This window comes from Pseudescherichia sp. L3, from assembly GCF_024656065.1.
Lineage (GTDB): Bacteria > Pseudomonadota > Gammaproteobacteria > Enterobacterales > Enterobacteriaceae > Pseudescherichia.
This window is the reverse complement of sequence record NZ_JANKYC010000001.1, coordinates 1,781,346-1,837,132: the sequence shown is the minus strand read 5'-3', so window position 1 is coordinate 1,837,132 and position 55,787 is coordinate 1,781,346. Positions and strand designations below refer to the sequence as shown.

Annotated in this window: 55 protein-coding genes, 3 tRNA genes and 5 pseudogenes (2 of these 63 cut by a window edge); 46 read left to right on the top strand and 17 right to left on the bottom strand. The window is 54.2% G+C overall.

The window, feature by feature from the left end; genetic code table 11:
- On the top strand, positions 1-666 hold the 3' portion of the coding sequence (tcyN, locus tag NR795_RS09040; RefSeq protein ID WP_257757984.1) for an L-cystine ABC transporter ATP-binding protein TcyN. The gene continues 87 nt to the left of window position 1, outside the view; the window shows 666 of its 753 coding nt (coding positions 88-753); its start codon lies off the left edge, out of view; the stop codon is at positions 664-666.
- A gap of 227 nt (positions 667-893) precedes the next feature.
- Positions 894-1,616 carry a transcriptional regulator SdiA gene (sdiA, locus tag NR795_RS09035; protein ID WP_257757983.1) on the top strand — a complete coding sequence of 241 codons (723 nt, stop codon included), beginning with the start codon at positions 894-896 and terminating at the stop codon, positions 1,614-1,616.
- 62 nt (positions 1,617-1,678) lie between these two features.
- Here the strand turns inward: sdiA and NR795_RS09030 are convergent, their stop codons facing one another.
- Positions 1,679-1,903 (bottom strand): DUF2594 family protein, encoded by a 225-nt coding sequence (locus tag NR795_RS09030; protein ID WP_144817339.1) that lies wholly within the window; start codon positions 1,901-1,903, stop codon positions 1,679-1,681.
- Positions 1,904-2,358: 455 nt separating this feature from the next.
- Between NR795_RS09030 and uvrY the strand changes: the two genes are divergently transcribed.
- The 6 genes from uvrY to NR795_RS09000 all read left to right on the top strand — a co-directional run bounded on the left by uvrY (position 2,359) and on the right by NR795_RS09000 (position 5,913).
- A complete protein-coding gene (gene uvrY, locus NR795_RS09025) occupies positions 2,359-3,015 on the top strand; it encodes a UvrY/SirA/GacA family response regulator transcription factor (RefSeq protein WP_144817340.1) in 657 nt (218 codons plus the stop codon).
- Complete coding sequence (uvrC, locus tag NR795_RS09020; protein WP_144817341.1) at positions 3,012-4,844, top strand: excinuclease ABC subunit UvrC; 1,833 nt, start codon at positions 3,012-3,014, stop codon at positions 4,842-4,844. The genes uvrY and uvrC overlap by 4 nt, the downstream gene beginning before the upstream one ends.
- A gap of 57 nt (positions 4,845-4,901) precedes the next feature.
- Entirely contained in the window at positions 4,902-5,450 is a 549-nt protein-coding gene (gene pgsA / locus NR795_RS09015) for a CDP-diacylglycerol--glycerol-3-phosphate 3-phosphatidyltransferase (protein ID WP_042391408.1), read from the top strand.
- A 149-nt stretch (positions 5,451-5,599) separates the two neighbouring features.
- A tRNA-Gly gene (locus NR795_RS09010) sits at positions 5,600-5,675 on the top strand.
- 65 nt (positions 5,676-5,740) lie between these two features.
- A tRNA-Cys gene (locus tag NR795_RS09005) sits at positions 5,741-5,814 on the top strand.
- 12 nt (positions 5,815-5,826) lie between these two features.
- Positions 5,827-5,913, top strand: a tRNA-Leu gene (locus NR795_RS09000).
- Positions 5,914-6,041: 128 nt separating this feature from the next.
- Here NR795_RS09000 and NR795_RS08995 read toward each other — a convergent pair.
- From NR795_RS08995 to rdgC, 4 genes and pseudogenes are all read right to left on the bottom strand, one after another.
- Positions 6,042-6,497, bottom strand: a pseudogene (locus NR795_RS08995) (tyrosine-type recombinase/integrase); the annotation flags it as partial.
- Positions 6,400-6,690: a hypothetical protein gene (locus tag NR795_RS08990; RefSeq protein WP_257758304.1), complete on the bottom strand. Its 291-nt coding sequence runs from the start codon at positions 6,688-6,690 to the stop codon at positions 6,400-6,402. The pseudogene NR795_RS08995 and the gene NR795_RS08990, both read right to left, overlap by 98 nt.
- Positions 6,690-7,216: pseudogene (locus tag NR795_RS08985) on the bottom strand (HD family hydrolase). Before NR795_RS08985 ends, NR795_RS08990 begins: the two are co-directional and overlap by 1 nt.
- Before the next feature lie 94 nt (positions 7,217-7,310).
- On the bottom strand, positions 7,311-8,126 hold the full coding sequence (rdgC, locus tag NR795_RS08980) for a recombination-associated protein RdgC (protein WP_257757982.1): 816 nt from the start codon (positions 8,124-8,126) through the stop codon (positions 7,311-7,313).
- Between the two features lie 36 nt (positions 8,127-8,162).
- Between rdgC and NR795_RS08975 the strand changes: the two genes are divergently transcribed.
- Genes NR795_RS08975 through NR795_RS08965 form a run of 3 tightly spaced genes read left to right on the top strand, consistent with a single transcriptional unit; the run spans position 8,163 to position 11,519 of the window.
- On the top strand, positions 8,163-8,387 hold the full coding sequence (locus NR795_RS08975; RefSeq protein ID WP_257757981.1) for a hypothetical protein: 225 nt from the start codon (positions 8,163-8,165) through the stop codon (positions 8,385-8,387).
- Positions 8,388-8,408: 21 nt separating this feature from the next.
- Positions 8,409-8,663, top strand: coding sequence for a hypothetical protein (locus NR795_RS08970; RefSeq protein WP_257757980.1), 255 nt, complete (start codon positions 8,409-8,411; stop codon positions 8,661-8,663).
- A 57-nt stretch (positions 8,664-8,720) separates the two neighbouring features.
- Entirely contained in the window at positions 8,721-11,519 is a 2,799-nt protein-coding gene (locus NR795_RS08965) for a hypothetical protein (RefSeq protein ID WP_257757979.1), read from the top strand.
- A 382-nt stretch (positions 11,520-11,901) separates the two neighbouring features.
- On the opposite strand, the pseudogene NR795_RS08960 reads toward NR795_RS08965, so the two are convergent.
- Positions 11,902-12,361: pseudogene (locus tag NR795_RS08960) on the bottom strand (phage portal protein); the annotation flags it as partial.
- On the opposite strand from NR795_RS08960, the pseudogene NR795_RS08955 reads away from it, so the two are divergent.
- A pseudogene (locus tag NR795_RS08955) lies at positions 12,360-12,719 on the top strand (phage tail protein); the annotation flags it as partial. The pseudogenes NR795_RS08960 and NR795_RS08955 sit on opposite strands and share 2 nt — an antisense overlap.
- Here NR795_RS08955 and NR795_RS08950 read toward each other — a convergent pair.
- From NR795_RS08950 to NR795_RS08940, 3 genes are read right to left on the bottom strand one after another with little or no spacing between them, the layout of a single operon-like run.
- Positions 12,710-12,943: a phage major tail tube protein gene (locus NR795_RS08950; RefSeq protein WP_257757978.1), complete on the bottom strand. Its 234-nt coding sequence runs from the start codon at positions 12,941-12,943 to the stop codon at positions 12,710-12,712. The pseudogene NR795_RS08955 and the gene NR795_RS08950 sit on opposite strands and share 10 nt — an antisense overlap.
- Before the next feature lie 23 nt (positions 12,944-12,966).
- The gene (locus NR795_RS08945; protein ID WP_257758286.1) at positions 12,967-13,086 is read right to left on the bottom strand and encodes a phage major tail tube protein; all 120 of its coding nucleotides are present in this window, start codon (positions 13,084-13,086) and stop codon (positions 12,967-12,969) included.
- Positions 13,087-13,131: 45 nt separating this feature from the next.
- Positions 13,132-14,325 (bottom strand): phage tail sheath subtilisin-like domain-containing protein, encoded by a 1,194-nt coding sequence (locus NR795_RS08940; protein ID WP_257757977.1) that lies wholly within the window; start codon positions 14,323-14,325, stop codon positions 13,132-13,134.
- A gap of 155 nt (positions 14,326-14,480) precedes the next feature.
- On the opposite strand from NR795_RS08940, the pseudogene NR795_RS08935 reads away from it, so the two are divergent.
- The 4 genes and pseudogenes from NR795_RS08935 to NR795_RS08920 all read left to right on the top strand — a co-directional run bounded on the left by NR795_RS08935 (position 14,481) and on the right by NR795_RS08920 (position 16,956).
- Positions 14,481-15,685: pseudogene (locus NR795_RS08935) on the top strand (contractile injection system protein, VgrG/Pvc8 family).
- 48 nt (positions 15,686-15,733) lie between these two features.
- On the top strand, positions 15,734-15,976 hold the full coding sequence (locus NR795_RS08930) for an ogr/Delta-like zinc finger family protein (RefSeq protein ID WP_308219172.1): 243 nt from the start codon (positions 15,734-15,736) through the stop codon (positions 15,974-15,976).
- 266 nt (positions 15,977-16,242) lie between these two features.
- Entirely contained in the window at positions 16,243-16,527 is a 285-nt protein-coding gene (locus NR795_RS08925) for a hypothetical protein (protein WP_105665756.1), read from the top strand.
- A 9-nt stretch (positions 16,528-16,536) separates the two neighbouring features.
- The gene (locus NR795_RS08920; RefSeq protein WP_257757976.1) at positions 16,537-16,956 is read left to right on the top strand and encodes a type II toxin-antitoxin system PemK/MazF family toxin; all 420 of its coding nucleotides are present in this window, start codon (positions 16,537-16,539) and stop codon (positions 16,954-16,956) included.
- A gap of 427 nt (positions 16,957-17,383) precedes the next feature.
- On the opposite strand, the gene NR795_RS08915 is transcribed toward NR795_RS08920, so the two are convergent.
- Positions 17,384-18,121, bottom strand: a complete 738-nt coding sequence (locus tag NR795_RS08915) for a hypothetical protein (RefSeq protein WP_257757974.1) — start codon at positions 18,119-18,121, stop codon at positions 17,384-17,386.
- Positions 18,122-18,202: 81 nt separating this feature from the next.
- On the opposite strand from NR795_RS08915, the gene NR795_RS08910 reads away from it, so the two are divergent.
- A complete protein-coding gene (locus tag NR795_RS08910; protein ID WP_257757973.1) occupies positions 18,203-18,868 on the top strand; it encodes a YecA family protein in 666 nt (221 codons plus the stop codon).
- A gap of 107 nt (positions 18,869-18,975) precedes the next feature.
- On the opposite strand, the gene tyrP is transcribed toward NR795_RS08910, so the two are convergent.
- Together tyrP and yecR are read right to left on the bottom strand one after the other, a co-directional pair.
- Positions 18,976-20,187 (bottom strand): tyrosine transporter TyrP, encoded by a 1,212-nt coding sequence (gene tyrP / locus NR795_RS08905; protein ID WP_144817397.1) that lies wholly within the window; start codon positions 20,185-20,187, stop codon positions 18,976-18,978.
- 136 nt (positions 20,188-20,323) lie between these two features.
- Positions 20,324-20,662 (bottom strand): YecR family lipoprotein, encoded by a 339-nt coding sequence (yecR, locus tag NR795_RS08900; RefSeq protein WP_144817398.1) that lies wholly within the window; start codon positions 20,660-20,662, stop codon positions 20,324-20,326.
- Positions 20,663-20,921: 259 nt separating this feature from the next.
- Between yecR and NR795_RS08895 the strand changes: the two genes are divergently transcribed.
- On the top strand, positions 20,922-21,560 hold the full coding sequence (locus NR795_RS08895) for an RpiB/LacA/LacB family sugar-phosphate isomerase (RefSeq protein WP_042391405.1): 639 nt from the start codon (positions 20,922-20,924) through the stop codon (positions 21,558-21,560).
- 42 nt (positions 21,561-21,602) lie between these two features.
- Here the strand turns inward: NR795_RS08895 and NR795_RS08890 are convergent, their stop codons facing one another.
- A complete protein-coding gene (locus tag NR795_RS08890; RefSeq protein ID WP_257757970.1) occupies positions 21,603-23,024 on the bottom strand; it encodes an MFS transporter in 1,422 nt (473 codons plus the stop codon).
- A 213-nt stretch (positions 23,025-23,237) separates the two neighbouring features.
- Between NR795_RS08890 and azuC the strand changes: the two genes are divergently transcribed.
- Both azuC and NR795_RS08880 read left to right on the top strand, forming a co-directional pair.
- The gene (gene azuC, locus NR795_RS08885; RefSeq protein ID WP_088218881.1) at positions 23,238-23,321 is read left to right on the top strand and encodes a stress response protein AzuC; all 84 of its coding nucleotides are present in this window, start codon (positions 23,238-23,240) and stop codon (positions 23,319-23,321) included.
- A gap of 65 nt (positions 23,322-23,386) precedes the next feature.
- The gene (locus NR795_RS08880) at positions 23,387-23,638 is read left to right on the top strand and encodes a DUF2766 domain-containing protein (RefSeq protein WP_257757968.1); all 252 of its coding nucleotides are present in this window, start codon (positions 23,387-23,389) and stop codon (positions 23,636-23,638) included.
- 163 nt (positions 23,639-23,801) lie between these two features.
- On the opposite strand, the gene NR795_RS08875 is transcribed toward NR795_RS08880, so the two are convergent.
- Positions 23,802-24,305: a non-heme ferritin-like protein gene (locus NR795_RS08875; RefSeq protein ID WP_257757966.1), complete on the bottom strand. Its 504-nt coding sequence runs from the start codon at positions 24,303-24,305 to the stop codon at positions 23,802-23,804.
- A gap of 220 nt (positions 24,306-24,525) precedes the next feature.
- On the opposite strand from NR795_RS08875, the gene NR795_RS08870 reads away from it, so the two are divergent.
- The 6 genes from NR795_RS08870 to otsA all read left to right on the top strand — a co-directional run bounded on the left by NR795_RS08870 (position 24,526) and on the right by otsA (position 31,371).
- Complete coding sequence (locus tag NR795_RS08870) at positions 24,526-25,083, top strand: DJ-1/PfpI family protein (RefSeq protein ID WP_257757964.1); 558 nt, start codon at positions 24,526-24,528, stop codon at positions 25,081-25,083.
- A 314-nt stretch (positions 25,084-25,397) separates the two neighbouring features.
- Positions 25,398-26,387, top strand: coding sequence for an arabinose ABC transporter substrate-binding protein (locus NR795_RS08865; protein ID WP_042391400.1), 990 nt, complete (start codon positions 25,398-25,400; stop codon positions 26,385-26,387).
- An 86-nt stretch (positions 26,388-26,473) separates the two neighbouring features.
- Positions 26,474-27,988, top strand: a complete 1,515-nt coding sequence (gene araG / locus NR795_RS08860) for an L-arabinose ABC transporter ATP-binding protein AraG (RefSeq protein WP_144818542.1) — start codon at positions 26,474-26,476, stop codon at positions 27,986-27,988.
- A gap of 14 nt (positions 27,989-28,002) precedes the next feature.
- Complete coding sequence (gene araH, locus NR795_RS08855; protein WP_144818544.1) at positions 28,003-28,983, top strand: L-arabinose ABC transporter permease AraH; 981 nt, start codon at positions 28,003-28,005, stop codon at positions 28,981-28,983.
- 182 nt (positions 28,984-29,165) lie between these two features.
- Complete coding sequence (gene otsB / locus NR795_RS08850; protein WP_238085054.1) at positions 29,166-29,972, top strand: trehalose-phosphatase; 807 nt, start codon at positions 29,166-29,168, stop codon at positions 29,970-29,972.
- Positions 29,947-31,371 carry an alpha,alpha-trehalose-phosphate synthase gene (otsA, locus tag NR795_RS08845; RefSeq protein ID WP_144818547.1) on the top strand — a complete coding sequence of 475 codons (1,425 nt, stop codon included), beginning with the start codon at positions 29,947-29,949 and terminating at the stop codon, positions 31,369-31,371. Before otsB ends, otsA begins: the two co-directional genes overlap by 26 nt.
- Positions 31,372-31,402: 31 nt before the next feature.
- Here the strand turns inward: otsA and uspC are convergent, their stop codons facing one another.
- Entirely contained in the window at positions 31,403-31,831 is a 429-nt protein-coding gene (gene uspC, locus NR795_RS08840) for a universal stress protein UspC (protein WP_257757963.1), read from the bottom strand.
- 792 nt (positions 31,832-32,623) lie between these two features.
- Between uspC and flhD the strand changes: the two genes are divergently transcribed.
- The 17 genes from flhD (at position 32,624) to cheZ (ending at position 50,047) form a co-directional block, all read left to right on the top strand.
- Positions 32,624-32,977, top strand: a complete 354-nt coding sequence (flhD, locus tag NR795_RS08835) for a flagellar transcriptional regulator FlhD (RefSeq protein ID WP_222126338.1) — start codon at positions 32,624-32,626, stop codon at positions 32,975-32,977.
- 2 nt (positions 32,978-32,979) lie between these two features.
- Complete coding sequence (gene flhC, locus NR795_RS08830) at positions 32,980-33,558, top strand: flagellar transcriptional regulator FlhC (RefSeq protein WP_144818553.1); 579 nt, start codon at positions 32,980-32,982, stop codon at positions 33,556-33,558.
- 124 nt (positions 33,559-33,682) lie between these two features.
- The gene (gene motA / locus NR795_RS08825) at positions 33,683-34,570 is read left to right on the top strand and encodes a flagellar motor stator protein MotA (RefSeq protein WP_042391392.1); all 888 of its coding nucleotides are present in this window, start codon (positions 33,683-33,685) and stop codon (positions 34,568-34,570) included.
- The gene (gene motB / locus NR795_RS08820; RefSeq protein WP_144818555.1) at positions 34,567-35,496 is read left to right on the top strand and encodes a flagellar motor protein MotB; all 930 of its coding nucleotides are present in this window, start codon (positions 34,567-34,569) and stop codon (positions 35,494-35,496) included. Before motA ends, motB begins: the two co-directional genes overlap by 4 nt.
- Before the next feature lie 4 nt (positions 35,497-35,500).
- Positions 35,501-37,552, top strand: a complete 2,052-nt coding sequence (gene cheA / locus NR795_RS08815) for a chemotaxis protein CheA (protein ID WP_257757961.1) — start codon at positions 35,501-35,503, stop codon at positions 37,550-37,552.
- Positions 37,553-37,573: 21 nt separating this feature from the next.
- Entirely contained in the window at positions 37,574-38,077 is a 504-nt protein-coding gene (gene cheW / locus NR795_RS08810) for a chemotaxis protein CheW (protein WP_042391389.1), read from the top strand.
- A 321-nt stretch (positions 38,078-38,398) separates the two neighbouring features.
- A complete protein-coding gene (locus NR795_RS08805; protein WP_144818559.1) occupies positions 38,399-38,968 on the top strand; it encodes a spore coat protein U domain-containing protein in 570 nt (189 codons plus the stop codon).
- Positions 38,969-39,023: 55 nt separating this feature from the next.
- A complete protein-coding gene (locus NR795_RS08800; protein ID WP_144818561.1) occupies positions 39,024-39,533 on the top strand; it encodes a spore coat U domain-containing protein in 510 nt (169 codons plus the stop codon).
- A gap of 21 nt (positions 39,534-39,554) precedes the next feature.
- On the top strand, positions 39,555-40,322 hold the full coding sequence (locus tag NR795_RS08795) for a molecular chaperone (protein ID WP_257757960.1): 768 nt from the start codon (positions 39,555-39,557) through the stop codon (positions 40,320-40,322).
- Positions 40,298-42,682, top strand: coding sequence for a fimbria/pilus outer membrane usher protein (locus tag NR795_RS08790; protein ID WP_257757959.1), 2,385 nt, complete (start codon positions 40,298-40,300; stop codon positions 42,680-42,682). The genes NR795_RS08795 and NR795_RS08790 overlap by 25 nt, the downstream gene beginning before the upstream one ends.
- The gene (locus tag NR795_RS08785; protein ID WP_257757956.1) at positions 42,682-43,650 is read left to right on the top strand and encodes a spore coat U domain-containing protein; all 969 of its coding nucleotides are present in this window, start codon (positions 42,682-42,684) and stop codon (positions 43,648-43,650) included. Before NR795_RS08790 ends, NR795_RS08785 begins: the two co-directional genes overlap by 1 nt.
- 98 nt (positions 43,651-43,748) lie before the next feature.
- On the top strand, positions 43,749-45,410 hold the full coding sequence (gene tar / locus NR795_RS08780) for a methyl-accepting chemotaxis protein II (RefSeq protein WP_257757955.1): 1,662 nt from the start codon (positions 43,749-43,751) through the stop codon (positions 45,408-45,410).
- A 42-nt stretch (positions 45,411-45,452) separates the two neighbouring features.
- Positions 45,453-47,051, top strand: a complete 1,599-nt coding sequence (gene tap, locus NR795_RS08775) for a methyl-accepting chemotaxis protein IV (protein WP_257757954.1) — start codon at positions 45,453-45,455, stop codon at positions 47,049-47,051.
- A gap of 19 nt (positions 47,052-47,070) precedes the next feature.
- Positions 47,071-47,937: a protein-glutamate O-methyltransferase CheR gene (gene cheR, locus NR795_RS08770; protein WP_257757953.1), complete on the top strand. Its 867-nt coding sequence runs from the start codon at positions 47,071-47,073 to the stop codon at positions 47,935-47,937.
- On the top strand, positions 47,934-48,983 hold the full coding sequence (locus tag NR795_RS08765; RefSeq protein ID WP_144818575.1) for a chemotaxis response regulator protein-glutamate methylesterase: 1,050 nt from the start codon (positions 47,934-47,936) through the stop codon (positions 48,981-48,983). The genes cheR and NR795_RS08765 overlap by 4 nt, the downstream gene beginning before the upstream one ends.
- Before the next feature lie 16 nt (positions 48,984-48,999).
- On the top strand, positions 49,000-49,389 hold the full coding sequence (gene cheY, locus NR795_RS08760) for a chemotaxis response regulator CheY (RefSeq protein WP_042391378.1): 390 nt from the start codon (positions 49,000-49,002) through the stop codon (positions 49,387-49,389).
- A 13-nt stretch (positions 49,390-49,402) separates the two neighbouring features.
- Positions 49,403-50,047, top strand: a complete 645-nt coding sequence (gene cheZ / locus NR795_RS08755; protein WP_144818755.1) for a protein phosphatase CheZ — start codon at positions 49,403-49,405, stop codon at positions 50,045-50,047.
- A 36-nt stretch (positions 50,048-50,083) separates the two neighbouring features.
- Here the strand turns inward: cheZ and NR795_RS08750 are convergent, their stop codons facing one another.
- Entirely contained in the window at positions 50,084-50,848 is a 765-nt protein-coding gene (locus NR795_RS08750; protein WP_257757952.1) for a hypothetical protein, read from the bottom strand.
- The gene (dgt, locus tag NR795_RS08745) at positions 50,799-52,319 is read right to left on the bottom strand and encodes a dGTP triphosphohydrolase (protein ID WP_257757951.1); all 1,521 of its coding nucleotides are present in this window, start codon (positions 52,317-52,319) and stop codon (positions 50,799-50,801) included. Before dgt ends, NR795_RS08750 begins: the two co-directional genes overlap by 50 nt.
- Positions 52,320-52,552: 233 nt before the next feature.
- On the opposite strand from dgt, the gene flhB reads away from it, so the two are divergent.
- The 3 genes in view from flhB to NR795_RS08730 are tightly spaced (each overlapping or abutting the next) and all read left to right on the top strand, a layout consistent with a single transcriptional unit that may run on beyond the window.
- Positions 52,553-53,707 (top strand): flagellar biosynthesis protein FlhB, encoded by a 1,155-nt coding sequence (flhB, locus tag NR795_RS08740; RefSeq protein ID WP_144818579.1) that lies wholly within the window; start codon positions 52,553-52,555, stop codon positions 53,705-53,707.
- Positions 53,700-55,778 carry a flagellar biosynthesis protein FlhA gene (gene flhA / locus NR795_RS08735; protein ID WP_042391375.1) on the top strand — a complete coding sequence of 693 codons (2,079 nt, stop codon included), beginning with the start codon at positions 53,700-53,702 and terminating at the stop codon, positions 55,776-55,778. Before flhB ends, flhA begins: the two co-directional genes overlap by 8 nt.
- A protein-coding gene (locus NR795_RS08730) for a flagellar protein FlhE (protein ID WP_186370584.1) crosses the window boundary here: on the top strand, positions 55,778-55,787 show its 5' end (the start). The gene runs 386 nt beyond the window's last position; the window shows 10 of its 396 coding nt (coding positions 1-10); the start codon lies at positions 55,778-55,780; its stop codon lies beyond the right edge, outside the window. Before flhA ends, NR795_RS08730 begins: the two co-directional genes overlap by 1 nt.

Sequence of the window (55,787 nt, the reverse complement as noted above, 5' to 3'; positions counted from 1 at the left end):
GAGGTGGTCGCGATCGTCGGCCCCAGCGGCTCTGGAAAAACGACGCTGCTGCGCTGCATCAACCTGCTTGAGCACCCGGAGAGCGGCAGCATCCGCGTCGGTACCATTACCATCGATACGGCGCGGGCATTGAGCCAGCAGAAAGGAGAGATCCGCCAGCTGCGTCAGCACGTTGGCTTTGTGTTTCAGAGCTTTAACCTCTTTCCCCACCGCACGGTACTGGAAAATATCATTGAGGGACCGGTGATCGTTAAGGGCGAAGCGAAAGCCGAGGCTGTAGCACGCGCCCGGGAGCTGCTGGCGAAAGTGGGATTGAGCGGCAAGGAGACCAGCTACCCGAAACGTCTCTCGGGGGGACAGCAGCAGCGCGTCGCCATTGCCCGCGCGCTGGCGATGCGCCCGGACGTGATCCTCTTTGATGAGCCCACCTCAGCGCTGGATCCTGAGCTGGTGGGAGAGGTCCTAAGCACTATTCGTCAGCTGGCGCAGGAGAAACGGACCATGGTGATTGTCACCCATGAGATGAGCTTCGCCCGGGACGTGGCCGATCGCGCTATCTTCATGGACCAGGGCCGGATAGTAGAGCAGGGGCCAGCCAAAACGCTGTTTGCCGACCCACAGCAGCCGCGAACTCGCCAGTTCCTGGAAAAATTCCTCATGCAGTAGTGCGCTGATACGCGCCCATCGGCTGGTTAGGCGGTGGGCGTGAAACATCGGCCCGCTTTAGCAATCGATTACCATCCCGCCATTTGTCCCGTTAATCTCGCTTCGGTTGGTATATAAACTCAGTTAATTTCCCGCCAGTCGGATAATTTGGATCTAGAAATAAGATTTATGTGATAGTTTTATACATTCATAATAAATATATAACGAACGGGGTTTTCGCGCTCAGTATGCAGGATATTGATTTTTTTACATGGCGAAGGGAAATGCTGCGGCGGTTTAGTGAGATGACAGCAGCGGATGAGGTCTATAAAGAGTTAGAGCGTCAGACGCAGCAGCTGGAATTTGACTACTACTCGTTATGCGTGCGTCATCCGGTGCCGTTCACACGGCCAAAAACCTTCCTTGAGACCTCCTACCCTGATGTCTGGAGAGCACACTACTGTGCGGAGAACTATTTTTCCGTCGATCCTGTGCTGAAGCCGGATAACTTTATTCAGGGCCATCTCCCCTGGAACGACCGCCTGTTTCAGGACGCACAGACCATGTGGGATGCTGCGCGTGACCACGGGCTGCGCAAAGGTTACACCCAGTGTCTGATGCTGCCCAACCGGGCTATCGGCTTCCTTTCGGTCTCCAAAACCTCCGTCCGGGGTAAAAGTCTCAGCGCGGATGAGATTGAGCTCTCTCTTCAGCTGCTGGTGCAGCTAAGCCTGGTGACGCTCTCACGCCTGGAAGAGGAGATGGTGATGTCGCCAGAGATGAAATTCAGCAAGCGCGAGTGTGAAATTCTCAAGTGGACGGCAGAGGGGAAGACCTCGGCGGAGATCGCAATGATCCTGTCGATTTCAGAGAACACGGTGAATTTTCACCAGAAAAACATGCAGAAGAAGTTTAACGCACCGAATAAAACGCAGATTGCCTGCTATGCGGCGGCTACTGGATTCATTTGAACCCCACCTGCGTTTCGCGTGCCGAACGTACTACCGGCTGACAGCCTGCCAGCCGGTCACTCTCACTGACGATAAGCTTGTTTAATCTGCTTAACCGTATTGGCAAAGACGTCAGCCTGCGCGTCGTTTTCCATCTGCGCGATCTGTTTTTCCATTTTCAGGATGATACGACCGGCGTCCGCCTGACCCAGCGCCTGCAGCATCAGGGTGACCAGTGCTTTCATGCAGGCGACTTCCTGCGCCAGCTGTTGATTATTCTCCGCAGTAGAGAAGTCAGGAGTGCTCATCTATTTTCCTCGATATGTGATAGCGCCTGTACGCGCCCGTGAATGTAAAGGCGGCGGAGTATAACACAAGCTTTTAAGAAAATAGCAGTGGTTGTTTTTTGATCGCCATACACGTCAGCGCGTAAATAGCCTGTTATTACAATTTGCTCTAATTTATAACGTGGGGAATATGTTTAAAAAGAGGTATAAAAGGCGTTAATTAATGTTACAAAGAAAAAAGAGCGTTTTACAGGGCATGAATAATAGTATCGCACTTAACTTGCTGAAAAGTGGTATTTAAAACACCTGTTTCAAACCTAAGCGAGACGGCCTCTTTCCACGTTTTGTACAGCTTTATTTCCAAAATTGCGAACGAAATCGTACCCATCGCATTTAATCTTTTAGTTTTCGCCAAATTAACGCTAATATAGAGCGACTGTACTGTCAGTCGCGTTATCCCTTTTTGGAGATTTGCTTTGATCAACGTTCTTCTTGTTGATGACCACGAGCTGGTGCGCGCAGGGATACGACGCATTCTGGAAGATATTAAAGGCATAAAAGTTTCCGGCGAGGTCAGCTGCGGCGAAGATGCCGTAAAATGGTGCCGTGCCCATCCTGTGGATGTGGTGCTGATGGATATGAACATGCCCGGTATCGGCGGCCTGGAGGCAACGCGTAAAATTGCGCGATCCGTGCCCGATACCAAAGTCATTATGCTTACCGTTCACACTGAGAGCCCGCTGCCTGCTAAAGTGATGCAGGCCGGCGCGTCAGGTTATCTTAGCAAAGGGGCCGCCCCGAAAGAGATGGTTAGCGCCATTCGCGCCGTTTACTCGGGACAGCGCTATATTGCATCCGATATTGCCCAACAGATGGCGCTCAGCCAGATTGCGCCCGAGAAAACCGAATCTCCCTTTGCCAGTTTGTCTGAACGCGAATTGCAGATTATGCTGATGATAACCAAAGGCCAAAAGGTGAATGAGATTTCCGAACAGTTGAATCTCAGCCCGAAAACGGTAAACAGCTACCGCTATCGTATGTTCAGTAAATTGAACATTCATGGCGACGTGGAGCTGACCCATCTGGCCATTCGTCATGGTCTGTGTAATGCGGAGACGTTAACAAGTCAGTGAGTGATGTTTTTGATTCAAAAGCCTTTCTGAGTACGGTTACCAGTAAACCCGGTGTCTACCGCATGTATGACGCCGGTGGTACTGTTATCTACGTCGGTAAAGCCAAAGATCTCAAGAAGCGCCTGTCCAGCTACTTCCGTAGCAACCTTGCCTCACGAAAAACCGAAGCGCTGGTCGCCCAGATCCAGCAGATCGACGTGACGGTAACCCATACGGAAACGGAGGCGCTGCTGCTTGAGCACAACTATATCAAGCTGTATCAGCCACGGTACAACGTGCTGCTGCGCGACGATAAATCCTACCCGTTCATTTTCCTCAGCGGTGATACCCACCCGCGTCTGGCGACGCACCGGGGGGCTAAGCACGCGAAAGGGGAGTACTTCGGACCGTTCCCGAACGGTTACGCAGTGCGCGAGACCTTAGCGCTGCTGCAAAAGATCTTCCCCATCCGCCAGTGTGAAAACAGCGTCTACCGCAACCGCTCCCGGCCATGCCTGCAGTATCAGATCGGCCGCTGCCTTGGGCCGTGCGTCGAGGGGCTGGTCAGCGAGGAGGAGTATGCCCAGCAGGTTAACTACGTGCGCCTCTTCCTGGCGGGCAAGGACGATCAGGTCCTGAACCTGCTGATTGAGCGCATGGAGAAGGCCAGCCGCGATCTCGACTTTGAAGAGGCGGCGCGCATTCGCGATCAGATCCAGGCCGTACGCCGCGTGACGGAGAAGCAGTTCGTCTCTAACAACGGCGACGATCTCGACGTTATTGGCGTATCGTTCGATGCCGGTATGGCCTGCGTGCACGTGCTCTTTATTCGCCAGGGCAAGGTCCTGGGCAGCCGCAGCTACTTCCCGAAAGTGCCGGGCGGCACCGAGCTTGGCGAAGTGGTAGAGACCTTTGTGGGGCAGTTCTACCTGCAGGGTAGCCAGATGCGCACCCTGCCGGGCGAAATCCTGCTCGACTTCGATCTGAGTGATAAAACGCTGCTGGCCGATTCGCTCTCTGAGCTGGCGGGCCGCCGCGTCAACGTGCAGACTAAACCGCGCGGCGACCGGGCGCGCTACCTCAAGCTGGCCCGCACCAACGCCGCTACGGCGCTCAGCACCAAGCTCTCCCAGCAGTCAACGGTTAGCCAACGGCTGGTGGCGCTCGCTACGCTGTTGAAGCTGCCGGCGGTGCGGCGCATGGAGTGTTTTGATATTAGCCATACCATGGGCGAGCAGACCGTGGCCTCCTGCGTGGTGTTTGATGCCAATGGGCCGCTGCGCGCGGAGTACCGCCGGTACAACATTACCGGTATTACCCCAGGGGATGACTATGCAGCCATGAACCAGGTGCTGCGTCGTCGCTACGGCAAGGATATTGAAGAGAGTAAAGTGCCGGACGTGATCTTAATCGACGGCGGCAAGGGACAGCTGGGGCAGGCGAAGACGGTCTTTGCCGAGCTGGACGTTTCCTGGGATAAGCACCATCCGCTGCTGCTGGGCGTGGCAAAAGGCACCGACCGTAAGGCGGGGCTGGAGACGCTCTTCTTCGAACCAGAGGGAGAGGGCTTTAACCTGCCGCCAGACTCACCGGCGCTGCACGTGATCCAACATATTCGCGATGAGTCGCACAATCACGCCATCACCGGGCACCGTAAAAAACGCGCGAAGGTGAAAAATACCAGTACCCTGGAGACCATTGAAGGGGTCGGGCCGAAGCGTCGCCAGATGCTGCTGAAATACATGGGTGGATTGCAGGGGTTGCTCAACGCCAGCGTTGAGGACATTGCAAAAGTGCCGGGTATTTCGCAGGGGCTGGCAGAAAAGATCTTCTACTCGTTGAAACATTGAGGGCTCTGTAGCAACATAGGGCTAATTTTTACTGACAACAGATAGTTACCTGCCACTATGCGATACAATATCCCAACGTTGCTCACGCTTTTTCGTGTCATCCTGATCCCGTTCTTCGTGGTGGCGTTTTATCTACCAGTGGTCTGGGCTCCCTTCGCATGTGCGCTGATCTTTCTCGTCGCTGCGGTGACTGACTGGTTTGATGGCTATCTGGCCCGGCGCTGGAACCAGAGCACCCGTTTCGGGGCGTTCCTCGATCCGGTGGCGGATAAGGTCATGGTGGCCATTGCTATGGTGCTGGTGGCCGAGCACTACCACACCTGGTGGGTGACCCTGCCCGCCGCCACCATGATTGGCCGCGAGATCATCATCTCTGCCCTGCGCGAGTGGATGGCAGAGCTGGGCAAGCGCAGCAGCGTGGCGGTGTCGTGGATTGGTAAAGTCAAAACCACCGCGCAGATGGCCTCGCTGGTGTGGATGCTGTGGCGGCCAAACGCCTGGGTAGAGTGGGCGGGCATTGGCCTGCTGTGGGTGGCTGCGGTGCTGACCCTGTGGTCCATGTTCCAGTATTTAAACGCTGCCCGGGGCGATCTGCTGGAACAGTGATCGTTTCGGCTTAATTTTCAGCAAACGATCCGGGTTTTAAAAAATATCGTTGACTCAGTGCGTCAGGTAAGTAGAATGCATCGCATCAGACGGCGGCGCAGCTTGCCAGATGAGAGTAAAATCAAGTGATTAGCACCATCACCTGATAAGCGGGAATAGCTCAGTTGGTAGAGCACGACCTTGCCAAGGTCGGGGTCGCGAGTTCGAGTCTCGTTTCCCGCTCCAAATTAAGGTATCGGCACTGTATGATGTTGAAGAGTGCGGGTACAGGTCGCAAGACTAAGATTTAAGGCGCGTTAGCAAAGCGGTTATGTAGCGGATTGCAAATCCGTCTAGTCCGGTTCGACTCCGGAACGCGCCTCCAATTTCCTCCCGAGCCCGGATGGTGAAATCGGTAGACACAAGGGATTTAAAATCCCTCGGCTGTAAGGCTGTGCGGGTTCAAGTCCCGCTCCGGGTACCATTGGAAATTTGCAGAATAATCAAAGCAATAAGCAGTGTCGTCAAACCACCTACGGGTGGTTTTTTTGTGCCTTCAACCTCCCTTTCACCATTGTTTCGCCATTCGACTTCGCCATTGAAAGAGGGCAATTACTGCCCCCCTACCACCGGTACGATAGGAATTTTGCGGTCATATCTGGCTGTCTGCGACGCGTTTTTATGGCCTGAAATTTGCTGCTTCTCCTGCAACGTGCCTTCCAGATCTGAGATCCCTTTCGCCTTCAAATCGTGGAAGGTGAAATTAAAATCGAGCTCAGGGTATTTGTTGGCGGCCGCTTTTTTGGCCTTCATCCACTGTGCATTAAAGGCGTCACGGGTATAGCGAGATCCGCTTGGCTGGTGGATGACATAGATGCTGCTCATTCCTGGCTGTAATGGCAGCTTCTCAGCCAGGGCGAACGCCGCTTCTAACCGAGGTGACCACGCCTTGATCTGAGTAACGGATGTCTTACCCTGCTGGATAAGTACCCCAGCATCCAGCGACTGGCTTTTCTTTACGTCCAGCACGTCTCCCTGCCGGGCGCAGCAAAGGTAGGCTATCTCCACCCATCCTTTCGATAGTGCTGTTGACGCTGCGCAGGTTGTTCATTGCGCCGATATAGGCTAGGTTGAGTGCCTCAAGCCGGGAGGCCAGCTCCGTAACGAGTACTGGCATTTCATCGGACAGCTGATTGCTAGTGGCTTTATGGGACTTTGTGACCAGCTCGATGATGGTCATGTTAGCCAGTTGCTCTTTCATTAGCGGGTCCCCAGCAGTTCGTTAAAGCGGTTCATGAACAGGCCGTACGCCTGACCCGGGCGGAGCGGGATGATCTGAATAAGGTCCGACGCTGGCACGCCATCCAGAATCGGCCAACGGTTACCATCGTCGATCTCCAGATCACGGCGTTCGGTCGCCAGCATAATGAGGTCGCCATACTTCACTACATCCGAATGGTGAAACGGCAGGCCGAAAGCCGAGCGGATTAAATCATCAATCATCGTCTCAATGCGGCGGTAATCTAGCAGTAGCGCTTTCAGCGGCGCGGGCATGTCCAGACAATACGCTTCGCTGCATCGTGCAGCAGCGCTTCAAAGGCGAATTCAGGCTGAACGATCTGGCTACACAGAACGGAGTGCTGCGCCACGCTGTAGAACTCCGGCAGGTGGCCAGCAAAGCGGCAGATATTTGAAAGAGCGGTTGCGATATCCTCGATCACCACGTCGTCAGTGGAGGCGTTGAGGTAATCGAAGTGCTTACCGGATGCTGTCTGAATAAAGCTCATGAATGATAGTTCTCCATATTACGCGCTGCACCGCGCCTGAATTTTGGTTGCAGCAACCCAACCCATTGAGATGGGGTAGTTGCTGCTGAGTTTTTTACGCTGCTGGTTTTTGGTCTTGCGGATCTTTATACGAGAGGAGTTCGCGCAGGCCGTTTACCGCTTTGCTGAACTGGAAAAGAGCGCCGCTGGTCTGGTGACGCCATTGATAAGCCCGGTCATCTTCAGGAGTGAAGGTGTGATCCTGCGTATTGATACGGCGGAAGTGGAAATTCTCCGTCATCAGGAAGTGCACGCCTGCGCCGACTAGCTCCGTCTGGTCTACCGTGAAGCTGCTATTAAAGCTCTCGACTACCTCGGCCGCGACAGAATTGTGCTCAGCAGAATAACGGATGGTTTTCTTCTGCTCTGCGCGTCGCGACAGCTGGATGTAATCCCCAACGGTAAAGCCATCAAAGGCGTAGCCGTTACCATTACCGTCCAGGTGATTCTGTAGGCGAGTTGTTAAGCCGTGTTTGATGTCGCTAATGTGGATAGTCTTCGTCTCAATGGAACCGACTACCTTAACCAGCAGGCCGCAAGCCAGCGCCGCAATATTTTTATTGGTGGTGTTGATCACCAAGAGATTCTCGTCGGAGTTATAGAGCGCCAAGATGAGCGAGGACTTAACGAACGCCTTTTTACAGAGCTCGACCTTTACCTGCGCGGCAATATGCCGGCGCTCGACTTGCTTAATTTTTTCGCCGCGAAGATGCTCGAACGTGGTAACGCGCTCCTTAACCTCGCGAGCCACAACCTGAGCCGGGATAATTTTCTCATCGTTTCGAATAACGATCGCATAGCCACCAGTAAGCGGCGTGACCAGTTCGCCAGTACGGGCAACGACTCTTTGATCTTCACTCGCACCACTCAATATAAAATCGTGTCGAAGCGGCAGGGCGCTGGCGGTGTGGCTGTTGACGTTGGTTTTTCAGGCGGCAGCGCCGCCCCTCGGAGTTATGTCAATAACTGTACGGGGGAACCTGCGACAGGTGCTGACGGTGTTGAACATGCCGATCACGAAGTGGGCGTGACGGTGAATTTTGATGATCTTTCAAGGCAGGAAAAGCGAGAACTGGCGCAGCGGCTAAGTGACAATGTGCGGCGTAAGCGTAAAAAACGGCCACCAGAATAGGAAGAGGGTGCCGGGCTATCAGTGAAAGAGCTCTTGGTTAAAGAGCTACTTACACTGCGTGGAGTTGATGCCAGTGTAGGAATGATAAAATCAATAATTGCGGGTGCGCACATTGGTTATGGTGATCTCATCTTCGCAGTCAAAGATGGGCATCTGACGCTCAAAAATCGGTCAGATACAAGTTTCAATGAACCATCCAAACAAAAGATGGCGAACATTTTAGATAGAGATAGAATACTAGAAAGGTTGAAAAAGGCCTTGTATGAAAATGGATAGGGCGAAACAAGATGCCTCGTTATGTGAGTTGCTGCTTACCACAAATTGGGATAGGTTATGAGTATTAGGAAAATAGAAATAAATGGCAAGCCAAAAGGAATTGTTATCTATAATAACGTAAGGAAAACTATAGCTTTTTATTCGGTGATTTCAATTTTAATCCTTGTTGGAATGTATTTATCACGTTATTGTATCGAACCCTATAAATACTTATTAATTAGTCCGTCTTTTTATAATAATCCCTATCTCAATTGGATTACAGGCGTATGGGGAAGTTTTTTAGGCATACATGGCACTATAGCGGCTTTGTCTATAGCCTTCATGGGAATGTTTGTTGATCAGGTTTCTAAGACATCTGAGCATGGTTTTGAACCTCTGTCGAAAGTTTTATTGCTAAGGGAATATGATTTCTTAGGCTTTAGCGTTCAGTCTGTATGCAGTCTTCTATGTGGTATTTTCTTGCTTCTTATTGGAAGTGGTTTAATTGGTTATTTTATTTCGTCTTTCTTTTCATTATTTTTTATTATTAAATATGGTGTAATGTATTATAGGCTTTACCATTTAACAGAAGAGCCAGGGGTTATTAATGGGGTTTTGTTAGATTCGATACGGACAACACGGCTAAAATATAGCGAGGTCAATAATCAGCGTCAGGAAATTACTAATGAATTTTCTCAAGTAGTCTCTGAAGGTGATTTTTACAGTAATGATCAAAGTGCTTTTTACTGGAATGATGACTCGATAACGATAAGTATTTTCCCTGACGACACTGATATAGTTATTTCAGGGTATAGTCCTGATGTATTTAACCAACTTACAATAAAAATAAACGAATTTAATCTGGAAAATAACCCCACCTTATTTTTCTCTTTGTCATTTTTATCACCTATATCAAACTCATCGATAAAAATAATTCCTGCTGTTGAATCTGATTTAACAGAGGAACACATTTCAGAAATTGAATCCTTATTGAGAAGCGGGCTTACTTATAGTTCTGTTCCTTATGTTTATAATGAGTTTAAACAATTTGAAGAAGCACTGGTGGAAAACGTTAGGAACAGTTTGCTGAATGGTGATGAGTGGTCATTAGATTTTGGAGTGCGTATTTTTCATGAGTTAACCTCAAATGAAAACTACTTGTACACATTGAAAAATATTGATTTGTCAATAACATCGTCAAATAACAAAGATTTAGTTAAAACATCCTTGCTTGCAAAGTTCTTTGAAAAAATGATATCTGAATCCATTAATCAGAATAACTTTGAAAAAGCAGCAAATATAATGAGGTCGTTAATAGATTTAGCAAGGTGTATTTATAGTAAAAATAATTTTGTCGATTTTTATAAAAGAATATTTAGACAGTTCGATCACAGGGTAAGGTATCGTGCGGAAGAGTCAAATTATGTTTTTTTAGACTTGTATACATCAACAGTTTTGCGAAACTTAGTTTATAAGAATTACGCTGCATTCAAAGTTGATTCTGATTTTGTGACAAGTAATTTGCAATATCTAGATCTTAGTAATGAAACTGAATATGACTCCTTAAATGAAATGCAACGTAAAATGTTACGCTGCTTATTTGAAGTTATAACGTTATTAATTATGAGGATAGAACATGTAGGAAAAAAAGGGGATGAATACAAAGAGGAGCTTAAAGATTTAATTTTGTTATTAAAGTCTTGGGTAAATGCTAAGTTTCTGCAAGAATTGTATTATAAAAAAGAACTTTATGATGTGTTATTTTCGATCCCCCAAGAATTTTCAGTATTCGGTGCAGAAACTAAAATAAGAGAAATTCCGGATGGAGAGGCCACGTGGACATCGGTTTCGAACGATACTTTTAAGATGATAGCATTCATGCTTACGCAAAGTTCCTTTAATAATAACCGGTTTAATCTTTTATTTGTTAGGGATGCATTTCAGTTTCGAGAGATAACTTCAATATTAACGCATGAACTAAGTTCGATTGTAGCCTACTTGAACGGAGATTCATTCGCCAATTTATTTAAGCTTATTACTGATAAAGAAATATCTGAGGGGAATAATAAAGCACAAATTGTGACTAAATTGGAATCAATTATTTCCTCTATAAATTCACTAGTGTTGCGCAACGTTATCGAATCGGAATTAGAATCTTCGTTAGTTGATAAATATAGTAAGGAAATTAAACTTTCTGTGGAGAACTACTTCGAACTAATTCTGTCATTGGATGCAATCCCTTTAGAAATTGAAGTCAGAGGAATTGAAGTATATTTCTTGGTCAATAAAAGGGAGGTTATCCCTCCAATAGATGGGGTTTCTTATGGAATGAACATTCACAACCATAGTCAGTGGTTGATATATGAATGGATTCGTAGTGTACTACATAGCATCAATGTAGACGTTGCAAATATTATCAACATTGAGGATCCTCAAGAATTACCAACTGAAAAATTAATCACGATAGAATATAAGGTTGAAGATAGAGTGAATACTTTTAGACACTCTAAAGGTTTAAAAATTAATGATAAAGAAGGTCATTTGAATTTGAATGGCTCTGGTTTGTATTACTTGGATTTATTGGGTAATTTTGAATTGAAGAAATCAGAAGAAGTCCTAACGGTTAATATTGAAAAGATTTTTGAAGGAAATATTGATTTTGTTAAAGAACGATATAAATTTGAGGATGATAATCCTTTTCTTTATTCAATGTTAAATGCCACCGTTAACATCGTTGCGATGCCAAATAACATTTGCAATCTCTATTTTTTATCAGAGGAGACATGTCAATTAATCAATCAAAGACAAGAAAGAGAGATGGAGCAATTGATTAAAGGTAGCAGAACGGAGAACCCTGATAACAGCAATGTATCTTAAAAAACTGAGATGAGAGACTCCTTACAATCATTGCGCAATATCTTGCGGATATGCACAAATTGTTTAGGGGGGATTTTATCAAGCCAGAACAGGCGGGGCGGGCCTTCCAGTGGTCTGCACAATTGCATAAAAAAAGCGGGGGTTTTGCGTGCGGGCGAGGCGGGAGAATGAGCGCGCGCTGAGGGGGGGAATAGGGTCGGTATTATCTGCGCCGATTTTCGCGCCACTGCGTCTCGCTGCTGCATCGTTTTCAGTTCGTTGTGGTGGTTTGAGGCAAAAGAAAAGCCCCTGCTAGCGTGCTGCTGAGGGGCTTATGTGCGGTGTGGTCATTTATGGCCGTGCTGGCCGTTCCACGGCGGTGGTGGGTGTGTCCGGGCTGGCGTCAGATCGCTGCCTGCAACAGTGCGTAAGGGTTGAAGCCCACCACGTCGATCCCCAGCCAGTCGTTTAACTCTTTCAGGCTTTCTTGTATCGGGACCAGTTCGTTGATGGAAAACACCTTCGCCGCTTTCTCTGCGTCGTCGAAGCCACCGGAGTTATTCGGCATTACCCCCCATCAGAACAGGCGGCACGCGGCGCGCGGCTAACAGGTCGTCGCGGGTGGCGTCTTTGATGCCGGTAAATTGATCCTTTACAGCCACCTGGCTGAACAGCATAGTTTGCAGGCCGTTTTTTTTCCCGCCCGCCGCGTAAACAAACAGGTTTTTAAAAGCACCGTTGCCGCGTGCGTCTTTCAGCGACTTTTTAAGCTTTTCCACATCGTTATTATTCGCTACCGGGTCAGTGAGGTAGACGATCACCCCCGCATGACTGCCGTTAATGTAGTAGTTGCGGCGAAATAACGGCGTGCTTCCAACACCGAATCCGGCACAAACGGCGCTGGTTCATGAGCAGCGCCGCGCATCGCTCATTACTCTGAGCATTGACCCGAACAACGCCAACCAGATTATTGCCGAACAGGTGATCCCAGAAGACGTGGGCGGGTGGTGGATCCGTGAAATTGGTCTGTTTGATAAAGATGGCGATATGATTGCCGTTGCCAATTGTGCGGAAACCTATAAGCCGCAGCTACAGTAGGGAAGCGGGCGCGTGCAGGTCGTGCGCATGATCCTGATTGTTAGCAGCACCGCAGCGGTGACGCTGAAAATTGACCGTTCGGAAGTGCTGGCAACACGTCAGTATGTTGATGATCAGCTTGTAATAGGTGTTTTCAGGGTGTACTTATGCGAAGTGTCATCCACGACTTTTGCCGAACCGGGATCCAGTTCAGTGAAGCGGCCGCGCGTTTGGATTTCGCACGGTACAGCGTCGCCGGTTGCATCGTCCTGATAGGAGCCAGCAAAACGTGTTTGCATCCCGTCAGCAGTGGTAACGCCCCATTTTTTCAGCAATCCGGCATCCAGACCGCCCAGCGTGTTATCCATATCCAGGGCGCCAGCGTCGAAGCCTAGATCCACCGCAACCGAACCCGGCATACCGCTCGCCTAGTAATCTTCGGTTTTTTTGTGAGTTTGGCGGGGGTGATTTCCGGCACCATGCCGAAGTAGTTATCCCCGTCAAAGAACATATTGAAATATTTGAGTTTCTTAGGCAGTGCCATAAGCGCCCCCGGTTAGTTATTCACTGTGCTGGAAAACGTAGCGAAATATTCGTCGGTAAACTCCTGTACCAGGCTGAGATTTTCCAGCGGTGGAACAGGGGTGTAGTTGTACTTAATGGTCAATTGACCATTGCGCAGGGTTTCCGAGGTATTCGGTTCCGGGTCATACCAGCAGCGGGCGCCCAGCAGCTTGCCAGCCGTCACGTATGAGGTCAGCTTCTTATTGATGCCGTCCACAATGTCCTTAACCAGCGACGGGGTAAGCGGTTTATCAACATAGGCGAAATGGGCTTCGACGACGGTATCCGCAACGATCTGCGCGGTTCGGTTATAGCTTTCGAAGATATACGTTTCCGCGTCGTAGGTGCGCGATCCCCAGATGCGGTAGCCGTCTTGCTTGATCAACGTGGTAACGCCTGCTGCGTTCAGTTCGTCGGCGTCGGTATCGGTGCCCTGCAACGTGAAATAGATATCCCGATCCATCCCCAGCACGTTATTAACGGGCACGTTGGAAATGGTTTTATGCCAACCCTGCGTTGCGTCGATTTTGGCGCGCATCCCAACCGCATGGGCACCCACGGGCACGGTGGCCTTTGCCCCGGCGTTGGTGTCGTAGCAGATGAAATTAGGCCAGATAACCATCATTTCACGCTGGGAGAACTGTTCGCGGTATTCCTTCACTTCGGCGATTGTGTTGCAGCCGTTCGCTGCCACGTAAGCAAACGCGCGCAGCTTTTCCGCAATGACGCCGAGTTGTGCGGCCACAGCTTCCGTATCAAGTCCAGGAACAGCCAAGACGCGCGGACGCACGCCTACACGCATTTCGGCAGACAGCAGCGCGTACATGCCGATAAAGCGCCCGTTTGCATCGGTGCCGCCAATAACCAGTTGATCCTGTGTCTGTGCGGTGCCGCCTTCAGGCGGTTCGATATTTGCAGCATCAGCAACGCGAATCACAATGGTTTGCGGGCTGGTCTGGTCTGAAATCGCTTTCAGGGTGGTATACAGGGTGCCGGTTTTGCCTGCTTTGCCCAGCATGTTAGCCACGGGGGTGATCAGTACAGGGGTATCCAGCGGGAACGCTGTTTCGTCCGCATCATCAGCGGTGCAGACAACGCCGATCACCGCCGAATCAATGTCGGTGATCATCGTGCTAAGGTCGGTGGTTTCCGTGGCGGTTACATCGTGATGGTAGTTAGTGGCCATGTATTTGCCTCGCCACTTTAATGACTGCGAATATCATTGCGGCATTGGCAGTCCGATGCGATGTATAAGGGTTGTCAGCAACCTGCAACAATGACGGGGCGTTGTTCATGCGCGCGCGTGGCGACGATGTACCCCATTATGATGAAGGGGTTGATATAGACACGACAGAAAACCAATATTCGCCACGCCCGGCGTTCAGTATTGAAATTGAAGGTAAGCAACTTACGGCGCTGGATAACCGGCTGATTTCCCTTTCGCTGACCGATAACCGGAGCTTTGAGGCGGATACGCTGGATCTGACGCTGGATGATGCACACGGACAGGTAGCTTTACCATCGCGCGGCTCAAAGATATCGGTGGCGCTGGGCTGGGATAATGATCCGCTGGTCTTTAAAGGGGTGTATACGGTTGACGAAATCGGCCACGCTGGCCCACCTGACCACCTGACCACCTGACCACCTGACCACCTGACCACCTGACCACCTGACCACCTGACCACCTGACCACCTGACCACCTGACCACCTGACCACCTGACGATCAGCGCCAGAAGCGCGGATTTTCATGATACGTTCAACGTGAAAAGGGAATATAGCTGGCACGATATTACCGTGGGGGATGTGGTCGCCAGCATTGCCAGCCGCTACGATTTGCGCGGGTGTCAGCGTAGAACTGGCGAAGATTGAGATTGACCACGCCGATCAGACGAGTGAATCAGATATCAGCTTCTTAACGCGCATGGCCGAAATGCTGGGCGCGGTGGCGACCATTAAAAACGGTATGCTGCTGTTTATCACGCCAGGCAAGGGTGTGACGCAAAGCGGCAAGCCGCTGCCGGTGCTCGAGATAGTGCGCTCAAGCGGAGATAAGCACCGGTTTAACGTGGCCGACAGGGATGCGTACGCGGGCGTAACGGCATACTGGCTTGATCTCAACTTTGGTAAGAAGCCATCCACCACCGTGAAGAAAACCACCCGCAGGCACCGAACCACCCAGGCCAAAAAGAAAGAACCTGCATCAAGCAAGAAAGAAGAGGATTATCTGGCCGGGGCAGATGGTAACGTTTTTGTGATTCGCAAAACCTTCAAAACGGAAAAGGCGGCGAAGCGTGCAGCCGCGGCTAAGTGGCGAGAGTTGCAGCGCGGGGCGGCTACGTTCAGCATCACCCTGGCGCGTGGCCGCGCAGATTTGTACCTGGAACAGCCCGCCAGCGTGTACGGTTTTAAGTCTACTATCGACAGTGGAAGCTGGACGATAACGCGTTGCGTTCATGACGTTGGCAGCAGCGGGTTTACCACGTCGCTGGAACTGGAAGTAAAAATCGACGACTGGACAGCGGAGAGTGACGATTCAACGTCTTAAGCGTTATACTTGCGTTGATATTAACCAGTCCTGAAAGAAGGCTCGCGTATGGCAATGCGCTGTCCTCGCTGCCATGCAGTAGCAAAAAACAGAACCAGCGTTGAGCTGAGTTTGCTTGTACGGCGCAGCTATCACCAGTGTCAAAATATGTTGTGCGGGTACTGTTTCACCAGCATGACGGAAATAGACGGATCACTAAACCAGACCCAGCCCGCCCCCGGCGCGATGGTGCCACAAGAAGCTTTTCCACGAAGTCACCACGGCGACGATCAGTTATCGCTGGCGCTGTAAAATACCCCGCCTACATGGCGGGTTTTCCTAAACGTCATTCAAATTAAACCTTAAAGTGCATTGGCTAATGCTAGATATCAATCTGATATCATCATGCTTGACATTGGTGATATCAATCTGATATCTTTCACCTTGCCTAATAGCGGGCAATAACTACTGGAGAAAGGAATGGCACATTTGATCAATCTAAATTTAATAATTTTTTTAGGTAGATGAATCTAAAAGGAAAAAGAGAGGTTAGACACTAAATATACGGAGTATCAATTATGACAGTACACGTCGTTAAAAAAACCGGAGATTTCGTACTTCGATTGAGAGAGAAGGATTCCCCGAATGCCATCAGCGGCTACACGCTAGAAGCGTTGATGACGGTAACAGGTATGACAAAAACTGAATTGGCTCATCTGGCATTACGTAAGTTGGCTGATGCATTCTTGCCACATTACGAAAAAGACGAAGGGCCGTTATCTGCTGCTCAGATCCAAACTATCCGCGAGCTTTCCACTGCAAGCGATATTCCGGAGGAGCGGTTTACAAAAAGTCTTTTATAAGGAGACAGCATGGCAAACGGCAAGAAGCATTACACTCCACTCCCTGAACCTGGTGACTTTGTTTGGTGTTATTTTCCCCAGGTGCCAGGTCAGCCAGGGCCAAAGCCGCGCCCTGCGCTGGTTATTGAGGTGGCAGAAGAAGATAATGCTGTGAAGATAGCATACGGAACGAGTCAGAAAGTAAATAAAATTTACAGCACGGAATTTGTGCTGAAAACAGGGGATGCAGGTTTTGCAATCTCCGGCCTTGCTCACGATACTAAATTTGATATGAGCACGCTTGTAAAATTGCCCTATGACAGTGACTGGTTCGATCTTGCGCCGATCAAGAGCGGTCAGCCGACGTCGTCACCAGTGATGGGGACGCTGCACCCAACATATATCCCAGCTCTGCAGGCTGCCCATAAAAAGGCTATTAAGGCTGCATAAGATTTAACGGCGCCCAGAGTTGCTAAGGCCCGCCTCAGACAACCGGTTGAGGTTGACTGAGGCAGGTTTTCTTTTTGCACTAAGAAAATTTGCGGATGCTAAATATCCTAGCTGAAGTACTGTAAATTTATACAGTAAAAAAGCGTAGTATAACGATGCAAAATCTGTGAAAATAATGGCGATGGATTCGTGCCATAAGCTGTAATGCGCAGAGATGCGCAAGTAAAATTGTTTTATTCTTCATAACGTTATGATTTTTATGACACTGTGATAGTTTTTAAAATCCCTCGGCTGTAAGGCTGTGCGGGTTCAAGTCCCGCTCCGGGTACCATTGGAAATTTGCAGAATAATCAAAGCAATAAGCAGTGTCGTCAAACCACCTATGGGTGGTTTTTTTGTGCCTGAAGTGACCTGTTGCCCTCTGCATTTACCCCTGCCGAAGTGCATGCTTAATACGTTCTATCACTTTGCTTCGATATTCTTCATGCCCATGGCCAGCTCTGGGGTGGGCTATGCGGAAGCACGTTGTGTTGTTTGATTTAAACTCCCACAGTCTGCCAGATATGACAGGGGCTGATGTCTGATACCCCTCTAAATGCTCGGTAAATAATTTCTTGATAGTAGAGTCTGCTCTACTTATACCTGCCGCAAAGATCATAAAGTCGGGCTGTAAATATCTGATTTGGGCAGCCAGAAGGCGTAGAGAGATAGATGTTACTTCTGTAAGCTCTGTAGCAGGTCGATCCAGCGGGGTTTTCTTAGCATAATCCCATGCAAACAGGTTCGCATAGACAATCGCTTTCGGGTTGATCTGCAACTCCCGGGCTAGCCGGAAGTAATACTGCTTAAATCGGCTTCTGGATTTTAACTTAATCGTACCGTTCGGCTTTTTATCTAAATGCTGCCTGTAACGTGCCACAGCCTCTTCAATAACGGTCTCTACAGTGATGCCGGGTACCAGACCCAGTGCTCTGGCAATACTATTTTTATTGTTCTTGGTATTCCAGCCAGCCGTTTCGCGTCCTACTAACATGATTTTTACATTTGATTGCCAGTACTCATCGAAGGGAACAGGTAAAAAGATGCCAGAATATTTATCTTCGGCTAAATCAAAAGAGGTAGCCTTCAAGTCAGTTAAGATCCTTTTATAATCTTCAATGAGCATCTTCTCGCTTCCTGGTTTGTTTGTCCTGCGATCTGCTATGGTCTATCATATGCGCCCGCCCCAAACTGAGGTAGTAATTTTATGAAAACCGGACCGCTGGATGAGAAAGAGCTGGAGTGGCTGGACGACGTGCTGACGAAGTACAGCAATGAGGCATCCATTGTCGACGTGGCGGAGCTGGACGGCCTGCTGACCGCAGTGCTGAGCGCGCCAACGGAGATTGAGCCGAGCGAGTGGCTGGTGGCTATCTGGGGCGGTGCGAATCATGTTCCACGCTGGTCATCCGAAAAGGAGATGGAGCGCTTTATGACGCTCGCATTCCAGCATATGAACGATATCGCCGAGCGCCTTGCCGATTACCCGGAGCAGTTTGAGCCGCTGTTTGGGACGCGCACCATTGAAGGCCAGGATCTCAGCATCGTGGAGGAGTGGTGCTTCGGCTACATGCGCGGTGTCGCGCTGAGTGACTGGTCCACGCTGCCCGAGTCGTTACAGCCTGCGCTGGAGGCCATTGCGCTGCACGGTAAAGAGGAGAACTTTACCCGCGTAGAGGAGATGACCCCGGAGGCATTCGAGGCGAGCGTTGAGGCATTGAAACCCGCTGCGCTGGCGCTGTTTGACTACTGGGCTGACAATCAGCAGGAACGTCCGGTAAAACAGCCGATAGTGAACGGTGATAAGGTCGGGCGCAACGATCCTTGTCCGTGTGGCAGCGGCAAAAAATACAAGCAGTGTTGTTTGCACTGATACCCTTATTGTAGGCCCGGTAAGCATAGCGCCACCGGGCGTAACCAGGCTGACACTGTAACGCCGGGCGGCACTGCGTTTGCCCGGCCTACGTTGAGCTCACTTCTCTAACCCACCTCTGGCAGCAGTCCCGCTGCTATACCGCATTGAATCGCAATCACCGCCACGCCGCAGAAAAGCACCAGCAGCAGAGCGGGCTTACCGCCCCGTACGCGGTAGTTCGACTGCGGATAATGCTTACGGCTCTGCCACGCCAGCAGGGAAGGGATCAGCAGCGCCAGCACGGCCAGCGCCACGCCCGCATAACCTAATGCCATCACAAAGCCGCGTGGATAGAAGAGAGCAAAGGCCAGCGGCGGCAGGAAGGTAATCGCCCCGGTCTGTAGCCTGCCCATCGCGGTGTTGCGACGGTTAAAGAGATCGGCCAGGTAATCAAATAGCCCCAGGGTCACGCCCAAAAACGACGTCGCCAGCGCCAGATCGGCAAACAGGTGTACCGCCAGCTCTACGTGCGGCGAGGCGACTACGTCGCGCAGGGCCTGCAGCAGGCCGTTAAGTCCGGCACTGTTAGCCATCAGACCAAAAAAGGTCGTGGAGTCGATGCTGCCCAGCGTTGCCAGCTGCCAGAAGATATAGGCCACCAGCGGAATGGCGCTGCCGGTTATAAAGACCCAGCGCAGCTTCTGTACGTTGCCGTTCATATAGCTAACGATGCTCGGGACGCTGCCGTGAAAACCAAAGGAGGTAAAGATTACAGGAATGGCAGAGAGCGCTAGCCCCTTCTCCAGCGGCAGCGTCAGGAGATTCACCTTATGCACATGAGGCATCAGCAGCGCCAGCATCACAATCAGGAACAGTAGCTTAGCGCTGAACAGAAAACGGTTGAAGAGATCCACCAGCGAAGTGCCAATGCAGACAACGCCGCCAGCGACAAGGGTAAACAGCAGAACGCCGGTCGCGGGTGAAACGGAGAGGCTAAGCCACTCGCTCAGGCTTGAGGCCAGCAGCTCGCCTGCGCCGCTCATGTAGGCCGCCGTCAGGGCATACATAAGGAACAGCATGCTAAAACCGGTGGCCCACTGTCCGTAGCGCCCGAGATAGCGGCGGGCCAGCGTACCTAAGCCGGTATCCGCCGGAACGTGCTGATACACCTCCAGCAGCAGCAGGGCGGTGTAACACATCAGCCCCCACAGGCAAAATAGTAACGCCAGCGTTACGCCAAAACCAACGCCTGCGGCGGCCAGCGGCATCGCCAGCATACCGGCACCGATGGTGGTCCCGGCAACGATAAACATACTGCCAAAAGTCCTGTTCTTCACGCTTCTCTTACACCTGAACTACGCACCAAAATTGTGCGGCGCAGAGTAAGGCAAAACCGTGTTTACGTCAAACCACCGTTACAACTGCTGTAAAGATAACAATACGAATCACAGCCTGGGGTTAAGACGGTCTCTATCAGTAGTAGACGCCGGCGGGGGAGTAGTTCACCGCATGGCCCTGACACTGGTACTGAAGCGTGACGGTTTCATTCAGGCACAGCGAGCCGCTGATGACGCTGCAGGTCTTCACTGGCTGACCAAAGGCTATCGCCGTGGCGTAGCCCATCTGCTGGCACTGACGATTAGCCGTTCCCTGCGTGGTATAGTCGTCATAGCGGGCCTTCTGCAGCATCGTCTCATTAAAATGCAGGCGCACCAGGCCCGTTGCCGGGTTAACGTCGGTGACTTCAGGTTCTTTCGTGATGGTGCATCCAGCAAGCAGCATCAGTGAAGCGGTGAGGAGAACTCTTTTCATGCAAACGCTCTGATTCAGTTTCGATGATCTCATCCTACAGCCAGCATATTTAGCCAATGGCAGGAATAGCTAAAGAATCTCACCGCTCTAATTGCAACGGTAGCGGGAGAGGGGCTGGCTTAAGCAAAACTGTGACCGCATCTCTAATTTTTAAAACCATTTTTCATTAAATTTGAAAGTATGTTTGCCAGGTAGTAAGGTTTAAGCTGATTAGCCCTTTATGACGGGATCCCCCGCAACGCATTCAGGAGAAGAGATAATGAAAATTGCACTGATGATGGAAAACAGCCAGGCTGCCAAAAACGCCATCATTCTTAAAGAGCTGAAAACCGTCGCTGATGATAAAGGCTTCCCGGTTTTCAACGTTGGGATGAGCGATGAGAATGACCATCATCTGACCTATATCCACCTGGGCATTATGGCCAGCATCCTGCTGAACTCAAAGGCGGTTGATTTTGTGATTGCCGGCTGCGGCACCGGCCAGGGCGCGTTGATGTCGCTGAACATCCACCCAGGCGTGAACTGCGGCTACTGTATCGATCCGGCCGACGCCTTCCTGTTTGCCCAGATCAACAATGGTAATGCGCTGGCGCTGCCGTTTGCCAAAGGCTTCGGCTGGGGTGCAGAGCTGAACGTACGCTTTATCTTCGAGAAAGCCTTTACCGGCCGTAAAGGTGAAGGCTATCCGCCAGAGCGTAAAGAGCCGCAGGTGCGTAACGCCGGGATCCTCAACCAGGTGAAAGCGGCAGTGGTAAAAGATAACTATCTCGATACCCTGCGCGCCATCGATCCTGAGCTGGTGAAAACCGCCGTCTCCGGCCAGCGTTTCCAGGAGTGCTTCTTTGAACACTGCCAGGATAAAGAGATCGAAGCGTTCGTTCGCGAAATGCTTGCATAACACCTCTTGCGCCGGGCAGCGCTACGCTGGCCCGGCACACCGTTAACCTTTCTTAGATGACACCGCGCTGCCCGCATCCTTAGCCAGCCTAAACGTATCGACCATACCCACCAGACAGATCAGGGCGATAAACACAAACGCCAGCCGGAAGCTTATGCCCGGCACATCGCCAAGCGCTAGCCAGTCGCTGGCTTTCTCCCCCAGACGAATGCCGATCGCGCCGAGCGTGATACCCAGCCCAACCGCCAGCTGCGTCGCCGTGCTGAACAGGGTATTGGCATAGCTCATCTGCGCAGAGGGGACATCGGCGAACGCCAGCGTACTGACGCCGGTAAACTGTACCGAGCGAAAGACCCCGCCCAGGTAGAGCACGACAAAAATCACCCACACCGGCGTTGTCGGCGTAATAAAGGCACAGGCCAGCAGGGCCAGCACGTTCAGCGCGCCGTTAATCAGCAGCAGCTTTTTAAAGCCGAGCCAGCGGATCAGCGGCGTGGTGGCTGGCTTAATCGTCAGGTTACCTACAAAGACCGCCAGCACCAGCAGCCCGGCATGAAACGGATCCAGTCCAAAACCCACCTGGAACATCAGCGGCAGCAGAAAGGGTACTGCGCTAATCGAGGCGCGAAACAGCGAGCCACCGTACATGGTGACGCGAAAGGTATGCACCTGCATGGCATCGAGGCGGATCATCGGCCAACGGACGCGCTGAAAGTGGCGCAGCGCGTAGACCAGAGTGGCCGTGCCTAGCGCCAGCAGGCCGAGCGTCCACGCTCCCTGCTGCTGTTCACCTCCCAGCATCTCCATGGCACACACCAGGCTCACCATCGCCACCGAGGTCGAGAGAAAGCCAGCCAGATCGAACGGGCGGCGCTCGTCGTCGCGAATATCGGGAATGATGCGCAGCGCCAGAACAATGGCCAGCAGGCCAATCGGCACGTTGATAAAGAAGATCCAGCGCCAGTCGGCATAGTGGGTAATAAACCCGCCCAGCGGTGGGCCGATAATAGGCCCGACCAGTGCGGGCCAGGTGAGGGTAGCGATGGCGGTGATCAGCAGATGCTTAGGCGTGGTACGCAGCACGGCAAGCCTGCCGACAGGGACCATCAGCGCGCCGCCCATTCCCTGCAGCACGCGCATCGCCACAAACATCTCAACGCTGGTGGAGAGGCCGCAGAATACCGATGCAAGGGTAAAGATCGCCAGCGCGGCGGTGAAGACCTTACGCGCACCGAAGCGGTCGGCTATCCAGCCGCTGGCTGGGATCAATACCGCAAGGGTGATCAGGTAGGCGCTGATGCCGATGTTCAGCGCTACCGCCTCGACGCCAAAACTCCGCGCCATATCCGGCAGGGCCGTTGCTATCACCGTCCCGTCGAGAAACTCCATAAAAAAGGCCCCGGCGACCAGCAGCGCGGCGGGCGAGACGCCCCGCGTCTTCTCCGGGAGGGTATTTTCACTCATTTTTGGTCTGCCATTTCAAAAAAAATTTTAATAATTAAAAAAAATGAAACTAGCGTAACTTACGGATTATTCAATAATTTTTTAACAAAACGAGAAAGATTGCAGCGAAATTGATGTGATATTCATCACAAAGTGGTTGATTTTTGTGATGCAAGTCATATTATACGCCCATAGATAAGTAACACCTGCATAACAAAATAGCCGGAGCAAAACATGAAACTGCGCAAAATCCTGAAAAGCATTTTTGAAACCTACTGCAAGACTTTTAAAGACGTACCGCCGGGCGCTATGTTCTAATAAAGTTGCTGTGATAAAAAACCTGCTGCGGCAGGTTTTTTTGTTTCTGTAACTCAGGAGTAACTATGTCTCAAAATCTTAGCGCCGATCAGGAGCTGGTGTCCGACGTTGTGGCGTGCCAGCTGGTGATCAAACAGATCCTCGACGTCATTGACGTTATCGCTCCGGTTGAGGTGCGTGAGAAGATGGCTAACCAGCTCAAAACCATCGACTTTACTACGCATCCGGCGGCGGCCGATCCGGTGACCCGGCGTGCTATTCAGAAAGCTATTGCCTTAATTGAGCTTAAATTTACACCGCAGGAAGAGGCGCACTAAAGTGTGGCTATAAGCAAATAAAATAAACCTTTGTTTTGTTATTTTCAAACGGATGTTTTTTTATTGCTGGCGAGAGTAAACGGTGGGACACCTGCGTTAAGGTTTAAACCGGCAGCAGGGGGCTGGCGGGAGAGGCTCCCGCCAGAGAGGTTAGCGGAAAGGGTTAGTGCCTGCGGCAGTTCACCACGTTAAGCAGCGCCCGATCGGTCTGGGCGATATTTTTCCCGTCTCGCTCAGAGCGATGAATTTCGCTAATTAACAGCTGCAGCAGCAGACCATCCTGCTGCTCTGCTTTTTCCACCTCGCGCAAGAAGTTAAACGTTTTTTCATCCTTTATCGCTTTAGCTTCTTCACTCAGCTGGGCCAGCATTTCACACCGCACGTGGTACTCTTCAAACGCTTTCTGAAACAGCTCTTCTAACGAATTAAAGCTGTCGTGCGGATTCTCTCGGGCTTTTACACTGGGATAGGCACCGGCGCGCTTCATAAAGTCGAATATGCGCATCATCAGGTTTACCTTCTCCTGTGCCTGCGCGCGTAGAAACGTTGCCGAACCCGGTAGATTGTGCTTTGCACACCATTCACTCAACGAAAGGCAGAGATTAGATGCCTGGAACTCAAGGTTAACCTGTGAGTTGAGTTTTTGTGCCATGCCGCTCGTCGCCATAATGACCTCCTTCTGTCCTGGATGGGCTCCTGGATGGGCTGCGATGAATATCACCCATGCTGCGTCGACCAAACGATCGTAAGGATTTATTCATTTTACAAATGTGATCCAGTAAACACTTTTCAGCCATGTAAAAGAATAATCTTAATAAAAATAGTGGCTTACATTCATAAGTGAATGTATGTCATGGACGGTTTCGTTAAATATGAAGGAGTTGGAGATGAAAAGAGTTGCGGTGCTGCTGGCCCCCGGTTTTGAAGAGGCGGAAGCCATAGTGACCATCGATATACTGCGCCGGTTGCATATTGAGGTTGAAACCCTGGCCTGTACCGCGTCCCGCGCGGTAGTAAGCTATCACGCTATTCCTATGGTGGCTGACGCCATTCTGAGTGAACGCATGGGTACGCTTTACGACGCCGTTGTTCTGCCCGGCGGGCCGGAAGGAAGCGTCAACCTTGCGGCTAGCGCCGAGGTTATCGCTTTTGTCACTCGTCATGACGAGGCAGAGAAGCTCATCTGTCCAATCTGCTCGGCAGCCGCGCGGGTGCTGGGAGGCAACGGCCTGTTGAAGGGGCGGCGCTACGTCTGCTCGGGCGACCTGTATGAAACCGTGACCGACGGTCACTACGTCGATGCCGCCGTCGTAGAGGATGGCAATCTGATCAGCGGCAAAGGGTTAGGGCGAGTATTTGATTTTGCCTTTGCCGTCTCGACGCGCCTTTTGGGTGATGTGGCCCCGGTGCGTGACCACGCGGATCACATCTACTACCCCCTCTGACTCTTCAACTGAGCTAACCCGTCAGGCCACAAGGATAAGCTGGCTGGCCTGATGGATATTTCTGCTACACCCCTCTTTATTTGTCTGACAAATACGCCATTTCTTATGAAGATATTCGCTGAATTTATGCACGCTTTTACTGTAATTCTGCGGTGTGATGGCGCTCTCCTATGGAGGATCAATTTCCCGCTAAAACTACTCTTCAGCAATAGCATCTCCTGATAGACGTGTGCTAATGCCTTGTTTTAAGGCTGATTAGACAGCTCATAAACTCTCATTCCCTACATAAAAAAGCGTTAAAGCTGGAGTAAACCATGCACAAATTCACTAAAGCGCTGGCGGCCATTGGTTTAGCTGCCGTTATGTCACAATCCGCTATCGCCGAAACCATGAAGCTCGGTTTTTTGGTTAAGCAGCCCGAAGAGCCGTGGTTCCAGACCGAGTGGAAATTCGCTGATAAGGCAGGCAAAGATTTAGGTTTCGAGGTAATTAAAATCGCCGTACCGGACGGTGAGAAAACGCTGAACGCCATCGATAGCCTCGCCGCTAGCGGTGCGAAAGGGTTCGTTATCTGTACCCCGGATCCCAAGCTGGGTTCAGCGATTGTTGCCAAAGCGCGCGGCTATGACATGAAGGTGATTGCCGTGGACGATCAGTTCGTCAACGCCAAAGGCAAGCCGATGGAGACCGTACCGCTGGTGATGATGGCCGCCAGCGAGATTGGCGCTCGCCAGGGGCAGGAGCTGTATAAAGAGATGCAAAAACGGGGCTGGGATGTGAAAGAGACCGGTGTAATGGCGATCACCGCTGACGAGCTGGATACCGCCCGTCGCCGCACCTCCGGCTCAATGGATGCCCTGAAAGCCGCCGGCTTCCCGGAGAAACAGATCTATAAAGTCCCGACCAAATCAAACGATATTCCCGGCGCGTTCGATGCCGGCAACTCTCTGCTGGTTCAGCATCCTGAAGTGAAACACTGGCTGGTGGTCGGCATGAACGATAACACCGTGCTGGGCGGCGTGCGTGCCACCGAAGGGCAGGGCTTCAAAGCTGCCGATGTGATCGGCATCGGCATCAACGGCGTTGACGCCGTGAGCGAGCTCTCCAAGGCTCAGGGTACCGGCTTCTACGGCTCACTGCTGCCAAGCCCGGACGTCCACGGCTATAAGACCAGCGAAATGCTCTATAACTGGGTGGAAAAAGGCGTCGAGCCGCCGAAGTTCACTGCGGTGACCGACGTGGTGCTGATCACCCGCGACAACTTTAAAGAAGAGTTAGCGAAGAAAGGGCTAGGCGTGAAGTAATTCGCGTCGTTGGTTGCGCCCTTCACCGCAGGTTTTTAACGCCGGGTGAGGGGCCAGTCGTACCATAAATGCGTCACGGAGACGTTATGCAACAGTCAACTCCATATCTCTCTTTCCGTGGTATTAGCAAAACCTTCCCCGGTGTAAAAGCCCTGAGCGACATCAGCTTCGACTGCTATGCCGGTCAGGTGCATGCCCTGATGGGGGAGAACGGCGCGGGTAAATCGACGCTGTTAAAAATTCTTAGCGGCAACTATGCCCCCTCCGGTGGGACGCTGGTGCTGCAGGGAAAAGAGGTCAGCTTTACCGATACCACCGCCGCGCTGAATGCCGGAGTGGCAATCATCTATCAGGAGCTGCATCTGATCCCCGAGATGACCGTCGCGGAAAATATCTATCTTGGCCAGCTGCCGCAGAAGGGCGGGCTGGTGAATCGTTCCCTGCTGAACTACGAAGCCCGACTCCAGCTGGAGCATCTCGGGCTGGATATCGATCCACAGACGCCGCTGAAATATCTCTCTATCGGCCAGTGGCAGATGGTCGAGATTGCCAAAGCGCTGGCGCGCAATGCAAAGGTGATCGCCTTTGATGAACCCACCAGCTCGCTCTCAGCGCGGGAGATCGACAACCTGTTTCGCGTGATCCGCGAGCTGCGCAACGAGGGGCGGGTGATCATCTACGTTTCCCACCGTATGGAGGAGATTTTTGCCCTCAGCGACGCCATCACCGTCTTTAAGGACGGGCGCTACGTGCGCACCTTTGACGATATGCAGCAGGTCAACCATGACTCGCTGGTGCAGGCAATGGTTGGGCGCGATCTCGGCGACATCTACGGCTGGCAGCCGCGTGAGTACGGCGCGGAGATGCTGCGCCTGGAGGGGGTTAAAGCCCCCGGCGTGCGTCATCCCGTTAGCTTCTCGGTGAAGCGCGGCGAAATCGTCGGCCTGTTTGGGCTGGTGGGGGCCGGGCGCAGCGAGCTGATGAAAGGGCTGTTTGGCGGCACGCGCATCACCGCAGGCCAGCTGATCATTGACGGCAAGCCGCTGAGTATTCAAAAGCCGGCCCATGCCATTCGCGCCGGGATGATGCTCTGTCCCGAGGATCGCAAAGCAGAAGGCATCATTCCCGTTCACTCCGTGCGTGACAACATCAACATCAGCGCCCGACGCAAGTCCGTCCGTGCCGGATGTCTGATTAACGACGGCTGGGAGGTGGAAAACGCCGACCACCATATTCGCTCGCTTAATATCAAAACCCCCGGCGCTGAACAGCTGATTATGAATCTCTCCGGAGGGAACCAGCAGAAAGCCATTCTTGGCCGCTGGCTCTCGGAAGAGATGAAGGTCATTTTGCTCGATGAGCCGACGCGTGGGATAGACGTGGGCGCGAAGCATGAGATCTACAACGTTATCTACGCCCTGGCATCACGCGGCGTAGCGGTACTGTTTGCCTCCAGCGACCTGCCGGAAGTGCTCGGCGTCGCCGATCGCATTCTGGTGATGCGGGAAGGGGAGATCGCCGGCGAACTGCTGCACGGCGAAGCAGACGAAAAACAGGCGTTAAGCCTCGCCATGCCTAAAGTGAGTCAGGCCGTTGCCTGAGTAAGGAGAGTATGATGTCATCAGTAACAAGCTCCGGCGCAGGAAAGTCGCCGTTCAGTCTCGGGCGTATCTGGGATCACTACGGCATGCTGGTGGTCTTTGCCGTACTGTTTATCGGTTGCGCCCTGTTTGTGCCTAACTTTGCCAGCTTCGTCAATATGAAGGGGCTGGGGCTCGCCATCTCGATGTCGGGCATGGTGGCCTGCGGAATGCTCTTCTGCCTGGCCTCCGGCGACTTTGACCTGTCGGTGGCGTCAGTCATCGCCTGCGCGGGCGTCACCGCGGCGGTGGTGATCAACATGACGGAGAGCCTGTGGATCGGCGTCTTTGCGGGCCTGATGCTGGGCGTGCTGAGCGGTCTGGTTAACGGCTTCGTTATTGCCAGGCTGAAGATCAACGCCCTGATTACCACCCTCGCCACGATGCAGATCGTCCGCGGCCTGGCCTATATCATCTCTGATGGTAAAGCGGTGGGGATTGAAGACGAGCGTTTCTTTACCCTCGGCTATACCAACTGGTTGGGGCTGCCTGCGCCTATCTGGCTAACCGTGGCCTGCCTCATCATCTTCGGCTTCCTGCTCAACAGAACCACCTTTGGCCGCAATACGCTGGCTATTGGCGGCAATGAAGAGGCCGCTCGCCTGGCGGGGGTACCGGTGGTACGCACAAAAATCATTATCTTTGTGCTCTCTGGCCTGGTATCGGCCGCCGCCGGGATCATTCTGGCGTCGCGCATGACCAGCGGCCAGCCGATGACCTCCATTGGTTACGAGCTGATCGTGATCTCAGCCTGCGTGCTCGGCGGCGTCTCTCTTAAAGGCGGCATCGGAAAAATCTCGTATGTTGTGGCGGGGATCCTGATCCTCGGCACCGTAGAGAATGCCATGAACCTGCTGAATATCTCTCCCTTCTCACAGTACGTTGTACGCGGCCTGATCCTGCTGGCGGCGGTTATCTTCGACCGTTACAAACAGAAGGCCAAACGTACCGTCTGACGCCTGGCTCCTCACCGAACGGGCTCTTTTTTAATCGTTTTTACCTCTCAGCCAGCCGCAATTGCGGCTGGTTTCTTTGCTTTAAAATGGCGAGGAGCGTGACACTGGCTATACTTACATGGCTAATGATAACGAGAGATGGTCGTGAACGCGGCATCGAAACCAGAAAGGAGGAGACCAGGGTGGCTGACCAGTTAGCTGTACCGCCTGTACTTTCCGCAAACTATGCTTACTTCTTTGACCTCGACGGAACCCTCGCCGAAATCAAACCTCGTCCCGATCAGGTCTTTATTCCCACCGGGGTCCTTACCCTGCTCAAACGTCTGGCCGAAATGAATCAGGGCGCGGTGGCGCTGGTATCGGGTCGCTCGATGAAAGAGCTGGATGCCATTGCATCCCCGCTGCATTTCCCGCTTGCCGGGGTACATGGCGCACAGCGCCGCGACTTCCAGGGTAAAACGCACGAGATTGCTCTGCCTGCCGATCAGGTTAAGCAGATGGAGCTGGAGCTGATTGCGGCGCTCGATCCCCTGAAGGGGACAGAGCTGGAGGCGAAGGGGATGGCGTTTGCGCTGCACTATCGCCAGGCCGTACACCATGAAGAGGCTATCTTTGCGCTGGCAAAGGCGATGGAAGAGAAATATCCGAATTTAGCCCTGCAGCCGGGTAAATGCGTGGTAGAGCTAAAACCACGTGGTATCAATAAAGGAGCTGCAGTAGAAGCATTCATGCAGGAGCCGCCTTTTTGCGGGCGCAAACCTGTTTTCCTGGGAGACGACCTCACTGACGAGGCAGGCTTCAAGGTTGTGAATCGCCTTGATGGCGTATCCGTTAAGGTCGGTATTGGCGCAACGCAGGCGCAGTACCGGTTGGAAAGTGTCGCGGACGTTCATCAATGGCTCGAAAATATTACTGACCATCAACAACAAGAAGAAATGGCGTTAACTAACAGGAGAGATGGCTATGAGTCGCTTAGTCGTAGTATCTAATCGTATCGCACCGCCGGATGATAAAAAATCAAGCGCCGGTGGCCTGGCCGTCGGTATTATGGGTGCACTGAAAGGAACCGGCGGACTCTGGTTTGGCTGGAGCGGTGACATTGGCAATGAAGATCAGCCGCTAAAGAAGGTTACCCATGGCAATATTACCTGGGCCTCATTTAACCTCAGCGAGCAGGATTATGATGAGTACTACAGCCAGTTTTCCAATGCCGTGCTGTGGCCAGCGTTTCACTACCGTCTTGATCTAGTGAAGTTCCAGCGCGAGGCCTGGGAGGGCTATCAGCGCGTGAACGCTCTGCTGGCGGACAAGCTGGTACCGCTGCTTGAAGAAGACGATATCCTCTGGATCCACGATTATCATCTGCTGCCCTTTGCCAACGAGCTGCGTCAGCGCGGCGTGAATAACCAGATTGGCTTCTTCCTGCATATTCCCTTCCCGACTCCGGAAATCTTTAACGCCCTGCCGCCGCATGCTGAACTGCTCGAGCAGCTGTGCGACTACGATCTGCTGGGCTTCCAGACCGAGAGCGACCGCGTGTCGTTCCTTGACAGCCTCTCCAGCCAGACGCGCCTAACTGCCCGAGGTGATAAAACCCATACCGCATGGGGCAAAACCTTCCGTACCGAGGTCTATCCGATTGGGATTGAGCCGGATGAGATCGCCCAGCAGGCCTCTGGCCCGCTGCCGCCGAAGCTGGCGCAGCTCAAATCCGAGCTAGGAAATGTGAAGAACATCTTCTCCGTAGAGCGGTTAGACTACTCTAAGGGCCTGCCGGAACGTTTCCATGCCTATGAAACCCTGCTGGAGAAGTTCCCGCAGCACCACGGTAAAATCCGCTATACGCAGATTGCACCCACCTCGCGCGGCGAGGTTCAGGCCTACCAGGATATTCGCCATCAGCTGGAGACCGAAGCAGGACGTATCAACGGTAAATATGGTCAGCTGGGCTGGACGCCGCTCTACTACCTTAACCAGCACTTCGATCGTAAGCTGCTGATGAAGGTCTTCCGCTACGCTGACGTGGGGCTGGTTACGCCGCTACGTGACGGGATGAACCTCGTTGCCAAGGAGTATGTGGCGGCGCAGGATCCGGCCAACCCAGGCGTGCTGGTGCTCTCTAAATTTGCCGGTGCGGCGAACGAGCTGACCTCCGCTCTGCTCGTCAACCCCTATGACCGTGACGATGTGGCTAATGCCATGAACCGGGCGCTAACCATGCCGCTGGCAGAGCGTATTTCTCGCCACGCCGACATGATGGATATCATCAAGAAGAATGATATTCAGCACTGGCAGGAGAGGTTTATTGCCGATTTAAAGCGCATAGCGCCTCGTAATGCAGAGACTCTTTTGCAGAATAACGTGGCGACCTTTCCCAAGCTAGCGTAAACACGCCTGCGCTCCCGCTGTTGCGGGGGCGCTACTCCTCTCCTAGCGGTACCAGCAGCACGTCAACCCTACTGACTCCCACCACACCCTTAGCCGAACAGGCCGCCCGCGAAAAATAGCGCTGATTATGGTTTCCGTAAATAACCAGATCGATCCCGTCTCGCTCGCAAAGATGAACGATATTTTCACTGACCGCGCCCGAAGCAATAATCGTTTCAGCAATGGGATAATCTACCTGCTTTATGAGTTCATTCATAAAATACTGCGTCTCTTCCTGCATCAGATCGCGCAGGTTTTCCATCATGGGCGCAGCAAACTGATTATACATTTCGGGATCGTTAGCAAGGGTAAGCAGACTAATGCGTGCCTGATAGGGACGGGCAATGGAAACAGCTTTTTTAAGCAGTAAATGACTTTCTGAGTTAACGGCAACCGCAACTAGCAGGTGGGAATAGCTCATATTTCGCTCCTTAATGGAATATGAACCCCTGACGTATCTTTACCTTCTTTTTACAAAGCATGCAAGCGAAAAAGTGTGACAAACCTGTGAACATTATCATAAATATTCACTAATTATTCCAGCGCATGGAATAGCGCCATTGGTGCATATGTTAACGAAAGTTAACGACTTAAGAGAAATTTGGCACATTATATTATGCACTGCTCCCTGTTATTCACTAATGGTTAACAAAATTGCAATCATTTTACAAGTTCTAGAGATAAGTTTAGCAGCGCTTTAATTCTATGATAAATAATGATTTTTATAAATAACCCCACGCTTTGAAAGCCCATATTCCTCTTTGGGCTCTCATAAAGTCCGAGGTCTGATGACTGGTCACCAGTTAACACATAAAACTGAATGACTATTCGCCGAAAAGGAATAGAAAAGGCACTTCATCGTACAAAAAACAAACAATCACTAAGTCAAAAGTATGGATTTCTTTAAAATATTCACGTAAATTATGTGACATAGATCACATTATTTTCAAAATATTCACCGCAGCCAATTGTATGTCCTACGGGTCACGAGTACAGTTGCGTCGCTTTAAGAAAAATCTTAGTAAATTGTAAGAATTGATTGAAAGCGTAACGGAGAGAGGTGGCAAACAATGCGACCGCCGTCACGTTAAACAACTAAGTTCAAACGATGCATTTCGCCTTATCTTTTTTAATACCGGGTTTTTTTCCCGGCGACATCACGGGGTGCGGCTTGACCGCATAAGACACTAGTTGGTTATTCTGGATGGGAAAAATGCATACATCCGAGTTGCTGAAACATATCTATGACATCAACCTGTCATATTTACTGCTCGCACAGCGTTTGATTAGTCAAGATAAAGCCTCCGCTATGTTCCGTCTGGGCATGAGTGAGGAGATGGCGTCTACCATGGGTGAGTTATCACTCCCACAAATGGTGAAATTAGCTGAAACCAATCAGCTAATCTGTCAATTCCGTTTTGACAGCCATCAGACCATTACTCGTCTGACGCAGGAGTCTCGCGTAGATGACCTGCAGCAGGTCCATACCGGTATTTTGCTCTCGACGCGTTTGCTCAATGAGAGCAACCAGGGTACTGACGCAGCGTCCCGGAAGAAAAGGGCTTAATAATGACTGAAAAGAGCATTGTCCAGGAAGCGCGTGATATTCAACTCGCAATGGAACTGATTACGCTGGGCGCGCGTTTGCAAATGCTGGAAAGCGAAACGCAGCTCAGCCGTGGCCGCCTCATCAAACTCTACAAAGAACTTCGTGGTAGCCCGCCGCCGAAAGGGATGCTCCCTTTTTCAACCGACTGGTTTATGACGTGGGAACAGAATATTCATGCCTCAATGTTCTGCAACGCCTGGCAATTCTTGCTTAAAACAGGCCTGTGCAGCGGCGTTGATGCAGTTATCAAAGCCTATCGACTCTATCTGGAACAGTGCCCGCAGCCGGAAGAGGGGCCGTTGTTAGCCCTGACCCGTGCCTGGACATTAGTCCGTTTTGTTGAGAGCGGTATGCTGCAACTTTCAAGCTGCAACTGCTGTGGCGGTAATTTTATTACCCATGCTCACCAGCCCGTAGGGAGTTTTGCCTGCAGTTTATGCCAGCCGCCGTCCAGGGCCGTAAAAAGACGTAAACTTTCCCCGGAAGCTGCCGATATTATTCCACAACTGCTGGATGAACAGATCAAACAGGCTGTTTAACTAACGGCGTGGGTAACACTCCAGCAGCGGTAAGCAATTACCGCTGCTTTTTTTTGCCTCCCCGTTGGGTTAAACCCTAAAAACTGTTTTTCCTTGCCTTAGTCAACAGCGGAAGGATGATGTCGTGCTGATCTTATTAGGTTACCTTGTTGTTCTCGGTACAGTCTTCGGCGGTTACATGATGACCGGCGGACACCTTGGGGCACTTTATCAACCGGCTGAGCTGATTATTATCGGCGGTGCGGGCGTGGGTGCGTTTATTGTGGGCAACAACGGCAAAGCCATCAAAGGAACGCTTAAGGCGCTTCCGTTGCTGTTTCGTCGCTCCAAATACACAAAAGCTGTCTACATGGATCTTCTGGCGCTGCTCTATCGCCTGATGGCCAAGTCGCGCCAGCAGGGGATGTTCTCCCTTGAGCGTGACATTGAGAATCCAAAAGAGAGCGAAATTTTTGCCAACTATCCACGGATCCTTGCCGATCCGGTGATGCTGGAATTTATCGTCGACTATCTGCGTCTGATCATCAGCGGCAATATGAATACCTTCGAAATCGAAGCGCTGATGGACGAAGAGATCGAGACTCACGAGAGCGAAGCCGAAGTGCCGGCAAATAGCCTGGCCATGGTCGGTGACTCGCTGCCGGCGTTCGGTATCGTGGCCGCGGTAATGGGTGTGGTTCACGCCCTGGCCTCGGCGGATCGCCCGGCGGCTGAGCTGGGCGCGCTGATCGCCCATGCGATGGTAGGAACCTTCCTCGGTATTCTGCTGGCATACGGCTTTATTTCGCCGCTGGCAACCGTGCTGCGCCAGAAGAGCGCGGAAACGACCAAGATGATGCAGTGCGTCAAGATCACGCTGCTCTCCAACCTGAATGGCTATGCGCCACCGATTGCCGTTGAATTTGGCCGTAAAACGCTCTACTCCAGCGAGCGACCGTCCTTTATCGAACTGGATGAGCACGTCCGCGCGGTCCGTAACCCAAACCAGCAGACCACGACTGAGGACGCATGAAAAACCAGGCCCATCCTATTGTCGTTGTAAAACGGCGCAAGCATAAGGGGCACGGAGGCGGCTCGCACGGATCCTGGAAGATCGCCTACGCCGATTTTATGACGGCAATGATGGCGTTCTTCCTGGTGATGTGGCTGATCTCAATCTCCAGCCCGAAAGAGCTGATCCAGATTGCAGAGTATTTCCGCACTCCGCTGGCGACCTCCATTGCCGGCGGCCCACGGATCTCCAACAGCGACAGCCCAATCCCTGGCGGCGGCGATGACGTCACCCAGCAGAAGGGGGAGGTGCAGCGCCAGCCTAACGTCGAAGAGCTGCGCCAGAAGATGGAGCAGTCTCGTCTGAGCAAGCTGCGCGGCGATCTCGATCAGCTGATCGAGGCCGATCCAAAGCTGCGCGCGCTGCGTCCGCACCTAAAAATTGACTTGGTGCAGGAGGGGCTGCGTATTCAGATTATCGATAGCCAGAACCGGCCGATGTTTAAAACCGGCAGCGCCGAGGTAGAGCCGTATATGCGCGATATTCTGCGTGCGATTGCGCCGGTGTTAAACAATATTCCTAACCGTGTCAGCCTCTCTGGCCACACCGATGACTTCCCGTATGCCAACGGCGAGCGCGGCTACAGCAACTGGGAGCTCTCTGCCGACCGTGCTAACGCCTCGCGGCGCGAGCTGGTTGCAGGCGGGCTGGACGATGGAAAAGTGCTGCGCGTGGTCGGCATGGCCGCCACCATGCGCCTGAGCGACAAAGGCTCCAATGACGCCATTAACCGTCGTATCAGTCTTTTAGTACTTAACAAACAGGCAGAACAGGCAATTCTGCACGAAAACGCCGAAAGCCAAAACGAGCCGGTAAGTGTATTACAACAGCCGGGGGCACAGCCTCAGGCGACCGTTCCCACATCGCCACAACCCGATCCGAGGTGATAGCGTGAGCATGGATATTAGCGATTTTTATCAGACATTTTTTGATGAAGCTGACGAGTTGTTGGCTGACATGGAGCAACACCTGCTGGATCTGGTGCCGGAAGCGCCCGATTCAGAGCAGCTCAACGCCATTTTTCGTGCGGCCCACTCCATAAAGGGGGGAGCAGGCACGTTTGGCTTTACCATTTTGCAGGAGACCACGCACCTGATGGAAAACCTGCTGGATGAGGCCCGGCGCGGAGAGATGCAGCTCAATACCGACATTATTAACCTGTTTTTGGAAACCAAAGATATTATGCAGGAACAGCTCGACGCCTATAAAAGCTCGCAAGAGCCAGATGCTGCCAGCTTTGAGTATATCTGCAATGCGCTGCGCCAGCTGGCGCTGGAAGCGAAAGGCGAAGTCCCTGCCGCTGCGGCCGGTGGCGCTAAGCTGACCGTTGTCGATAATGCCCAGGCCGTCGCTGATACCGCGTCCGCCGCCGCGCCTGCGGCTGCTAACGATGGCAAACTGCGCATTGTCCTGTCGCGTCTGAAAGAGGGCGAAGTCAACCTGCTGGAGGACGAGCTGAAAAACCTGGCGAGCCTCAGCGACGTCGTCAAAGGCGCGGATTCTCTGAGCGCGACGCTGGAAGGCGGCGTCAGCGAGGATGACTTGGTTGCCGTGCTGTGCTTTGTGATCGAGCCGGATCAAATCAGCTTTACCGATGCGCCAGCTGCGGCCCCCGCTAGCGAGGCTGCACCTGCTGCACCTGCAACCCCGACGCTGGTCGCCCAGCCTGTAGCGGCTGCCCCTGTCGCGCAAAGCGCACCGCGCGAGCAGCCTGCCGCCCGTCAGGAGCGTGCAGAAAAACCGGCCCGCGTCAGCGAATCTACCAGCATCCGCGTTGCCGTTGAAAAAGTGGATCAGCTGATCAACCTCGTCGGCGAACTGGTGATCACCCAGTCAATGCTGGCCCAGCGCTCTAACGAACTGGATCCGGTCAATCACGGCGATCTGATCACCAGCATGGGGCAGCTGCAGCGTAACGCCCGCGATCTGCAAGAGTCGGTGATGTCCATCCGTATGATGCCGATGGAGTACGTCTTTAGCCGCTTCCCGCGCCTGGTGCGCGACCTGGCGAGCAAGCTTAACAAACAGATCGAACTGACGCTGCTGGGCAGCTCGACCGAGCTGGATAAGAGCCTGATCGAGCGCATTATCGACCCGTTAACGCACCTGGTGCGTAACAGCCTCGACCACGGCATTGAACTGCCGGACACCCGCGTTGCCGCTGGAAAATCCCCGGTCGGTAACCTGACCCTTTCCGCCGAGCATCAGGGCGGCAATATCTGCATCGAAGTGATCGACGACGGCGCAGGCCTCAACCGCGAGCGCATTCTGGCGAAAGCGGTATCGCAGGGCATGGCGGTGCATGAAAACATGACCGACGAAGAGGTTGGCATGCTGATCTTCGCCCCTGGCTTCTCCACCGCAGAGCAGGTGACCGACGTCTCCGGCCGCGGCGTGGGCATGGACGTGGTGAAACGTAACATCCAGGAGATGGGCGGCCACGTTGAGATCCAGTCGAAGCAGGGCGCAGGCACCACCATCCGCATTCTGCTGCCGCTGACGCTGGCGATCCTCGACGGCATGTCGGTGAAGGTGAGCGACGAGGTCTTTATCCTGCCGCTGAACGCGGTGATGGAGTCCCTGCAGCCGCGTGAAGAGGATCTGCATCCGCTGGCGGGCGGCGAGCGCGTGCTGGAAGTGCGCGGCGAATATCTGCCGCTGGTTGAGCTGTGGAAAGTCTTTGACGTCGACGGCGCTAAAACAGAAGCGACGAAAGGCATCGTGGTGATCCTGCAAAGCGCAGGCCGCCGCTACGCGCTGCTGGTGGATCAGCTTATTGGTCAGCACCAGGTTGTCGTGAAGAACCTTGAGAGCAACTACCGTAAGGTGCCAGGCATCTCCGCTGCAACTATTCTCGGCGATGGCAGCGTGGCGCTGATCGTCGATGTTTCGGCGTTACAGGGATTAAACCGTGAGCAACGTGTGGCGCACACAGCCGCCTGATTTAGTTAAAAAGGTAAAAATATGACCGGTATGAGTAATGTAACGAAACTGGCTGGTGAGCCATCGGGTCAGGAATTTCTGGTATTCACGTTAGGCGATGAAGAGTACGGCATCGATATCCTGAAAGTGCAGGAGATCCGCGGTTACGATCAGGTAACCCGTATTGCCAACACCCCGGATTTTATTAAAGGGGTGACTAACCTGCGCGGTGTGATTGTGCCCATCGTCGATCTGCGGGTTAAATTCAGCCAGCAGGACGTTGAGTATAACGATAACACCGTGGTGATCGTGCTCAATCTCGGCCAGCGCGTGGTCGGAATTGTGGTCGACGGCGTCTCTGACGTGCTGTCGCTGGCTTCCGATCAGATCCGTCCTGCGCCGGAGTTTGCCGTTACCCTCTCAACGGAGTATCTCACCGGCCTCGGCGCGCTGGGTGACCGCATGCTGATCCTGGTCAACATCGAGAAGCTGCTTAACAGCGACGAGATGGCCCTGCTGGATAGCGCAACGGCGCACGTTGCCTGATATGCCCTTCAACGCTCCCGGCCCCGGGAGCGTTTTTTAACCGCTTTTCATGCCGCTTCTTCATTACTCATTAATAAACTTTAAGTTTTGCTTAAACCCACAATGCAACACCAGACAATATATTGTGAAGCAGATCACGCGATAATGAATATATCATTCCCGTTGCACTTTGTTACGAGCTGTTAACAAGCTTAATTGATTGAAAGATAATGCAATTTTTTGTCAATACGCCGATGGTTTGAGCAGGCCTTTACAGGGTGGTTCTTTGCAACCCCGTAAGCTAAATTTCTGTTAATCCTGCTTTTTCACTGAGGCGACAACATGAACAGAAAAATCCTCCTCGTTTTGGCAAGCGGTGCGCTGGCGCTGGCCGGGCATACTGCCAATGCGGTAACCAGCAGTGGGACCATCAACGCAACGCTGACTTTAACCAACGGCTGCCTGATCAATGGCTCGCCGAACCAGAGCGGTATTAACTTCGGCTCTCTGGACTTCGGTACCCATCCCGCGACCTTCTCCGAGCTAACCACTCAGCTTACCGGAGCTAACGGCGGCAACAGCTTTGCTATCCAGTGCACCACCGACACCTATACCGTGCAGATCACCGGCACCACCAATACCGTTGCGCCTGCCACGGTAGTGGGAACACCCGGCACGCCAGCGCGCTATTTGGTTAACACCGCTAATGCAACCCAGGGCGTAGCCTACAGCCTCTACAGCGACAGCGGCTTCAGTAACGTCATCGCCAATAACGCTCCGCTGCCGGTGGCCTCCACTGCCGGAGGCGTGAACAACTACACCCTCTTTGGCCGCATCCAGGGGGGTGGCAACAGCGTGACCGTCGTCCCTGGCACCTACTCCGATACGATAAACGTGAGCGTGATCTACTGACGCCAGCGCAATGAAGCCTGAGGGAGTTGACACGCTCCCGGCGCCTGGCCGAAGCATGCTACGCATTGTCTTTGGTTTGGGGCTGCTGGGGTGGGCAGGGAGCGCCACCGCGCTGACGGTTAGCACTCAGTCATTTCAGGTTGGGGCAACCATTGCGGCAGGATGCTCGGTAGTCAGCGGCAGCGGAGGTCTGCTCGGCTCCCTGGACTTTGGGAGTCGCAGCGGCGTGGCGAGCGGGCAGGTCACCACCAGCTTTGTACCTAACAGCGCGCTCTCTCTCGCCTGCACCCCTGGGGTGGCATTAAGCATGAGCATCAACGGTGGTCTGCACTACGGCACCGTGCGCAACATGCAGCGCAGCGGGGGCACGGATCGCGTGCCTTACCGGCTCTATCGCAGCAGCACGCTGGCGGCCAACACGGAAATTGGCGTTAACCAGGCGTTCTCAATCACCTACAGCGATAGCAACAATATCGCGCTGACGCTATTTGGCGCGGCGCAGCTCACGGGGTTTAGCCCTGCAGGAAATTATACCGATCAGCTGACCGTAACGTTGTCTTGGTAAAGTTATACAGGGAGAAGGATCATGAAAACCATTATGGGCCGAAGCCAACTGGCGGGTGCGCTGCTCGCGACAGCGCTCGTAGGGGTGGCGCAGCAGGCGCAGGCGGCAGCCACCATTCTACTCTGGCCGATCGATCCCTGGCTGGCCGCCGATGCGAAAGCGACCGAGCTGTGGATCCAGAACCAAGGGAATACGCCGACGACGATGCAGGTGCGCATCATGCGCTGGACCCAGGAGGGCGGCCATGAACGCTATCAGGCCCAGCAGGATGTGGTCGCCAGCCCGCCCATTGTGCGAATCGATAAAGGCAGCAAGCAGCTGATTCGCCTGATCAAGCAGAGTCAGGTTCCCGCCGGCATTGAGCAAGGCTACCGGATCATCGTGGATGAGATCCCCCAGCCCGCAAGCGGAGATTCACCGCAGATTGGCTTGAAAATTCAGATGCGTTACTCCATTCCGCTATTTGTCTATGGTCCGGGGGTGGAGACCACGACCGAGGGGGCAAACCATGCCCTGGTTAATACCCGTGACCTGAGCTGGCGGGTGATCCGCGAGGGGGGGAGACCCGCTCTGGAGGTACGCAACCGCAGCGATGTGCACGTGCGCCTGAGTCAGGTTAGCGTGCAGCAGGGCAGCCAGCGGCGCGAGCTGGCCGACGGCCTGCTGGGATACGTGCTGCCGGGCGCAGCGCGCAGCTGGCCGCTCCCCTCTGGGCTGAGCAATCCGACGACCATGACGGCGACGATTAATGCCAGGGATACCAAATGGCAGTCGTCTCCCGCAAACTGATCCTGCCGCTGATGATGCTGCTGGGGGGAGTGACGGATGCGCTGGCAGAGGAGGGGGATGACGCCCTGCCGCCGCCGCCGGACGCGCAGGCCATTAACGCTCAGGCGGTCTTCCACCTTTCGCTGGTGGTCAACTATTACGATACCGAACTCGTGGTGCCCGTTACGCGGCGTCAGGGGAGCTATATTGTAGCCAACAGCGATCTGCAGCGGGCCGGGATCCCCGCGGAGCATCTCCCGCCGGGAGACGTTGATCTCTCGACGCTGGCCGACGTTCGCACCGAATATGACAGCAATCGCCAGCGGCTGCTGCTGTTTGTGCCTCGCGCGTGGGTTGGGGATCGCGCCACTTCCTTTAGCGGCGAAACCGCGCGGAGCAAACCGCACTACGGGCGGGGAGCGCTGCTCAACTATGACGTCTATACCAGCAGCACCGAACATGCTGGCAGCCAGGCCTCCCTGTGGCATGAGTTTCGCTACTTCGACAGCAATGCGGTGTTCTCCTCTACCGGCACGCTGCGGGAATATCTCTCCGGCACCGCCGGGCAAAACCAGGGCTATACCCGCTACGATACCACGCTGCTGTTTACCAATGAGGAGGATGCTACCGAGTGGCAGCTAGGGGACGTTATCTCCGACTCGCTGAACTGGAGCAGCAGCGTGCGCATGGGCGGGATCCGCTACGGACGCGACTTCTCGCTGCGTCCGGACCTGGTCACCTGGCCGCTGCCGGCCTTTACCGGCGAGGCGGCGGTGCCGACGGCGGTAGACGTCTTTATCAACGGCTACCGGGCCGGATCCACCCAGCTGCAGCCCGGCCCCTTTACCCTGACCAATCTGCCCTATATTAACGGGGCGGGAGATGCGGTGCTGGTCACCACTGACGCGCTGGGACGCCAGGTTAGCACCACGCTGCCGTTCTACGTCTCCAGCGACGTGCTGAAGAGTGGCATTACCGATGGGGCCGTCACCCTCGGCAGTCTGCGGCGTAACTACGGCATTGACGACTTCAACTATGGTCCGGCGGCGGGCAGCGGCTCCCTGCGCTACGGGGTAACGGACTATTTCACCTTTGAAGGCCACGGCGAAGCCGCAGAAGATCTGACCCTCGGCGGCGCGGGCGGGGTGGTGAAGCTGGGCCAGTACGGCGTGGTGAACTCGTCGTGGACGGAGAGCCGGATGCGCGGCAGCAGCGGCAGCCAGTTTAACTGGGGCTACCAGTACAGCACCAGCGTCTTCAGCATCGCCACCCAGCATACCCGCCGCGAGCGCGGTTTTGGCAACCTGGCCCTCTATGATCAGACTATCGTTTACGATGACGATCGCCAGCCGCTGGCGACCTTGAGCCGTAATAGCGATCAATATTCGCTGACCTTTAACATGGGCGACTATGGCAACGTTGGCGCGGCCTGGATTGGCGTCCGCAGCTTCGATAACCAGAAGACCGAGCTGCTGAACCTCTCCTGGAGCCGTAACCTGTGGGGCAGCAGCAGCCTCTACCTGGCGGCCAGCCACGATAAGCAGCGGGACGACTGGAGCTTTGCTATGTCGCTGCAAATTCCTATCGGCGAGCGAGATAGCGCGGCCATCAGCGTAGAGAAAACCCCAGATGCAGGCACCAGCCAGCGCATCAACTACAACCACGCAATGCCTACCGACGGCGGCTTCGGCTGGAATATGGCGTTCGCCCGCCAGCCGCAGTCGGATAACTATCAGCAGGCCACGCTCAACTGGCGCAACAACAGCGTGGAATTACAGGGAGGCGGCTACGGCGAGCGAGGGATGATGACCTGGTGGGGCGAGGCGCTGGGTTCGCTGGTGCTGATGGACGGCCAGCTCTTTGCGGCTAACAAGATCAACGACGCCTTTGTGGTGGTCAGCACCGGAGGCAATGCCAACGTGCCGGTAAGCTATGAGAACCAGCCGGTAGGTAAGACCAATGATAAAGGCTATCTGCTGGTGAGCGGTGTCTCGGCGTACTATCCCGCCAGCTACAGTATCAATACCCTTAATCTGCCAGCCGATACGCGCCTGAAAGAGACCGAGCGGCGGATCGCCCTGCGTCGTCAAAGCGGCTACCTGGTAGAGTTTCCGATGGAGCAGGAGCGGGTCGCCAGCGTGATCCTGCACGATGCCCAGGGGCATACCCTGCCGGTAGGCAGCCAGGTCTACCGCCAAGGCCGCGCGCCGACGCCGGTGGGCTATGACGGCATCGCCTTTCTGGAAAACCTCAGCGACGTGAACGCCCTGCGGGTGAGCACGCCGGATAACCGCACCTGCTATGCCCGCCTGACGATCGGCGCAAATCCCGATCATAAATTACAGACCTACGGGCCGCTTACCTGTGAGGAGAGACGCTGATGCGCCGCGCTATTCTGCTTTTTCTGCTGCTGATGGGATGCAGCCCGCTGGCGTGGTCGGCCTGTACGGTAACGCCTACCAACGGCGTTTTTGGTACCGTCACCTCGTTTGCGCTTAACAGCACCGAGCAGGAGATCAGCGGCAGCCTGACGGTTCAGTGCGATGCGGTGTTGCTGAATCTGTTGACCGGGAACGCGATCACCATGCAGCTGAGCAGCGCCAGCGCCGCGGTCAGCAACCGGGCGATCCTACGCCGGGTGGATAACCCGGCCAGCACTGATACTATCCCGGTACGGCTGTGCGGGGCCGCAGGATGCAATAACAACAGCGAGACGCTGATTGGCGGCAGCTACACCTGGAGCGGAAACGCGCTGCTCGATCTGCTGAATACCCGGCGCATTGTGCTGCCGATCTATTTTCGCACGCTCTCCGGGCAGACCGTGGCGGCGGGCCAGTACCAGGCCACCTTTAACCTCAACGTCACCTATAACATCTGCTCGCTGGGTCTGCTCGGCGGCTGCACCTCTTGGCAGACCGGCACCGTGCCCGTCGCCGTGACGGCGACCATCAGCATTACCAACGACTGCATTACCATCACCGCGCCAAACGTCAACTTCGGCAGCGCGCCGCTGGTCAAAAACTTCCCGGCGGTGGCGCAGGGCGTCGCGGTGACCTGCACCAAAGGCAGCGTCTATAGCGTAGGGATCAACAACGGCAGCAACGCCAGCGGCAACGTGCGCAATATGGCCTCGGGCAATAACCGCTTAAGCTACGAAATCTACAAAGGCAGCACCAGCGACCGCTGGGGCAGCAGCGGCACCGAACGCTGGGCCAGCAGCGCCTCGTCACTGCTCAGTGCCAACGGCCTGGTGCGTACCTATAACTATACGGCCCGGGTGTTAACTAACCAGGCAACGCCGCCCGCCGGAACCTATAGCGATACGGTGGTGGTGGATATCGCCTTTTAATCAATTAGGTGCGTAGCGGATTATTTCCCTTTCGCAAATGTAAAGTTCCCGTCCCACATGCCGATAACACCGTTAATAAGTCATCAATAAGGTGTTGCATGTTGAACCGTATCCGCGTTGTCACAATGCTCATGATGGTGCTGGTGGTTTTTGCACTTCTGCAGCTGGTATCGGGTGGTCTGTTGTTCTCGTCACTGAAGCAGAACCAGCAGAGCTTTGCTGATGCTAACGATCTTCGTCTGCAGCAGACCGAGCTGACCAAAACCTGGGAGCTGATGCTGCAAACGCGCATCAACCTCAGCCGTTCGTCAGCGCGAATGATGATGGATCCAGCCAATCAACAGAGCAGCGCCAAAACCGATCTGCTGAAGAGCGCCCATGCTTCACTGGCCGATGCGGCAAAACACTATGACGCCTACAAAGCGCTGCCCACCGTGCCGGCTATGGCCCAGGTCAGCCAGCAGCTTGATGATAAGTATCGCACCTACAGCGCCGCGCTCACGGACCTGATCCAGTTCCTGGAGAGCGGCAATATGGATGCCTTCTTCGCCCAGCCAACCCAGGGAATGCAGAATGCCATGGGTGATGCGCTGGGGCAGTATGCCCAGCTCAGCAGCGAGCTCTACCACAACGCCTTTACCCAGAGCACCCACGACTACCGCTTCGCCCAGTGGCAGATGGCGATCCTCGCCCTGGCGCTGGTCATCGTGCTGGCCGCGGTGTGGTACGGCATTCGCCATATCCTGCTTAATCCGCTGGCTAACGTGATCCGTCACATCCGTGAGATCGCCAGCGGCGATCTGACCCAAACTCTGGTCATTAGCGGGAAAAACGAAATTACCGAGCTGGCGAACAGCGTTGAGCATATGCAGCGTTCGCTAATCGATACCGTAACCAACGTGCGCCGGGGATCGGATGGGATCCACAGCGGAACCAGTGAAATCGCCGCCGGTAACAACGATCTCTCTTCCCGTACCGAGCAGCAGGCCTCCGCGCTGGAGCAGACCGCCGCCAGCATGGAGCAGCTCACCGCCACCGTGAAGCAGAACGCCGATAACGCACGTCAGGCTTCGCAGCTGGCGCTCAGCGCCTCCGAAACCGCCGGACGTGGGGGCAAGGTGGTGGACGGCGTGGTGAAAACCATGCACGACATTGCCGCCAGCTCAAAGAAAATCGCCGATATCACCAGCGTGATCGACGGCATTGCCTTCCAGACCAATATTCTGGCGCTTAACGCTGCCGTAGAGGCCGCCCGTGCGGGCGAGCAGGGGCGCGGCTTTGCCGTCGTCGCCGGTGAGGTGCGTAACCTCGCCAGCCGCAGCGCCAATGCAGCTAAAGAGATCAAAGCGTTAATTGAAGATTCCGTCTCGCGCGTGGATACCGGCTCGGTGCTGGTAGAGAGCGCCGGGGAGACCATGAACGATATCGTCAATGCGGTCACCCGGGTCACCGACATTATGGGCGAGATTGCCTCTGCCTCCGATGAGCAGAGCAAAGGCATCGACCAGGTGGCGCTGGCGGTATCGGAGATGGACAGAGTGACACAGCAGAACGCGTCGCTGGTAGAAGAGTCTGCGGCCGCCGCAGCAGCATTAGAAGAACAGGCCAGTCGACTCACGCAGGCGGTCTCTGCTTTCCGCCTTGCTGCCGTCCCTGAAAATCCGGCGCAGCGCCGCTCGCAGGGAGGGGAGTTCACCTCCGCCCCCGCCAGCAGACGTCAGCTCAGTACCGGGCAGGATGATAACTGGGAAACTTTTTGATCGTATTGATATTGCGGCATTAGCCGCCTGATGGGAGCGTAGATGTTTAATCGTATTCGTATCTCGACCACACTGTTTATCTTACTGATTGTTTGCGGTCTGTTGCTGGTGGGAAGCAACGGCCTCTCTTTCTGGGCTTTCCGCGATGGTTTCCAGCATCTGGAGCAGGTTGAAAAGAGCAACCACCAGCGCAACACGCTGGCCCAGATGCGCGCCGTTCTACTGCAGACCAGCACCTCGTTGAACAAGGCGGGCACGCTGACCGCCTTAAGCTATCCGCCGGATGATATCAAAGGGTTGATGAGTGCGGCCCGCAACAACCTGCAGTTAGCCGCTGCCCAGCTCAACGAGTTTGATGCAATCGAGGCGATCTCACCGGAAGGGGAGAAGCTCAAGGCGCAGGCGAAAACCACCTATACCACGTGGATGAGCGATTTAGAGCATCAGGCGACCTGGCTTGAGAATAACCAGCTCTCCGATTTTATGACCGCGCCGGTACAGCAGTCCCAGGATGCGTTTGAGGCGACCTTTACGGCCTGGCAGCACTATATCGATCGCTTTGTCGTGACCGCAACGGCAGCCAGCCGTGCCAACTACCACATGTCGGCGGCAACCTTTATTACCGTGTTGATTCTGGCGGCGGGGCTCATCTCCGCCGGGCTGCTCTGGTCGCGCAGAATGATCGTGCAGCCGCTGGCGATCATCAGCAGCCACTTTGACAGCATCGCCGGGGGCGACCTGGCGCGGCCGATCTCAGTCTATGGCCGCAACGAAATCTCAGCCATTTTTGCCAGTTTGAAAAAGATGCAGACCGCGCTGCGCACCACGGTGGCCAACGTGCGCGAAGGCAGCGTGTCGATGCACACCGGCATCTCAGAAATTGCTGCAGGCAATAACGATCTCTCGGCGCGCACCGAGCAGCAGGCAGCGTCGCTGGCCGAAACCGCTGCCAGCATGGAGCAGCTCACCGCGACGGTGTCCCAGAACGCGGACAACGCCCGTCAGGCGTCAGTACTCTCTCACGGCGCGGCGGAAACCGCGAGAAAAGGCGGGGAGCAGACCTCACGGGTCGCTGACACTATGCATGATATCGCCACCAGCTCACAAAAGATTGGCGACATCATTAGCGTGATTGACGGCATTGCCTTCCAGACCAATATCCTGGCGCTGAACGCCGCCGTTGAGGCGGCACGGGCGGGCGAGCAGGGGCGTGGTTTTGCCGTCGTAGCCGGCGAAGTACGCAATCTGGCCAGCCGCAGCGCCGAGGCGGCGAAAGAGATCAAAGGGTTAATTGAAGATTCCGTTGCCCGCGTGCAGCAGGGCTCCGCCCTGGTGGATACGGCGGCGCAGACCATGACGGACATCGTCCGCTCTGTCACCCAGGTGAATGACATCATGGGCGAAATTGCTTCCGCCTCCGATGAGCAGCGCCGGGGTATCGAGCAGGTCGCGCTGGCGGTCAGCCAGATGGATCAGGTTACGCAGCAGAACGCCTCTCTGGTCGAGGAGGCTGCTGCGGCAACCGAACAGTTAGCGCACCAGGCGGACCGTCTTACGTCCCAGGTTGCGGTATTTAAGTTAGATGAACAAATCGGTCAACCCGACGTGGCACCCCCCAGGGCTGTGCCGGCATTATCCTGAAAGTAATTGAGAAGGCGCTATGACATCACCACTGCCCAACGGGCAAACGTCATTAACTATGCAGTTCCCTCAGCGCCTTGCGCTGTCCGACGCGCATTTTCGTCGGATATGTCAATTGATTTACCAGCGTGCGGGGATCGTGCTGGCTGACCATAAGCGAGACATGGTCTACAACCGGCTGGTACGCCGCCTGCGCACGCTGGGGCTGGATGATTTTGGCCGCTACCTGAGCATGCTGGAGGCGAACCAGAGCAGCGCCGAGTGGCAGGCATTTATCAACTCGCTGACCACTAACCTGACCGCCTTCTTCCGTGAAGCTCATCACTTCCCGGTGCTGGCCGACCACGCCCGCAAGCACAGCGGTGAGTACCGCGTCTGGAGCGCCGCCGCGTCGACCGGCGAAGAGCCTTACTCGCTCGCCATTACCCTGGCAGATGCGCTGGGCATGGTGCAGGGACGCTGGAAAGTGATCGCCAGCGATATCGACACCGAGGTGCTGGAGAAAGCCCGCAGCGGCATCTACCGCCTGGACGAGCTGAAAACGCTCTCTCCCCAGCAGCTGCAGCGCTACTTTATGCGCGGCACCGGGCCCCATGCCGGGCTGGTGCGGGTGCGTCAGGAGCTGGCGAACTTCGTCGACTTCCAGCCGATCAACCTGCTGGCTAAGCAGTACAACGTGCCGGGCCCGTTCGACGCTATTTTTTGTCGTAACGTGATGATCTATTTTGATAAAACGACGCAGCAGGACATTTTGCGCCGCTTTGCCCCAATGCTTAAGCCTGACGGACTGATGTTCGCTGGGCATTCGGAGAATTTCAGCAACCTTGTGCGCGAGTTTACCCTGCGTGGGCAGACGGTTTATGCGCTGAGTAAGGATAAAGCATGAGTAAAATCAGGGTTCTGTCTGTTGATGACTCCGCGCTGATGCGCCAGATCATGACGGAGATTATCAACAGCCACAGTGATATGGAGATGGTGGCTACCGCGCCGGATCCGCTGGTCGCGCGGGATTTAATCAAGAAATACAATCCGGATGTTCTGACCCTGGACGTCGAAATGCCGCGCATGGATGGCCTCGACTTTCTTGAGAAGCTGATGCGCCTGCGGCCGATGCCGGTGGTGATGGTCTCCTCCCTGACCGGGAAGGGCTCTGAAGTAACCCTGCGCGCGCTAGAGCTGGGCGCAATTGACTTCGTCACCAAGCCACAGCTGGGGATCCGTGAGGGCATGCTCGCCTATAGCGAGATGATTGCCGAGAAGGTGCGTACCGCCTCGCGGGCCAAGCTGGCCGCGCACAATCCGGTCTCCGCCCCGGCCACCCTGAAAGCCGGACCGCTATTAAGCTCGGAAAAGCTGCTGGCGATCGGCGCATCAACCGGCGGAACAGAGGCAATTCGCCATGTACTCCAGCCATTGCCGCTCTCCAGTCCCGGTATTCTTATTACCCAGCACATGCCGCCGGGCTTTACCCGTTCGTTCGCTGAGCGTCTGAACAAGCTCTGCCAGATCAGCGTAAAAGAGGCGGAGGACGGCGAGCGCGTGCTGCCGGGTCATGCCTATATTGCCCCTGGCGATAAGCATATGGAGCTGGCGCGCAGCGGCGCAAACTATCAGATCAAGATTCACGACGGACCGCCGGTTAACCGGCATCGTCCGGCGGTAGACGTGCTGTTTCATTCGGTCGCGAAACACGCGGGGCGCAACGCCGTGGGGGTGATCCTCACCGGCATGGGTAACGACGGCGCGGCCGGTATGTTAGCAATGCACCAGGCGGGCGCCTGGACGATTGCGCAAAATGAAGCAAGTTGTGTGGTGTTCGGCATGCCGCGCGAAGCTATCAATATGGGTGGCGTAAGCGAAGTGGTCGATCTTAGCCAGGTAAGCCAGCAGATGCTGGCAAAAATCAGTGCCGGACAGGCAATACGTATTTAACGAGGAGTGTAGTTTTATGGCGGACAAAGAGCTCAAGTTTCTGGTTGTGGATGACTTTTCCACCATGCGTCGCATCGTGCGCAACCTGCTGAAAGAGCTGGGTTTCAATAACGTAGAAGAGGCAGAGGACGGCGTTGATGCGCTGAACAAGCTCCAGGCGGGCGGGTTTGGCTTCGTTATCTCCGACTGGAACATGCCCAACATGGATGGCCTGGAGCTGCTGAAAACCATTCGCGGCAACAGCGCCATGGCTTCCCTGCCGGTACTGATGGTGACCGCAGAGGCGAAGAAAGAGAACATCATTGCGGCCGCCCAGGCGGGTGCAAGTGGTTACGTGGTGAAGCCGTTCACGGCAGCAACCCTGGAAGAGAAACTCGGTAAGATCTTCGAGAAACTCGGCATGTGAGGACCGGATGATGATGATGCAACCGCAAATTAAACCTTCGGATGAGCACACGCCCGGAGACATTATCGCCCGTATCGGCAGCCTGACGCGCATGCTGCGCGACAGCCTGCGCGAGCTGGGCCTTGACCAGGCGATTGCCGAAGCGGCGGAAGCGATCCCCGATGCCCGCGATCGTCTGGACTATGTTGTGCAGATGACGGCCCAGGCCGCCGAGCGTGCGTTAAACAGCGTAGAAGCTTCGCAGCCGCATCAGGATGCGATGGAGAGCGGCGCGAAGTCGCTGACCAAACGTTGGGACGCGTGGTTTGAGAACCCGATTGAGCTGACCGACGCCAAAGAGCTGGTGAAAGACACTCGTCAGTATCTTGGCGACGTGCCGGGCCACACCAGCTTCACCAACGCCCAGCTGCTGGACATCATGATGGCGCAGGATTTCCAGGACCTGACCGGTCAGGTGATCAAACGCATGATGGATGTGATCCAGGAGATTGAGCGTCAGCTGCTGATGGTGCTGCTGGATAACATGCCAGAGCCGTCCTCGCGGCCAAAGCGCGAGAACGAAAGCCTGCTCAACGGGCCGCAGCTCGACACCACCAAAGCGGGCGTCGTGGCCAGCCAGGACCAGGTCGACGACCTGCTGGACAGCCTCGGCTTCTGATTAAAAACCCCGCCTCTGCTGGTAAAGAGAGGCGGGTTAATTGGTACGCAACTGCGTCACGTCGACGCTATGGCCTGACTCGGTTTCACATAACCGATTCAGAAGCAAATTGTACTCAACATCGTCAAAGCTGCTGGTGTCATAATGCGTAAGCTCATAATGCTGTAATGTCGAATAGCTGTAACGAAGTAGGGCATTATGTAAGAAATCACTCAAAAAAGGCCCCAACGTCTTCACCTGCTTGTTATAGATAGTACGTAAGATTTTTACGACCGAACCGGTTTCGTTCGGCGTAGCATCCAGCACCAGCTCAAGATAGCCCCGCTTCAGGTTTTGCAGATAATTTTCTGGTGTAAGGATTTCATCGCGATGGACATCGTACAGTACCGCATCCCATGACATTAGCGTGGTATGAAGCAGACTCCTTGCATCTTCTAAAGGGATAATGTTCTCTTTAAACGCCCAGGTGTCGTTGAGACACCAGATATCAAAATCCAACGAGCAGTAGCGAAAACGTATGCCGCCAAGTTTATTGGTGACGAAATGCTCCATATGAAAGTGGGATAGCAGGTATAGCAAATCCTCACGTTCGCCAGCGAACACGATATCGATATCAGATGTAAACCCTTCGCGCCCAAAGAGTCCAATGTCCCGAAGCATACCACCGAAAATCCAGGCTCGATGTTGGGCAGCAACTGCGTCAATCAACGCCCGGGCTGCCCGCTGTTCCTCTCCGGATGCAAAGAAATTATCAATGCGCTGCTTTAGGGCATGATGCGTTTTGGCTACGTTCATACTCATAAAGGGATTTTAGCTCATCGTGAAACCGTATCAAATAGTTATCGGTCATACCTGAGATAGCATCAGAAAGCAGCTGCGCTTCTTTGTAGAGCACCGGCAGCGTGTTATTTTCATCTTCAAAGATACGTCGATAGTTTTCTGAAATACGGCCGTAGGCGTAGCGGCCAAAAGGTGTATTAGAGAGGTAGACATCGCGGAATTTCTGGTCGCCTTTTTGCTCTTTTTCTTGCTCGCGCTTCGTTTTATGCCCATGAATGCCAACCCACAGCATGTCCATCAGGCTTTGAATGTAGTTTGAACCCTGTAGCTCCAGTTTGAGTACGGAAGGGTGACGATAGCCACGTGTTTTATCAAAATCTTTCAGTGCCTCGCACAAGGCTTTTGCCGAACTTACACCAATAAGATCCGTCATTGTACAGCTATGGCTCATGAGTTTGTCTATATGACGAATGAAAGCATCTACAACGCTGTTCACAAGCGCAATTGTTGATTTGACGCGGAACATTTGCATGTTCATATCGTTGATTTCAGCAGGGGTGAGATCGCGCTGCTGCTCTCTATATTCGCTGTTCTTTTTCTTTGTTTGCTCAACCACCTCATTGATAATGGCGTCTTTACCCTCGTTCCAGCATTCGAGATGATCGATAAGGTCGTGATAGGAGGCGAGACCTTTTTTGACCGTATCTTCGGCATCGAGAACGGAATAAGCAATGTCATCACAGGCCTCCATCAGCCAGGTAAAAGGATGACGCACGCCTTCAGCCAGCCCGGTCTCTTTCCAGACCTCTTCGACAACCTTCTCTTCAGAATAAAAGTATCCATGCTTACTCCAGACGCCGGGCGAAAGAGTGTAAGAGGAGCTGGGATATTTGATCAGGGCCGCAAGTGTGGCATAGGTCAAATTTAAACCATAGGTATCGTTAAGGATCTGTAGCTTGGTGACTAATCTGAACGTCTGAGAGTTGCCGTCGAATTTAAAAAAGTCATTAAAAATAGAGGGGTTGTCAATCTCCTCAGACTCTTCTACTGCCTTTTTTAAATGGCGTTTGTACCAGGCACGCATAGCCGCCTCACCCTGATGACCAAAGGGCGGATTGCCAAGATCGTGTGCTAGCCCAATGGCAGCCAGCAGAGCAGGGACGTCACGTTCAACGCAAAGGTCCATAGGTAAAGTACCAAAAACCTCCTCTTTCAGATCAAAGGCCAGCCGCATACCGATACCGCGAGCGAAGTTGGCAACTTCATGTGAATGCGTCAACCGCATACGCACGCTATCGTTACGATCGAGCGGATAAACCTGCGTTTTATCAGCCAGACGACGCGTTGGTGCAGCGAATAAGAGACGATCAAAATCACGTTCAATCTCCTGTCGCCACTCCTGAGACGGCGGAGCCTGCAAATGTGTTACTGCCTCGTTTTGCTTGCGTTTATTTTTCCTGCGTTCGCTGTTGAGTAACCGTGACCACTGCATAAAAAACCCTCTTATTAGTAAGGGGTTTAGGCTAGCAAATGCGTCTCAGCTCGGCTACCTTGCCGCTGCGCTTTTCTACAGATTTCGACCAGCCCCGCAAAGCGCGAGAGTACAGTTACATTCAAAATTGCACTTAACGCCGAAAAGCCCGCCTTTTAGCCTCGTTTATTCGCCCATTGTTCGGGATTGTCTCAGGCATCATGATACAAAATTGTATCAGCGGAATTTATCCCGTGGCTGAAGAAGATAACGAGGACAAAACAGAGGCCCCCACACCCCACCGACTAGAGAAGGCGCGTGAGGAGGGTCAGGTTCCCCGCTCCAAAGAGCTTACATCGCTGCTGATCCTGGTGGTCGGCATCTGTGTAATCTGGATTGGGGGGGAGTCGCTCGCCCGCAGGCTGGCGGGACTGCTCTCATCTGGCCTCCGCTTCGACCACGGTATCGTCAACGATCCCCATCTGATCCTCGGTCAAACCGTTTTGCTGATCAAAGAGGCCATGATTGCGCTGCTGCCGCTTATTACCGGCGTGGTGCTGGTGGCGCTGATCGCCCCGATTTTGCTGGGCGGGCTGGTGTTTAGCGGCAAGTCGCTGCAGTTCCAGTTCTCCAAGCTTAACCCGCTCAGCGGCCTGAAGCGCCTCTTCTCCGCCCAGGTTGGCGCAGAGCTGGTCAAAGCGGTACTGAAAGCCGTGCTGATGGGCGGCGTGGCAGGCCTCTACCTGACCCATAAGTGGCCAGAGATGATGCGTCTGATGAGCGAATCGCCGCTGACGGCCATGAGCAACGCCCTTAACCTGGTGGGCCTCTGCGTACTGCTGGTGGTGCTGGGCATCATTCCGATGGTGGGCTTTGACGTGATTTGGCAGATCTACAGCCACATCAAAAAGCTGCGCATGTCCCGCCAGGATATCCGCGATGAACACAAGCAGAGCGAAGGCGATCCGCACGTGAAAGGGCGTATCCGCCAGATGCAGCGCGCCGCTGCACGTCGCCGCATGATGGCGGACGTGCCCAAGGCTAACGTGGTGGTAACCAACCCGACGCACTACGCCGTGGCGCTGCTGTACGACGAGAACAAGATGAGTGCGCCGAAGGTGCTGGCCAAAGGGGCCGGGCTGGTGGCGTTGCGCATTCGAGAGATTGCCGCTGAAAACCGTATTCCACTGCTGGAAGCGCCGCCGCTGGCGCGTGCGCTCTACCGCCATGCCGATGTCGGCCAGCAGATCCCCGGCCAGCTCTACGCGGCGGTAGCCGAAGTTTTGGCCTGGGTATGGCAGCTCAAACGCTGGAAGCTCGCTGGTGGGCAAGCGCCGGTGAAACCCGCCAATCTTCCGGTGCCTGAAGCACTGGATTTTATGAACGACGAGAAGGACACTGATGAATAATCTGGTGACGATGTTGCGTCTGCCCAGCAACATGAAATCAGGTCAATGGCAGATTCTTGCTGGACCGATACTGATTCTGCTTATCCTGTCAATGATGGTGCTGCCGCTTCCGGCGTTCATCCTTGACCTGCTGTTTACCTTTAACATTGCGCTCTCCATTATGGTGCTGCTGGTGGCGATGTTTACCCAACGCACGCTGGAGTTCGCCGCGTTCCCGACCATTCTGCTGTTTACCACCCTGCTGCGGCTGGCGCTGAACGTCGCCTCCACGCGTATCATCCTGATGGAAGGGCACACCGGCGGCGCGGCGGCGGGGAAGGTGGTTGAAGCTTTCGGCCACTTCCTCGTGGGCGGTAACTTTGCCATCGGTATCGTGGTGTTCGTTATCCTCGTCATCATCAACTTTATGGTTATTACCAAGGGTGCGGGACGTATCGCAGAAGTAGGCGCGCGCTTTGTCCTCGACGGGATGCCGGGCAAGCAGATGGCAATCGATGCTGACCTCAACGCTGGAATTATCGGTGAAGAGGAGGCGAAAAAACGCCGCTCGGAAGTGACCCAGGAGGCCGACTTCTACGGCTCCATGGACGGTGCGAGTAAGTTTGTACGCGGCGATGCCATCGCGGGCATCCTGATCATGGTGATTAACGTTATCGGCGGCCTGCTGGTGGGCGTTCTGCAGCACGGCATGGACATGGGCCACGCGGCGGAGAGCTATACCCTGCTGACCATCGGTGACGGGCTGGTCGCCCAGATCCCGGCCCTGGTGATCTCCACCGCAGCGGGCGTGATCGTGACCCGCGTGGCAACCGATCAGGACGTGGGCCAGCAGATGGTGGGTCAGCTGTTTAGCAACCCGCGCGTGATGCTGCTGAGCGCCGCCGTACTGGGCCTGCTGGGCCTGGTGCCGGGCATGCCAAACTTTGTCTTTCTGCTCTTTACCGCCGGACTGCTGGGCCTTGCCTGGTGGCTGCGCGGACGTGAACAGAAAGCCCCGGTAGAGGCCGCACCGATCAAGATGCCGGAGAACAACCAGGCGGTTGAAGCGACCTGGAACGATGTGCAGCTGGAGGACTCCCTTGGCATGGAGGTGGGTTACCGCCTGATCCCAATGGTGGATTTCCAGCAGGACGGCGAGCTGCTCGGACGTATCCGCAGCATCCGTAAGAAATTTGCCCAGGATATGGGCTTCCTGCCGCCGGTGGTGCACATCCGTGACAATATGGATCTGCCTCCGGCGCGCTACCGTATTCTGATGAAGGGCGTGGAGATCGGCAGCGGTGAGGCCTATCCGGGTCGCTGGCTGGCGATCAACCCCGGCACGGCGGCGGGAACGCTGCCCGGCGAGCAGACGGTGGATCCGGCCTTTGGTCTGGCGGCGATCTGGATCGAGAGCGCCCTGAAAGAGCAGGCGCAAATTCAGGGCTATACCGTGGTAGAGGCCAGCACCGTGGTGGCGACCCATCTTAACCACCTGATCGGTCAGTTCTCTGCCGAGCTGTTTGGCCGCCAGGAGGCGCAGCAGCTGCTGGATCGCGTGAGCCAGGAGATGCCGAAGCTCACCGAAGATCTGGTTCCGGGCGTGGTCACGCTCACGACGCTGCATAAGGTGTTGCAGAACCTGCTGGATGAGAAAGTACCGATTCGCGATATGCGTACCATTCTGGAGACCCTGGCCGAACATGCGCCGATCCAGAGCGATCCGCACGAGCTGACCGCGGTAGTTCGCGTGGCGCTGGGCCGGGCAATCACCCAGCAGTGGTTCCCGGGCACCGGTGAAGTACAGGTAATCGGTCTGGATACGCCGCTTGAGCGTCTGCTGCTGCAGGCGTTGCAGGGTGGTGGTGGCCTGGAGCCGGGCCTGGCGGATCGCCTGCTGGCCCAGACTCAGGAGGCGCTGGCCCGTCAGGAGATGCTTGGTGCGCCGCCGGTGTTGCTGGTGAATCACGCCCTGCGTCCGCTGCTGTCGCGCTTCCTGCGTCGCAGCCTGACCCAGCTGGTAGTGCTCTCCAATATGGAGCTGTCGGATAACCGCAATATCCGCATGACCGCCACCATTGGAGGTAAATAGTGCGTAGAG

What these genes read in the sequence shown, in the direction of transcription:
- NR795_RS08910 (WP_257757973.1), top strand. Translation starts at nt 18,203, where the DNA reads ATGAAAACCGGACCGCTGGATGAGAAAGAGCTGGAGTGGCTGGACGAC.
- motB (WP_144818555.1), top strand. Translation starts at nt 34,567, where the DNA reads ATGAAAAACCAGGCCCATCCTATTGTCGTTGTAAAACGGCGCAAGCAT.
- cheY (WP_042391378.1), top strand. Translation starts at nt 49,000, where the DNA reads ATGGCGGACAAAGAGCTCAAGTTTCTGGTTGTGGATGACTTTTCCACC.
- NR795_RS08915 (WP_257757974.1), bottom strand. Translation starts at nt 18,121, where the DNA reads ATGCTCATTGAAGATTATAAAAGGATCTTAACTGACTTGAAGGCTACC.
- NR795_RS08800 (WP_144818561.1), top strand. Translation starts at nt 39,024, where the DNA reads ATGCTACGCATTGTCTTTGGTTTGGGGCTGCTGGGGTGGGCAGGGAGC.
- NR795_RS08945 (WP_257758286.1), bottom strand. Translation starts at nt 13,086, where the DNA reads ATGTTCTTTGACGGGGATAACTACTTCGGCATGGTGCCGGAAATCACC.
- NR795_RS08875 (WP_257757966.1), bottom strand. Translation starts at nt 24,305, where the DNA reads ATGGCGACGAGCGGCATGGCACAAAAACTCAACTCACAGGTTAACCTT.
- cheW (WP_042391389.1), top strand. Translation starts at nt 37,574, where the DNA reads ATGACCGGTATGAGTAATGTAACGAAACTGGCTGGTGAGCCATCGGGT.
- NR795_RS08785 (WP_257757956.1), top strand. Translation starts at nt 42,682, where the DNA reads ATGCGCCGCGCTATTCTGCTTTTTCTGCTGCTGATGGGATGCAGCCCG.
- NR795_RS08940 (WP_257757977.1), bottom strand. Translation starts at nt 14,325, where the DNA reads ATGGCCACTAACTACCATCACGATGTAACCGCCACGGAAACCACCGAC.
- NR795_RS08750 (WP_257757952.1), bottom strand. Translation starts at nt 50,848, where the DNA reads ATGAGTATGAACGTAGCCAAAACGCATCATGCCCTAAAGCAGCGCATT.
- NR795_RS09030 (WP_144817339.1), bottom strand. Translation starts at nt 1,903, where the DNA reads ATGAGCACTCCTGACTTCTCTACTGCGGAGAATAATCAACAGCTGGCG.
- tap (WP_257757954.1), top strand. Translation starts at nt 45,453, where the DNA reads ATGTTTAATCGTATTCGTATCTCGACCACACTGTTTATCTTACTGATT.
- flhD (WP_222126338.1), top strand. Translation starts at nt 32,624, where the DNA reads ATGCATACATCCGAGTTGCTGAAACATATCTATGACATCAACCTGTCA.
- NR795_RS08765 (WP_144818575.1), top strand. Translation starts at nt 47,934, where the DNA reads ATGAGTAAAATCAGGGTTCTGTCTGTTGATGACTCCGCGCTGATGCGC.
- tar (WP_257757955.1), top strand. Translation starts at nt 43,749, where the DNA reads ATGTTGAACCGTATCCGCGTTGTCACAATGCTCATGATGGTGCTGGTG.
- pgsA (WP_042391408.1), top strand. Translation starts at nt 4,902, where the DNA reads ATGCGATACAATATCCCAACGTTGCTCACGCTTTTTCGTGTCATCCTG.
- cheZ (WP_144818755.1), top strand. Translation starts at nt 49,403, where the DNA reads ATGATGCAACCGCAAATTAAACCTTCGGATGAGCACACGCCCGGAGAC.
- NR795_RS08865 (WP_042391400.1), top strand. Translation starts at nt 25,398, where the DNA reads ATGCACAAATTCACTAAAGCGCTGGCGGCCATTGGTTTAGCTGCCGTT.
- araG (WP_144818542.1), top strand. Translation starts at nt 26,474, where the DNA reads ATGCAACAGTCAACTCCATATCTCTCTTTCCGTGGTATTAGCAAAACC.
- dgt (WP_257757951.1), bottom strand. Translation starts at nt 52,319, where the DNA reads ATGCAGTGGTCACGGTTACTCAACAGCGAACGCAGGAAAAATAAACGC.
- NR795_RS08890 (WP_257757970.1), bottom strand. Translation starts at nt 23,024, where the DNA reads ATGAGTGAAAATACCCTCCCGGAGAAGACGCGGGGCGTCTCGCCCGCC.
- NR795_RS08790 (WP_257757959.1), top strand. Translation starts at nt 40,298, where the DNA reads ATGGCAGTCGTCTCCCGCAAACTGATCCTGCCGCTGATGATGCTGCTG.
- NR795_RS08950 (WP_257757978.1), bottom strand. Translation starts at nt 12,943, where the DNA reads ATGGATAACACGCTGGGCGGTCTGGATGCCGGATTGCTGAAAAAATGG.
- otsA (WP_144818547.1), top strand. Translation starts at nt 29,947, where the DNA reads ATGAGTCGCTTAGTCGTAGTATCTAATCGTATCGCACCGCCGGATGAT.
- uspC (WP_257757963.1), bottom strand. Translation starts at nt 31,831, where the DNA reads ATGAGCTATTCCCACCTGCTAGTTGCGGTTGCCGTTAACTCAGAAAGT.
- NR795_RS08895 (WP_042391405.1), top strand. Translation starts at nt 20,922, where the DNA reads ATGAAAATTGCACTGATGATGGAAAACAGCCAGGCTGCCAAAAACGCC.
- NR795_RS08920 (WP_257757976.1), top strand. Translation starts at nt 16,537, where the DNA reads ATGGCAAACGGCAAGAAGCATTACACTCCACTCCCTGAACCTGGTGAC.
- araH (WP_144818544.1), top strand. Translation starts at nt 28,003, where the DNA reads ATGTCATCAGTAACAAGCTCCGGCGCAGGAAAGTCGCCGTTCAGTCTC.
- NR795_RS08925 (WP_105665756.1), top strand. Translation starts at nt 16,243, where the DNA reads ATGACAGTACACGTCGTTAAAAAAACCGGAGATTTCGTACTTCGATTG.
- NR795_RS08805 (WP_144818559.1), top strand. Translation starts at nt 38,399, where the DNA reads ATGAACAGAAAAATCCTCCTCGTTTTGGCAAGCGGTGCGCTGGCGCTG.
- flhA (WP_042391375.1), top strand. Translation starts at nt 53,700, where the DNA reads ATGAATAATCTGGTGACGATGTTGCGTCTGCCCAGCAACATGAAATCA.
- flhC (WP_144818553.1), top strand. Translation starts at nt 32,980, where the DNA reads ATGACTGAAAAGAGCATTGTCCAGGAAGCGCGTGATATTCAACTCGCA.
- yecR (WP_144817398.1), bottom strand. Translation starts at nt 20,662, where the DNA reads ATGAAAAGAGTTCTCCTCACCGCTTCACTGATGCTGCTTGCTGGATGC.
- NR795_RS08880 (WP_257757968.1), top strand. Translation starts at nt 23,387, where the DNA reads ATGTCTCAAAATCTTAGCGCCGATCAGGAGCTGGTGTCCGACGTTGTG.
- NR795_RS08965 (WP_257757979.1), top strand. Translation starts at nt 8,721, where the DNA reads ATGAGTATTAGGAAAATAGAAATAAATGGCAAGCCAAAAGGAATTGTT.
- NR795_RS08990 (WP_257758304.1), bottom strand. Translation starts at nt 6,690, where the DNA reads ATGAAAGAGCAACTGGCTAACATGACCATCATCGAGCTGGTCACAAAG.
- NR795_RS08930 (WP_308219172.1), top strand. Translation starts at nt 15,734, where the DNA reads ATGGCAATGCGCTGTCCTCGCTGCCATGCAGTAGCAAAAAACAGAACC.
- azuC (WP_088218881.1), top strand. Translation starts at nt 23,238, where the DNA reads ATGAAACTGCGCAAAATCCTGAAAAGCATTTTTGAAACCTACTGCAAG.
- cheR (WP_257757953.1), top strand. Translation starts at nt 47,071, where the DNA reads ATGACATCACCACTGCCCAACGGGCAAACGTCATTAACTATGCAGTTC.
- NR795_RS08870 (WP_257757964.1), top strand. Translation starts at nt 24,526, where the DNA reads ATGAAAAGAGTTGCGGTGCTGCTGGCCCCCGGTTTTGAAGAGGCGGAA.
- sdiA (WP_257757983.1), top strand. Translation starts at nt 894, where the DNA reads ATGCAGGATATTGATTTTTTTACATGGCGAAGGGAAATGCTGCGGCGG.
- NR795_RS08795 (WP_257757960.1), top strand. Translation starts at nt 39,555, where the DNA reads ATGAAAACCATTATGGGCCGAAGCCAACTGGCGGGTGCGCTGCTCGCG.